The sequence below is a fragment of the Ruegeria sp. BB9 genome (assembly GCF_056539345.1).
This window is the reverse complement of record NZ_JBQFUU010000003.1, coordinates 56,374-111,809: the sequence shown is the minus strand read 5'-3', so window position 1 is coordinate 111,809 and position 55,436 is coordinate 56,374. Positions and strand designations below refer to the sequence as shown.

The following is a 55,436-nucleotide window of genomic DNA, read 5'->3' as shown; positions in this document are numbered from 1 at the left end:
CATTCTTGGCTTACGTACCGGTGCCGCTGAAATATCGGGGTGAATTCGACTGTGGCATCCTTGCACCAATTTGGGGCCAAAGAACCGAAGCTGTCCAAGGCATGCTTGCGCAACAGGGGCAAAAAGAGCGAAACGGTCTGCGTGCTGAGACATATGCAGCAGGTATGTGTCGAGTAGAAATTATTGAAACCGAGGGAAACAAGATGAAAAAAGTTCTCTTCGCATCGACCGCACTGATCGCAACCGCATCGGTTGCCGCGGCCGAAGTTAAGTTCAGCGGTTATGGCCGCTTTGGTATCGGTTACCTGGAAGACCGTACCGGCGTTGTGACCAACTTCAACACCGGCCAAGCCGCTATGACCACTACCGCAAGTGGCGGCATGACCACCGTGACCACAACCAGTGGTGCGACGGTTACCACCACCACCACCAACACCACGACCGTTTCGACCGACGAAACCATCCTGGTCTCGCGCTTCCGCCTGAACATCGACGGCATCGCGGAAACCGACGGTGGCGTCCGCTTTGAAGCACGTGTTCGTCTGCAGGCTGACGAAAACGCCGGCAACGGCGAAGCAAACGCAGCCGGCCTGAACGGCGCTCGCTTCTCGGTCATCTACGGTGGTCTGCGTGTTGACGCCGGCAACGTTGCTGGTTCGTTCGACAACTTGGCAAACTACTACGGTAACGAGCCGGGCCTGGAAAACTTCATCGGTCAGTACTCGGGCGTTGACTACAGCTTCCTGGGCTACTCGTCGACCGGTGCTGGTTCGAACGCTGTGTTCTTCCAGTACGCAGTTGGTGACTTCGCCTTCGGCGCATCGTACGACCAGGCAACCTTTGGCCTGAACGGTGTTGCAGACAGCGCAGACCGCTGGGACATCAGCTTCACCTACAGCTTCAACAACTTCACCGCAGCTGTTGCTTATGGTGAAACCAGCGCCATCGGCGACGTTGTTGAGAAGCAGAGCCTGGCAGTTCTGACCCTGGGTGCTGAATTCGGTGACTTCTCGGGCACCATCTTCGTCGCAGACGATGACGTTGCAGACGAGGACCTGAACGGTACCGCATACGGTCTGTCGGCAGCCTACAACGTTGGCGCTGCAACCACCCTGACCTTCGCTTACGGCGACGGTTCGGCTGACAACGACACCCAGCAGTACGGCATTGGCGCCATCTACGACCTGGGCGGCGGTGCATCGCTGCGCGGTGGTATCGGCCAGTCGAAAGCCGGTGACGGCGACAGCCGCCTGCGCGCTGACTTCGGTGCTCAGTTCAACTTCTAAGTTGATCTGAACCGCAAGGTTTGAGGGCGGGTCTTCGGACCCGCCCTTTTCTTTTGTACCGACATGGTGTTTTTCTGCGGACAAATGGAAACAGAGGGAATCCATGTCGCTGCAAGAAATCACCGCCCGCATCGCCAAGGCCGAAGCCGCAGCCGGCCGCCCCAAGGGCTCGGTCCGGCTGATTGCTGTATCCAAGGTGCAGCCCAACGATCGGGTCGAGGCCGTGTTGAAGCAGGGTCACCGGTGTTTTGGTGAAAACCGGGTGCAGGAGGCCGCCGGCAAGTGGCCCGCCTTCCGTGAAAGCTATCCCGATATTGATCTGCATCTGATTGGTCCGCTGCAAACCAACAAGGCGCGGCAGGCGATGGAGCTGTGCAACGCGATCCACTCGGTCGACCGTCCCAAACTGGCCAAAACCCTTGCGCGGCTGGCGCAAGAGCTGGGGCAGTGTCCTGAGCTGTTCATTCAGGTGAATACCGGCGAAGAGGCCCAGAAAGCCGGGGTTATGCCCGCCGAGGCCGATGATTTTGTCGCCGAATGCCGCTCACTTGACCTGCCGGTGCGTGGGTTGATGTGCATTCCGCCCGTCGACGAAGAGCCCGCGCTGCATTTTGCTCTGCTGGCCAAGATCGCGCGCCGAAACGGTTTGGAAGGCCTGTCCATGGGGATGAGCAGCGATTTTGAAACCGCGATCGCGCTGGGTGCAACTCATGTCCGGGTGGGGTCGGCCATTTTTGGTGACCGGGTCAAACCCGCGGAATGATGATCCGGGTTCCGGGTGCGACGCGCCGCGCGATCCAGTGCAGATCGTCGCGCTGGAACGCCACGCAGCCTTCGGTCGGATAACCCGGTCTGCGCCACTGATGCAGAAAGATCGCTGATCCGCGCCCGGGTGTGGCGACGGGCCAATTCCAATCGGTAATCAGCACCAGATCGTACAGCGGGTCAGCCCGACGCAGGCGTTCGTGACTGCATGGATAGGGCGCCCGAACGTGTTGGTTGTAGTCCTGATCCCCATCGTCATCCGACCACAGATCGCCCGGCCCGATGGGCAAAGCCCACGGGGCGGGAGGCGCAATCCGATCCGGGCGGTACAGCATTCCGACAATGTGGTGGTGCCCTGTGGGGGTGGCCCCGTCGCCCTCGCGCTTTTGGTTGCTAAGGCCACCTCTGCCGATGGTGCAGGGAAACCTGCGGCCGAAGAACCGCACTCCGGTCGGCGTCACCACCAGATCAAGAGGGCTCACAGCAAGTGGCCCGATTTCGAGGCCTTGGTTGCCAGATAGGCCCGGTTGTGGGCGGTTTCCCCGACCTTCAGCGGCACACGCTCGGTAACGGCAATCCCGGTCCGTTCCATCATTGCGATCTTGGCCGGGTTGTTGGTCAGCAACCGGACCGAACTGAACCCAAGCGATTTCAGGATGTCCGATCCAAGGCGGAAGTCGCGCTCGTCATCTTCAAACCCAAGCCGGTGGTTGGCTTCGACCGTGTCGAAGCCCTGATCCTGCAGGAAATAGGCGCGCATTTTGTTGGCCAAGCCGATCCCGCGACCCTCTTGGTTGAGATACAGCAGGACGCCATGCCCCTCGGCCCCCATCTGGGCCAGGGCGCCGCGAAGTTGCGGGCCGCAGTCGCATTTCAGGCTGCCCATCAGGTCACCGGTAAAACAGGCCGAATGCAACCGCGCCAGAACAGTTTTCGAGCGATCCGGCCGGCCGATTTCGATGGCATAGTGCTCCTCGCCACCGTCCTCTGGGCGGAAGACGTGCAGACGACCGGCCTCGGACACCTCCATCGGCAGGCGCGCGGCAACCACCTCGTGCAAGGGGCTGCGATCGGCCAGATGCGGCGCGGCGCGTGTGTGGTCGATGCAGGTCAGACCGTGTGTCGCCGCAAAGGCCCGGCCGTTTTCGACCGCAACCACCACCGCAGCGGGCAGCAGGCGGGCGGATTTTGTCAGTGCGATTGCGATGCGATGCAGGTGCGCATTGCCCTGGCGCTGAGTCATCAAGGGCCCCTTCATCGGGGCATTCAGGTCATCGGACGGGTCTGCAACCGCCTGCACCCACCCCAGATCAGCCTCGGCCGGTATCACGACCCGAGCAAGATCACCGTCATAGGCGCGGGCTTTCAGCGTTTCGGCCCGTCGTCCTGTGATGGCAACCACAGGCGTGTCGCCAAGCCCCCTCAGGTCCGCCAGACGCTGCGGGTTGAGTGTCTCTGCGGCGACGGCAACAACGCTGAAATCCCCGTCATCCGTCAGCACGACCGGAACGCCCATCCGAAGGTCGGCACGCGCCCGGGCCAGCAACTCGGTGATGTCTGGAATGAGACTCATTGATGTTATCCTGTAACGTTCGACCCTCGTCCTAGCCCGTTCGAAAGGAAATGTGAAACATTTCCGGCCCACCAGACACGAGGGCGTGAGAGCATTGCAGCAAAACTTGTTGATTGCATCTTCCAAGCTCAAGTGTTGCAAAAGGTTTAGGAGGACCGGGACATGGCGCAACTCAAGAAAATTCTGCTGGTCGATGACGATGAAGACCTGCGCGAAGCGCTCAGCGAGCAGTTGGTGATGACCGAGGACTTTGATGTATTCGAAGCCTCCGACGGCCAATCCGCGATGGAGCGGGCGCGCGAAGCCATCTATGACCTTGTGATCCTGGATGTGGGTTTGCCCGACACAGATGGGCGCGAGCTGTGCCGGCTGATGCGCAAGCAGGGGGTCAAGAGCCCGATCCTGATGCTGACCGGCCATGACAGCGACGCCGATACGATCCTGGGTTTGGACGCGGGTGCCAACGACTATGTCTCAAAGCCGTTCAAGTTCCCGGTGCTTCTGGCCCGGATCCGTGCGCAGCTGCGCCAGCATGAACAATCCGAGGATGCGGTTTTTGTCCTGGGGCCCTATACCTTCAAACCCGCGATGAAGATGTTGATCACCGAGGACGACCGCAAGATTCGGCTGACCGAGAAGGAAACCAACATTCTCAAATTCCTGTATCGCTCGACCGACGGCGTGGTGGCGCGCGATGTGCTGCTGCACGAGGTCTGGGGCTACAACGCCGGTGTAACCACACATACGCTGGAAACGCACATCTACCGCCTGCGTCAGAAAATCGAGCCCGATCCCTCCAATGCGCGCCTTTTGGTCACAGAATCTGGTGGATATCGACTGGTGTCGTAACCATAGGTGGATTGATGTGGATCAAAGTGATACTCTTGAAGCATCTTTAGGATAATCCCATCCCGTGCATGTCCGGGTCATGACATGTACCTCCCTGTTGGACTGCCGGGCCTTTGGCCCGGCTTTTTTTCGGATGGCACCCCGGCACCTGCCGCGCTAGTTTGCCCGAGTCGCGACAAGGGAACCCCGATCATGCCTTTCACTCTGGCCACCTGGAACATCAATTCCGTTCGCCTGCGCGAGCCCATCGTGCTGAAGCTGCTGCAGGAAGAAGCGCCGGACGTGCTCTGCCTGCAAGAGTGCAAATCGCCGGTCGACAAGATCCCGACCGAGGGATTCGCGGAACTGGGCTACACCCACATGATCGCCCGCGGTCAGAAGGGCTATAACGGCGTGGCCATCCTGTCGCGCCTGCCGATCACGGATCTGGGCGATCAGGACTTTGCCGGGCTGGGCCATGCCCGGCATGTGGCGGGGCGATTGGAAAACGGGGTGATCATCCACAATTTCTACGTCCCGGCAGGCGGCGACGTTCCCGATCGCGAGGTGAACGAGAAATTTGGCCAGAAGCTGGATTACCTGACCGACATGCGGGACTGGTTCCACGCTGAAAAGCCGCAGAAATCCATTCTGGTCGGTGACCTGAACATCGCCCCGCGCGAGGATGACGTGTGGTCGCACAAGCAACTGCTCAAGGTCGTGTCGCACACGCCGATCGAGGTCGCGCAACTGGCCGAGACGCAGGATGCGGGCGGCTGGGTCGATATCACCCGGCAGGACATCCCCGAGGGACAGCTCTACAGCTGGTGGTCCTATCGCGCCCGCGACTGGGATGCGGCTGACAAGGGGCGGCGCCTGGATCACGTCTGGGCGACGCCTGATATCTCGAACGCCGGCCATTCCAGCCGCGTCCTGCGTGACGCGCGCGGCTGGGAGAAGCCCAGCGACCACGCGCCCGTCTTTGCCAGTTTCGATCTTTGATCGGTGCGGGATTCCGCAACTCGGCCCTTGGTTTCCCGGTCGGCTGGTTGCATATAAGGCCCAAGACTGAATCCGGAGAGTGAATGCCATGGAACTTCTGAACGGCGCAGGCAGCCCCGCAGCCACCGATCTGATCAAAGACGGAACCGAGGCCACTTTCATGGCCGATGTCGTCGAGGCATCGCAGGAATTGCCCATTATCGTCGACTTCTGGGCGCCCTGGTGCGGTCCGTGCAAGACCTTGGGTCCGGCCTTGGAAGAGGCCGTGACCGCGGCCAAGGGCGCGGTCAAGATGGTGAAAATCAACGTGGACGAGGCGCAGATGATCGCCTCGCAATTGCGTATCCAGTCGATTCCGACCGTCTACGCCTTCTTCAAGGGGCAGCCGGTTGACGGGTTCCAAGGCGCTTTGCCAGGATCGGAGATCAAGGCCTTTATCGACCGTGTGATCGAGGCCGCCGGGGGCCAGAGCCCGGGCGGCCAGCTGGACGAGGCCGTGGAGGCCGCCGAAGAGATGCTGAATGATGGCGCGGCAGTGGATGCGGCCCAGACCTTTGCCGCCATTCTTGGCGAAGACCCCAAACATGCCGCGGCCTATGGCGGCCTGGTGCGGGCGCATATCGCGATGGGTGACCTTGATCAGGCCGAGGCGATCCTGAACGGCGCTCCGGCCGAGATTTCAACGACGGCCGAGTTGGAAGCTGCCCATGCGCAGCTGGAACTGGCCAAACAGGCCGCAAATGCCGGGCCGGTGGCCGAGTTGACGGCAGCGGTCGAAGCAGATCCCGACAACCATCAGGCCCGGTTTGACCTGGCGCAAGCGCTCTATGCCAACGGCAAGGCCGCCGAGGCGGTTGACCAGCTTCTGGAGCTGTTCCGCCGCGATCGGGAATGGAATGATGGCGCAGCCAAGGCGCAGTTGTTCACCATCTTCGATGCGCTCAAGGCCAATGACCCGATCGTTTTGAACGGTCGCCGCAAACTCAGCTCGATGATATTTGCCTAACCGCGCATCAGAGCTAGAATCGGAAACATGATGCATCCCGCCGATCTGCCGGACACGGTGTCCGTGTTTCCTCTGCCCGGGGCGCTGTTGCTGCCCCGGTCACGCCTGCCGCTGCATATTTTCGAGCCCCGCTACCTGCAAATGCTGGATGACGCCTTGAAAACCAAAGAGCGGTTGATCGGCATGGTCCAGCCGAACCCTTGTCAGAACGACGACACCAAATTGCATCGGATCGGATGCGCCGGACGTGTCACGCAGTTTTCCGAGACCGAAGACGGGCGCTATCTGATCACTCTGTCCGGTGTGTCCCGGTTTCGCATCCAATCCGAATTGGATGGTTTCACGCCGTATCGTCGCTGCGCCGTTACCTGGGACGGGTTCGACCGCGATCTGGGCAAAGGGGAAATAGACGATACGTTCGACCGGTCCGGTTTCCTGCGTCTGCTGGGGCGTTACTTTTCCGCCCGCCAACTGTCGACCGATTGGGAGTCACTGAACGAGGCGGATGACGAATTGCTGGTCAATTCCCTGTCTATGCTTCTGGATTTCGACCCTGAGGACAAGCAGGCCCTGCTTGAGGCGCCCTGTCTGCGCACCCGGCGCGAAACGCTTGTCACACTGATCGAATTCTCGCTGCGCGGGGGTTCAAACGAGGAACAATTGCAATGACAGAGACGGAACCGGGATTCGACCGCCACATGCTCGAGGCGCTGATCTGCCCACAGACTCATACCACGCTGGAATATGACGCCGAGCGGCAGGAGTTGGTCTCGAAAGCCGCTGGTCTGGCTTTTCCCATCCGCAACGGGATTCCGGTGATGCTGGTGGATGAGGCGCGCAAGCTCGACTAGATCGGGCGGCCCTGCAGCAGCTTGGGCAGGTCGCCTGTCAAACCGGCGGCCTCGCGCACGAAGCCGCGGCGCAGGCTGGGCAGGGAGCCCACGATGCCCATTCCGATGTCGCGCCCCAGCCGCAGTATCGGATTGTCGTTCGAAAACAGCTTGTTGAACACATCCGTCGCCATTGCCAGGGCGGCCGTGTCAAAGCGACGCCATTCCTGATAACGCTCCAGAACCAGCACCGAGCCGATGTCCTCGCCGCGTCGCCCGGCCAGTATCAGCACCTCGGCCAGCGCGCCGACGTCGCGCAGCCCGGCGTTCAGCCCCTGACCGGCGATCGGGTGCATGCCATGGGCGGCATCGCCCACCAGCGCCAGACGGTCTGCGATGAAGGAATTGGCGATGGTCAGGTTCAGCGGATAGGTGAATCGGTCACCCTGCAGGCGGATGTCCCCCAGAAAATCGCCGAACCGGGGCCGCAGGACCTGAAGGTACTCGGCCTCGTCCAGTGCGTTGATGCGCTGCGCGGTGTCAGAGCGTTCGCTCCAGACGATCGAGCTGCGATTGCCGGTCAGCGGCAGGATCGCCAGCGGGCCGGGGGGCATGAAGAACTGATGTGCGATGCCGTGATGCGGCAGGTCGTGTTCGATGGCGCAGACCAGCGCGGTCTGGCCGTAGTCCCATCCGGTCCGCTTGATCCCGGCGCGGGCGGCGGTGCCGCTGCGGCGGCCGTCGCACCCCACCAGAAGCCGACCGGACAGCGCCGATCCGTCATCCAGCGTCACGGTCACGCCACCAGGCCCGGTTTCCTGCGCAACCACGGTTTTGCCATCGACCCGAGTGATCGCCGGTTCTGCCTCCATCGCCGCAAGAAACGCGCGCCGCAGGTGACGGTCCTCGACCATATAGCCCATCGGGCCTTCCTCGATCTCGGCATGGTCGAAATGCATGAAAAACGGCGACGGGCCTGCGCCCGCATGGCCATCGGTGACCTTGATCTCCAACATCGGCTGGGCGTGGTCCGCGACCCGCTCCCAAATGCCGATCGCGGCCAGCAACCGTTGCGAGGCCAGCGCCAGCGCATAGGCACGCCCGTCGAACGCCGCGTTCTTGCGCACCTTCTCGGCCAGTGCGTCGATCACGGTAACGGTGTGCCCGGTCTGCGCCAGCGCCAGCGCCAGGGCGGGGCCGTTCAGCCCGCCGCCCACGATCAAGATATCGGAAACCTGTGTCATGCGGTGCAATATGCGCGCCCTTTCGGGATTGTCCATGTGCAGTCCTGTCGCTACCGTCGCCGAAACACGAATTTTTCCGACAAGGGGGCAAAGATGCAGGACTGGCTGACCATGACGGCATGTGACCTGGGCCGGGGGATCGGCATGGGTCAGATCGATCCCGAGGAGCTGACCGAGGTCTATCTGGCGGCCATCGACGCCCATCCGCACCGCGACCGCATCTATGCCCGCGTCACGCATGACCGCGCCCGCGCCGAAGCCCGCGCAGCCAAGGAACGGGCGGCCCAAGGGCTGCGCCGGTCCCTGCTGGATGGGGTGCCGATCAGCTGGAAGGATCTGTTCGACACCGCCGGGATCGGAACCGAGGCCGGATCGGCCCTGCTGCGCGGCCGGGTTCCCGACCATGACGCAACCGTTCTGCGCAACGCGACGGCCATGGGCGCGGTCTGTCTGGGCAAGACGCATATGAGCGAGCTGGCCTTCTCGGGCCTTGGCCTGAACCCCGTCACCGCGACGCCGCCCTGCGTGAATGACGAAAAGGCGGTTCCGGGCGGGTCGTCTTCGGGCGCAGCGGCTTCGGTGGCCTTTGGTCTGGCAGCCTGCGGGATCGGCTCGGATACGGGCGGATCGGTGCGCATTCCGGCCGCGTGGAACGACCTGGTGGGGCTGAAGACCACCTCGGGTCGGCTGAGTCTTGAGGGCGTGGTCCCCTTGTGCCTGCGGTTCGACACGGTCGGCCCGCTGACTCGGTCGGTCGAGGATGCGGCGCAGATGCTGGCGCTGCTGGAGGGCGGAACGCCGGCCGATCTGCGGGGCGCCGGCCTCAAGGGGCGGCGGTTTGTCGATCTGCAGACCATCGCGCAGGACGATTTGCGCGACGCACCACGCCAGGCCTATGCCGAGGCGCTGGATCGCCTGCGCGATGCCGGGGCCGAGATCGTGCCGCTGGAGGTGCCGGAGCTGGCCGAGGCGATGGGCCTGTCCGGTGTCCTTTACACCACCGAAGCCTATGGCCTGTGGCGCGACGTGATCGAGGCCAACCCCGAGGCGATGTATCCCGAAATCCTTGAACGGTTCCGCGCGGGCAAGGGGCATTCCGGCCCGGATTACGTGGCCGCATGGTCTCGGCTGAAGGCCTGCCGATCGGCCTGGGACGCGGCCACCGCCGGATTCGACGCGGTTCTGGCCCCGACCGCTCCGATCCTGCCGCCGGATCTGGATCGGCTAATGAACGACCATGACTACTACGTCACCGAGAACCTTCTGGCCCTGCGCAACACCCGGATCGGCAACCTGATGGGGCTGGCGGCGCTGTCGCTGCCCACCACGATACCGTCCTGCGGGCTGATGATGTTGGGCTATCCGGGCTCGGAAGAGGCGCTTTTGCGGTTGGGTGCGGCGGCCGAGGCGGTTCTGACCTGAATGCCACAATCCCCTGATTCGGAACCTCTTTGTCTGGACGCGCGGGGGTTCGGCCTGTAATCTGCTGGAAAACCGGGGCGCCAATGATCCCGGTATCGAGGCAGCAGTCATGAATTTCCCCGAGCGGTTTTCGAACCTACCGGCCTATGCTTTTCCGCGTCTACGCGCCCTGCTCGACCATCACGCGCCGGGCGGCGATGTCGTGCATATGACGATTGGCGAGCCCAAGCATGACTTTCCGCCCTGGGTGACCGATGTCATCGTGGAAAATGCCGCCGGATTTCAGAAATACCCGCCGAACGAGGGGTCCGACGCGCTGCGCGGGGCCATCGCCGACTGGATCGACCGTCGCTATGGCGTGCGGATGGACGCCGAGACCAACATCATGGCACTGAACGGCACGCGCGAGGGGTTGTATAACGCCGCCATGGCGCTCTGCCCCGAGCAGAAGAACGGCCAGCAGCCGATCGTTTTGTGCCCCAACCCGTTCTACCAGGTCTACATGGTGGCCTCGATCTCGGTCGGGGCGCAGCCGTATTTCGTGCCGGCCACCGCGGCCACCGGGCATCTACCGGACTATGCCGGCCTGCCAGAGGATGTGCTGAACCGCACCGCCGTCGCCTATATCTGTTCGCCCGCCAACCCGCAGGGTGCCGTCGCCTCGCGCGACTACTGGGCCGAGCTGATCCGGCTGGCCGAGCGGTACGATTTCCGCATCTTCGCCGATGAGTGCTATTCCGAGATCTACCGCGACACGCCGCCCACCGGCATCCTGACCGTCGCGCAGGAGCTGGGCGCCGACCCCGAGCGGATCACGCTGTTCAACTCGCTGTCGAAACGGTCGAACCTGGCAGGGCTGCGGTCGGGGCTGATAGCGGGCGGGCCGGAAAGCATCAAGCGGGTCAAGCAGTTGCGCGCCTATGCCGGGGCGCCTTTGCCGTCGCCGTTGCAGGCCGCCGCGGCCAAAGTCTGGGCCGACGAGGCGCATGTTCAGGAAAACCGCGCGCTGTATCAGGAAAAATACGCCATCGCCGATCAGGTGTTCGCGGGCGTTCAGGGCTATATGCCGCCCGAGGCGGGGTTCTTTCTATGGCTGCCTGTCGAAGATGGCGAGCAGGCCGCATTGAAGCTGTGGCAGGAATCCGGGGTTCGGGTCCTGCCGGGCGCATATCTTTCACAAGGGGATCCGGGGCAGAACCCGGGCAAAGGCTTTATCAGGGTCGCGATGGTGGCCCCAAAAACAGAGATGCAGCGCGGGCTGATCACGCTCCGCGACTGTATCTATTCGTGAGGTACGAGGGCACATGGCATCTTACAACGCGCGCAACCGCGACCCATTGTTGGACAGCACTACCCAGGCCGCGATCGAGCGGCGCAGCAAGGAACTGATCGGGATCGCCTTGATCTTGGCCGGCCTGGCCGCCGCGGCGATGATCTGGTCCTACACGCCGGATGATCCGAACTGGATGGTCTCGACCGACGCGCCGGTGCAGAACTGGCTGGGCCGGTTCGGCGCTTCGATCGCCGCGCCGTTGTTCATGATCGTGGGCTGGGGCAGCTTTGGCATCGCGCTGGTGCTGGTCGGCTGGGGCGTGCGGTTCGCCGGCCATTTCGGCGAGGATCGCGCCGTGGCCCGCCTGATTTTCGCGCCGATCTGGATCGCCGTCCTTTCGGTCTATGCCGCGACGCTGGTGCCCGGAGCTGAATGGCGAGCGACGCACAGCTTTGGCCTGGGCGGCCTGTTCGGCGATACGGTGATGGGGGCGCTGCTGACGCTGTTGCCCATCTCGTCGCATTTCATGGTCAAGCTGATGTCGCTGGCCATGGCGGCCGGTATGCTGGCGTTGGGCGTTTTTGTTCTGGGCTTCACCAAGTCGGATGTCCGGCGCGGGTTCCGGACTTTCCTGCTGGGTCTGGTGATGGCCTATGACATGCTGATGACCGCGCTGGGGCAGGGGGCGTCGGCCACGGCCCGTGCCGCGCAGGCGCGCCGGGAAAAGTGGCAGGAACGCAAGGCAACCCAGGCCGCCGGTGCCGAATTCGAGGATGAACTGGCCTATGCCGATCCGGTCTTTGAAGAGCCCGAGATCGCTGCACCCGAGCCCGTCAAAACGGGCCTGCTTGCGCGCATGCCCGGCCTGATCCGCCGCCCCGAGCCGATGCCCGAACCCGAACTGGTCGACCCGGAACCCGTCACCGGATATGACGAGATGCCGGGTGAGGACCGGATCCGCTCAAAGATTTCCGCGGTGATCCAGAACCGCAAGGTCGCCACCGGTGAAATCGCGCCCGAGCCTGATCCGAACCGCCCGCTGACCAAGGGGCGTGGCCGTGGCCCCGACCCGCTGATCCTGAATGCGCCGCGAGCGGGCAACCTTCCGACCGAGCCTCCACTGACTGCTGCCGGGCTTCCGCCCGAGCCGCCGTTGACCAGTCAGCCAGCGCAGCCTTATGCGGAAATTGAGACGTTCACCGAAGACCAGGTCTCAGAGTATTCGCCTTTGGACGCCGACGACGATCAGGTGTTCGAGGATGCAGAAGACCCAATCGCTGAGGCGCGTCCGGCGATGAAGATCCCGGTTGCCGAACCGCGCAAGCCAGTTGTCGCGCAGCCTGTCCGGCGCAATGTCCTGCCCTCGCGACGGGCTCAGGCCGAGGCTCAGCCCAGCCTGTCCTTCGAAGAGCGGCACACGGATTTCGAACTGCCGCCGCTCAGCCTGTTGACGAACCCGTCGGGCATCCCGCGACATCACCTGAGCGACGAGGCGCTGGAGGAAAACGCGCGGATGCTGGAAAACGTGCTGGATGACTATGGCGTCAAGGGCGAGATCGTCAGTGTCCGCCCCGGCCCCGTCGTCACGATGTACGAGTTGGAGCCCGCGCCGGGCCTGAAGGCGAGCCGCGTGATCGGGCTGGCGGATGATATCGCCCGGTCGATGTCGGCCCTGTCGGCGCGGGTCTCGACCCTGCCCGGACGCTCAGTCATCGGCATCGAACTGCCCAACGAGAACCGCGAGATGGTGGTCCTGCGCGAAATCCTGGCAAGCCGCGATTTCGGCGACGGCACCCATGCGCTTCCGCTGGCGCTGGGCAAGGATATCGGCGGCGACTCGGTCGTGGCCAACCTGGCCAAGATGCCTCACCTGCTGATCGCCGGGACGACCGGTTCAGGCAAGTCGGTGGCAATCAACACGATGATCCTGTCGCTGCTCTACAAGCTGACACCGGATGAGTGCCGCCTGATCATGATCGACCCCAAGATGCTGGAGCTTTCCGTCTATGACGGCATCCCGCACCTGCTGTCGCCGGTGGTGACCGACCCGAAAAAGGCGGTGGTCGCCCTGAAATGGGTCGTGGGCGAGATGGAGGACCGCTATCGCAAGATGTCCAAGATGGGCGTGCGCAACATCGCCGGCTACAACGGCCGGGTGAAGGACGCGCTGTCCAAGGGCGAGATGTTCAGCCGCACGGTCCAGACCGGGTTCGACGACGAAACCGGAGAGCCGATCTTCGAGACCGAAGAGTTCGAACCCAAGGCCATGCCCTATATCGTCGTCATCGTCGATGAGATGGCTGACCTGATGATGGTGGCCGGCAAGGAGATCGAAGCCTGTATCCAGCGTCTGGCGCAGATGGCACGGGCCTCGGGCATCCACCTGATCATGGCCACGCAGCGGCCCTCGGTAGACGTCATCACCGGTACGATCAAGGCTAACTTCCCGACCCGGATCTCGTTCCAGGTGACGTCGAAAGTCGACAGCCGGACCATCCTGGGGGAAATGGGGGCCGAGCAGCTGCTGGGGCAGGGCGACATGCTGTATATGGCTGGCGGAGCCAAGATCACCCGCTGCCACGGGCCGTTCGTGTCCGATGAAGAGGTCGAGGAGGTGGTGAACCACCTCAAGCAGTATGGTCCGCCGGACTATGTCGGCAGCGTGCTGGATGGACCGTCCGAGGACAAGGCCGACAATATCGACGCGGTTCTGGGCCTGAATACCGGCGGCAACACCAATGGTGAGGACGCCCTGTACGATCAGGCGGTTGCCATCGTGATCAAGGATCGCAAGTGTTCAACCTCGTACATCCAGCGAAAACTTGCCATCGGCTACAACAAGGCCGCGCGGCTGGTCGAGCAGATGGAGGACGAAGGCGTTGTTTCGGCAGCAAATCACGTGGGCAAACGCGAAATCCTCGTCCCGGAACAGTAGGATATTTAATAACAAGGGCAGAGCGCATATCTGTGTGTCATGAAACAGATTGCCTTTGCCCTTGCCCTTGCTTTGACTGCCCCGGCAGCCTGGGCCGCCGACAAGCTGCCCTTGTCGCAGATCTCGAACTATCTGAACGGATTGAAGGCCGTTCAGACGACGTTTACCCAAGTCAACGATGACGGATCGCTGAGTACCGGCAAGCTGTGGCTGCAGCGCCCCGGCAAGATGCGGTTCGAATACGATCCGCCCAACAGTGCGGTCGTGCTGGCTAATGCCGGCACCGTGATGGTGTTCGACCCCAAATCAAACCAGCCGCCCGAGCAGTACCCGTTGAAGCGCACGCCGCTGTCGCTGGTTCTGGCGCGCAACGTGAACCTGTCGCAGGCCAACATGGTGGTCGGCCACACATTTGATGGCACAGCCACGGTCGTCACCGCGCAGGACCCGAAAAACCCCGAGTCCGGACGGATCGAGCTGATGTTCACGGCAAATCCGATCGAGTTGAGGAAATGGGTCATCTACGACAACGCCGGGGGTCAAACCACGGTGCTGCTGGGACCCCTCAACGAAGATGTCAGAATCGACAGTGACCTGTTTTCGAACAAGGCGCGGCGCGGGTCAGAAAACCGCTGACCCGCGGCTCTTTCAGTAGCGGCAGCTGGACAGCTGCGCCTGGTACATCTGCGCACGTGCATCCACGTCGTTGGCTACGTTCAACAGCCATGTTTTACCGTAGTGGCTGCCGCGTGCGTAACCCGCGCGACCTTCGTGATACGCCAGATATTGGTTCCGCGTGTCGCTGGTCGAGATGCCGATCTTCTGACTGCTTTTGTTCATGTACCATCCGACGAAATCTGACGCGTCACGAATGCGGTCACGCTTGGCGCGCCGCTTCCCAGTTTCGCGCTGATATTCTTCCCAGGTTCCGTCGAGGGCCTGGCTGAAGCCATAGGCGCTGCTCTGACGGCCCATCGGAATAACCCCCAGAACATATTTGTGGGGCGTCCGCGCGTCGTGACGATAGCGGCTTTCTTGGTAGATGGTTGCCATCTGGACATGAACCGGGACACCCCATTTGCGTTCGGTGCTTTTGAACGCCTTGATCATGTCCGGCCGCTCGCGCGCGATGGCGCAAGCGTCATTGAGGTTGCTGGGCGGACGCTGTGCGCCGCCCCCACAGGATGCCAAAAACAGCACCCCGAAGAGTACGAGAAGTTTTCTGCTCATGTGCCTCGTGCCTTTTTTTCTTTATTCTAGCGCAGATTGCAGGCTGAGGAAATCACAATCGTATAAGAAACTGTGCAGCAGGCCGCCGACTGTCAGGCATAGGTTCACAGACTGTTTCCGGGAATTTCAGATCAATGATTGGCAATTGCCGGCGGAAAGGTTTAGTAAGTGCCTTGGGGGCTGAAACAATGCTGAAGACACATGCAAAGTACCGCCTGGGCCAGGTGGTTCGTCACAAGAAACATCCCTTCCGAGGGGTGATTTTTGACGTGGATCCGGAATTTGCGAACACCGAGGAATGGTACGAGGCAATTCCCGAAGACAGCCGCCCGATCAAGGATCAGCCGTTCTACCATTTGCTGGCCGAGAACGATCAATCCTTCTATGTGGCTTATGTATCAGAGCAAAATCTGATTGCCGACCAGTCAGGCGAACCTGTTGATCATCCTGACATTCCCAACATGTTCGGGCCGTTTCAGGACGGCAGCTATCCGCTGCACTTCCAACTGAACTGATGCGGTGCTGACGCCGTTGCGGCGTCAGTAACCCAAAGCGCAGCCGTCCTTTCGGGGGTCGCTAGCGCCTTCCAATACTCCGCTTTGATGGATTCGGATCGCCTGTGCACCGCCCAAAGGTGTTTCCGTATCGACGACATTGTGACCCAAGTCTGACAATTGTTGCGCGATCCTGCGATCGTAGCCGGGTTCGATCTTCAAGATTGAACCGTCGGCAAAAACGCGGGGCGCGTCGACGGCGTGCTGCAGCCCCAAGTCGAAATCCAGAAGGTTGGAAACCAGGCGCGCGTGGCCCGTCGGCTGATAGGCCCCGCCCATCACGCCGAACGGCATGGCAATCTGGCCGTTTTGCTTCAGCATCGCGGGAATGATGGTGTGCATCGGGCGCTTGCCGCCGCCTAGCTCGTTCGGATGCCCCGGTTCAAGGTTGAAACCACATCCGCGGTTCTGCAGGAGAATGCCGAACTTTTCCGAGGCGATGCCCGATCCGAAGCTGTGGAAGATCGAATAGATCAGAGAAACAGCCATACGATCCCGGTCGACGACCGTGACATAAACCGTGTCCTTGTGCACCGCTTCGGTCAGCGGGGCGGCGGCGGTCATGGCGCGCCGGGGATCAATCAGCTCGGCCAGCTTTGCCGCCGTTTCCGGCGCCAGAAAATGTTCCATGCGCGACGTATGATCCGGGTCGGCGATGAACCGGTTGCGTGCATCGTAGGCCAGCTTGGTCGCCTCGGCTTCGATATGCGCCCGTTCGGCGCCCCACGGGTCCATGCCGGCAATGTCGAAATGCTTAAGGATGTTAAGAAGCAGGATCGCAGTCGCGCCTTGTCCGTTCGGCGGATGTTCAAGCAGTTCAGCGTTGCGGTAGTCACCTCCAACCGGTGAGGCTTCGATGAACTTTGTGTCGTGAAAATCGGTGGCCGAATGAATCCCGCCTCGGGAATTCAAGGCAGCCAGCATGTCATCGGCGATTTCGCCCTCGTAAAAGGCGTCACGCCCATTTCGGGCCACGCGACGCAGGACTTCTGCCTGACCCGGAGCGCGAAACATCTGACCTGTCGTTGGGGCGCGGCCGTCGATCAGATAGTGATCCCGCGCTGCGCCCTGCAGTGTTTCGGCCCCGAGCGACCAGTCATGCGCAACGCGGGGTGCAACTGGAACGCCCGTTTCGGCATAGTGAATTGCAGGTTGAAGAAGGGCCTCGATCCCCAATCGGCCCTCGGCTTCTGACAGGTGGCAGAATGCGTCGACGGCGCCGGGGATTGTCACCGCTTCGGGGCCGTCAAGTGGCACCGTAGCCAACCCACGAGCCCGCAGATCTTCGGCCGAGGCTGCAGCGGGCGCCCGCCCAGAGCCGTTCAGCGCGCGAACCGTCGTTTCGCCCGCGCGATTGAAAAGAACGAAACAGTCGCCACCCAGACCTGTCATCTGCGGTTCGCAGATGCCCAGAAGTACGCCCGCGGCAATGGCGGCGTCCATTGCGTTTCCGCCGCGGCCCAGAATATCCAGCGCCACCTTTGCAGCCAGCGGATGCGAGGTTGCGCACATCCCTTCGGTCGATAAAACCTCGGAACGGCCGGGGGCGTGGAAATCGCGCATGGAATGGGTCTCCTCCTGAACGCGTCGACACTAGGGTGCCGTTGGCTGATGTCCAGTCATTTCAAGGAGAAGGTCCTCGGCGCCGTTCACTGGGTGGGGGCTGTGACACATGGCGCCGAGGGAAGCTATCTGAGCTACCCCTTGTTTCTGCCAGTCGTTTGCGGCGCGACAATGGTCCGATCTGGGCGTTATTGTGGCCGATCCGCTTTTTTTGTGCGCTCAAACCGCAAGAATAGCAGGTTTTGGCCGTTTCTGCGGTCATACCGCACCTCGTCGGCCAATGTGCGGATCAGGAACCAACCGAATCCACCTTCGGGCAGGTTTGAAGTATCGGTTTCCACACTGGCAGGAATGCCATCAGGCATCTTCAGGCCGGGCAAGGGGTGCCCGGTGTCAGTGATCTGGACCTCCAGGTAATCTTTGGAGTCCAGCACGGAAACCCGGACAATTCCGGGCGCGCGCTCAGCATAGGCGTGTTCGACAACATTGTTGATCGCCTCGGCCAACACGATCTTGATGTCGGCAGTCTTTTGCCCCGGCAAGCCGAAATTTGACAGCCCTGCCTGCAGCGAAGCAATGGCGCGGCTGGCCTCGGCTTCGACGGCAGGGAACGCCACTTCGAGTCGGCCGTCTTCGCAGTTGACTGTCACGCCATTTGCCCCCTGGCGCTTCACTCCAACTCGGAGGCCAGCGCGTCATCCAAGTTGGGATGCAGTTTGAAAACCGTATCCATACGCGTCAGCCGAAAAACCTTGGCCACGACAGGCTGCAATCCCGCCAGTTCCAGCCCGCGCCCATTTCCAAGTTGCTTCATGGACGCCACGATCGCGCCCAATCCACTGGAGTCTATGAACTCGACCGCAGACAGGTCCAGGATGATCCGACCGGCGCCATCTGCGGTTTGGGTCCGCATGTCTTCCTTGAACTGTATCGCCATGGCGGCGTCGATGCGGGCGGCGTCGACTGTGATGATCTGCGTTTCGCCTGTCGTTTTGCTGCTCAGTGCCACGTGACTCCCCTCGGATTCCGTCGATCGATCGTAGAAATACGCTAGACGGCATTTCTTACCATTCGGTATCCAAGCACACGACAAAAGGAGGAGTCGTCACATGAAAGAGGTTGTGATCGCTGGTGCGGCCCGGACGCCGATGGGCGGGTTTCAAGGAATGTTCGACGGCGTGCCTGCGGCAGAACTGGGTGGCGTCGCCATTCGTGCGGCGCTTGAAAACGCCAAGACGCAGACGGTCGACGAGGTTTTGATGGGCTGCGTTCTGCCCGCCGGTCAGGGGCAGGCTCCGGCGCGGCAGGCAGGGTTCGCGGCAGGTCTGGGTGAAGAGGTACCTGCGACCACACTGAACAAGATGTGCGGGTCGGGCATGAAGGCGGCAATGATGGCGTTCGATCAGATCGCGCTTGGCCATGCAGACTCGATGGTTGCGGGTGGAATGGAAAGCATGACGAATGCGCCCTACTTGCTGCCCAAGATGCGCGGCGGGGCGCGTATCGGTCACGGCCAGGTGGTGGATCACATGTTCCTGGACGGGCTGGAGGATGCCTATGACAAGGGCCGCCTGATGGGCACTTTTGCTGAAGACTGCGCCGAGGCTTATCAATTCACCCGAGAGGCGCAGGACGAATACGCGTTGAAGTCGCTGTCGAATGCGCTCGAAGCGCAGGCCAGCGGGGCCTTCTCGGACGAGATCGCAGCCGTCACGGTCCGAAGCCGCAAAGGTGAAATCATTCAGGATTCGGATGAGCAGCCCAAATCGGCGCGGCCGGAAAAGATACCGACGCTGAAGCCGGCATTCCGCAAGGATGGCACGGTGACGGCGGCCAATTCCTCGTCAATCTCGGATGGCGCGGCGGCGCTGGTTCTTGCCGCGGCTGACACGGCTGAGGCGCGCGGCCTGAATGTCCGTGCCCGCATCCTGGGCCACGCGAGCCACGCCCAGGCGCCCGGCCTTTTCACGACGGCTCCGGTCCCGGCCGCGCAGAAGCTGCTGGAACGGATCGGTTGGAGCAAGGACGACGTGGACCTGTGGGAAGTGAACGAGGCTTTTGCCGTTGTTCCGATGGCCTTCATGCATGAAATGGGCCTGCCGCGCGACAAGGTCAACGTCAACGGAGGCGCCTGCGCCCTTGGTCATCCGATCGGTGCCTCAGGTGCACGCATCATGGTGACGCTTCTAAATGCACTCGAGAAGCGTGGCCTGAAGCGCGGAGTGGCCGCGATCTGCATCGGAGGCGGTGAAGGCACTGCAATCGCGATCGAGCGGGTTTGACGCTTTGGCATTTTGCCATTAGCTGAACCGGGCCGCAGCGGTTGCGGCCCGGTTGCACTTTGGAAATGACCCCATGAAAGCTGACTACGCGCTCTTGTCCAAAACCATCGAAGCCCTGACGGAAGGTGAAACTGATCAGGTCGCTCTGATGGCCACCGTCGCCTGCGAGGTGCATCACAGCGACGACCGCTTTGACTGGACGGGGTTTTACCGTGTGACCGAGCCGGAGTTGTTGAAGATCGGACCCTATCAAGGCGGGCACGGGTGTTTGGTCATTCCATTCTCCCGCGGGGTCTGCGGGGCAGCGGCGCGCACCGGAGAGGTTCAGCTGGTCCCGGATGTGGATGCGTTTGAGGGGCACATTGCCTGCGCCTCGTCGACCCGGTCCGAACTGGTTCTGCCGGTGCGGGATTCTGCGGGGCAGGTCATCGGGGTCTTTGATATCGACAGCGATCAGCCCGATGCGTTCGAGCAGGCCGATGCCGAAGGGCTGTCGCGTATCCTCGCGCAGGTTTTCGGGCGTCTGTAGAACCTTTATTCCGGTTCGATCCCCGAGGCTTTGAGCTGAGAGTCCGGCTCCACGTGAATGATGGTCCGGGCCTCGGGCAGCTTTTCCGCGATTGCATCTTCGATCGCGTCGCAGATGTCGTGGGCGTCACCGACTGTCATGTTGCGATCGACGACTAGGTGAAATTCGATGAACACGGCTTTGCCGGCCCGACGTGTGCGCAGATCGTGGATCTGCAAGGCTCCCTGAGACGAGTTCCGAACGGCGGCTTCGATGATGTCCGTGTCCTCGGTGTGGGCCGCGGAATCCATCAGATCTCCGGCCGAATGGAAAATGACCTTCCAGCCTTCGCGCAGAATATTTGCGGCCACCAGAATGGCCAGCAGCGGGTCAAGAACGGCCCAGCCTGTCAGCAATACGAGGATCAGTCCCAACAAGACCCCGGCCGAAGTCCAGACGTCGGTCATCAGGTGGCGTCCATTGGCCGTCATGGCCGGCGAGCGCCGTTTCTGACCCGCCGAGATCAGCACGCGTGCCCAGACCAGGTTCAGGACCATGGCCGCGGCGTTCACTGCCAGTCCGATCGGCCCGAGTTGGTCCAGGTGTGGGGCGAACAAGGCACCCCAGGCTTCCTGAATGATCAGGATTGCGGCGAGAACGATCAGAGTCCCCTCGGCGATGGCCGAGAAGTTCTCGGCCTTGTGATGTCCGAAAGGGTGATTGCTGTCGGCAGGACGCTCCGCCATCCGAATGGCGAACCACGCCAGCAGCGCGCCAACTACGTTGACCAAAGATTCCATTGCGTCGGAATACAGAGCGACCGACCCGGTCAAATGCCATGCCAGGACCTTGAGCAGCAGCACCAGCAGGGACACCGCCACTGACCCGATGGCCAGCGCCTGGGACGAAGTTCTGTCAATCATGTGCAACCATTGCCCGATCGCACTGCCAATTTCCAGTTTCAAACAGAACTGTAGGTGAGGAACAGGTAGATCGCGCCCGCCTGCAGAGCCGCAATGGCATACAGCAGAGTCGTCAGCCGCTTTTTCCGAGTCTTGTGTCCGAATATCCAGCGACCCAGCAAAGCTGAGGGGCTGCCGCCCAACAGCGCCAGTCGCAAAAGCCACTTCTCCGGGACACGCCGCCTGCGTCGGATCGCCCGCAGCTTGTCCCAGCCGAACACCAGCAAAGTCAACGCGTTGATGGCCCAGAAATACAGAATGACGATCCACATTCCGCAGCCATAGCGTGGAAGGATCGGGACCGGTAGTGAAAAATATCTTGGAATTTTCACCGATTCGGGACATCGTGAAAAATGTGACGTAAATTTCATGACTCGGAGGGGAAAGCGTGAACGATCAGGCCCATATCGCTGCGACGCTGGGGGCGGACATTCGCGCGCTGCGCAAGGCGCGCGGGTTGACGCTGACCGATATCGCTTCGCGGTTGGACCGGTCGGTGGGCTGGCTTAGCCAGGTCGAGCGCGATTTGTCTGCTCCGTCGATCTCGGATCTGCGCCTGATCGCGGAATGCCTGGGCGTGCCAATGTCGATGCTGTTCGCCCACACCGGCGTTCTGGCCGAGGAACAGGGCTATGTGGTGCGCGCCGGTTCGCGCCGGCCGATGGGGTCGGGCGAGGAAGGGCTGATCGAGGAATTGCTGTCACCTGACCTGACCGATGATTTCGAGATGGTGCATTCCACCTTTGAGCCCCATTCCCGGATGCAGACCCCGGCCAACCGTCCGACGCAAGAGGTTGGATACATGATCTCGGGCCGTCTCGACCTGACGATCGGAGGCCGAAATTTCACCGTCGGCGTCGGGGACAGCTTTCGGATCAAGCACGAACCCTACCAATGGGCAAACCCTTACGACGAGCCCGCCGTGGCCGTCTGGGTGATCGCTCCGCCGGTGTACTGATGAGCTTTGAGGCCTGGACCATATTCGCGATGTTCTGGGTGGTGTTCGTGACCACGCCGGGTCCGAATGCGGTGAATTGCATCTCGAACGGGATGAGCCTGCCATTTCCCAAGGCAATGCTTGGGGTCCTGGCGATCCTGACCCAGGCCAGCGCCTTTCTGATCCTGTCGGCTCTGGGGGTGACGGCCCTGATCGCGGCCTCGCCAACCGGGTTTTTCGTGGCCAAACTGATCGGGGCGGGGTTCCTGATCTGGATGGGACTCCGGGGGTGGGTGAACGCCACGCGTCCCGCACCGGCCAGCCAGCGCCCGGCCCGCCATGTCTATCTCCATGCTTTGGCTGTCGCCACGATCAATCCAAAGAGCGTCGCAGGTTACCTAGCCGCGTTTTCCCAGTTCGTGCAGCCCGATGTGCCGATCTGGCAGCAAATGGCGATCATCATGCCGACGGCGCTGATCATCACGACGCTCAGCTACACCGGGTTCACACTGTTGGGTGCGGTGATGGGGCGGGCGGCGCTGGGCGCCGTGTTCAACGTCTGGGTGCGCCGCGTCATGGCCACCTGTTTCATCATTTATGGCGTCCTGCTGGGAACCAGCGCGGCACCTGCAGGAAAGGGATAGAGCCATGCAAAAAGGATCGTGCCTTTGCGGTTCGGTGGCCTTCACGATCAACGGAGAGCTGTCACCGCCCTCGGCCTGCCACTGCGGGCAATGCCGTCGGCAGTCAGGGCATTATTGGGCCTCGACCGCGACCCACCAGGACAACCTGACCCTGAACAGCAGCGAAACGCTGGGATGGTTCCAGGCTTCGGACACGGCCCGGCGTGGTTTCTGCAAGGCATGCGGAAGCTTTCTGTTCTGGCAACACAAGGACGAAGACACGATTTCGGTTTCGATGGGGGCTCTGGACCAGCCCACTCAGTTGAAACTGGCTCGCCACATCTTCGTGGCGGACAAGGGCGACTACTACGACATCACGGATGAACTGCCCCAAAGGGCACAATGACAGGGATCTAGAAAAATGAGCGATTTTCCGACCAAGGCCCGCGTGGTCATCATTGGTGGCGGCGTCGTAGGGGCGTCCTCGCTGTACCATTTGGCCAAAAAGGGCTGGACCGACTGCGTTCTGCTGGAAAAGAACGAGCTGACCGCAGGTTCGACCTGGCACGCGGCCGGCAACGTGCCGACCTTCTCGACCTCTTGGGCGATCATGAACATGCAGCGCTATTCGACCGAGCTGTATTCACGTCTTGGCGAAGAGGTCGACTACCCGATGAACTACCACGTGTCGGGATCAATCCGTCTGGCGCACAGCAAAGAGCGGATGCAGGAGTTCCAGCGGGCCATGTCGATGGGCCGCTACCAGGGAATCCCGATGGAAATGTGGACGCCGGAGCAGGCCAAGGAACGCTACCCGTTCCTGGAAACTCATGATCTTGAGGGCGTTCTGTATGACCCGACCGATGGGGACATCGACCCGGCGCAGCTGACCCAGGCGCTGGCCAAGGGCGCACGCGACATGGGACAGAAGATCATCCGGTTCTGCCCGGCCACCGGCGTGACCCAGCATGACGACGGCACCTGGACCGTCCACACCGAAAAGGGCGACATCGACTGTGACTATGTCGTCAACGCCGCCGGCTACTACGCGCAGCGTGTGGGCGAGTGGTTCAAGCCTTATGGCGGCCGCACCGTGCCGGCGATGGTCATGAGCCACCAGTATCTGCTGACTGACGAGATCCCCGAGGTCGAAGCCTGGTCGAAGGAAAACGGTGGCAAGCTGCCGCTGCTGCGCGACGTGGATATCTCCTACTACCTGCGACAAGAAAAGCACGGCTTCAACCTTGGCCCATACGAGCCCAACTGCAAGGGCCACTGGATGACCGAGGACGACCCGATGCCTGAGGATTTCAGCTTTCAGCTGTGGAACGACGATCTGGACCGGATCGAGGACATCGTCACTGACGCGATGGAGCGTGTGCCGCTGATGGCGACCTCGGGCGTGGGCCGCGTGATCAACGGGCCGATCCCTTATGCGCCCGACGGCCTGCCGCTGATTGGCCCGATGCCCGGCGTCAAGAACGCCTTCGAGGCGCATACCTTCACCTTCGGCATCGCCCAAGGCGGCGGTGCAGGCAAAGTGCTGGCCGAATGGATCGTGGATGGCGCCACCGAATGGGACATGTGGGCCGTCGATCCCCGCCGCTATACCGACTACACCGATCAGGATTACTGCAATCAAAAGGGCATGGAGGTCTACGGCAACGAATACGCCATGCACTTCCCGCATCATGAATGGCCCGCCGCGCGCGACAAGAAGCTGTCGCCGGTTCACGCCAAGGTCAAGGAACTGGGCGGCGTCATGGGCGTCTACAACGGCTGGGAGCGCGCCAACTGGTTCGCGCAGCCGGGGGATGACACCTCCGAGGAAAGCACCCACACCTGGGGCCGCTCGGGCCCGTGGGAGCAGCGGATCAAGGAGGAATGCGAGGCCGTGCGCGACTATTGCGGCGTGCTCGACCTGCCGGGTTTCTCGCGGTTTGTCGTCAAGGGCGAAGGCGCGGCCGAGGCGCTGCGCGGGCTGGTCACCGGCGGCCTGCCCAAGGTAGGCCGGATCAACCTGGTCTACATCGCCGACGACCGCGGCCGCATCCTGACCGAGATGTCCTGTATGCGTCTGGGTGAGGATGACTTCGTGATGATCACCGCCGCCACCGCGCAATGGCACGACCGCGACATCCTTATGAACGCGATGCCCGCGGGTGTCACGGTCGAGGACGTGACCACCACCCGAGATACGCTGATCGTGACCGGTCCGAAATCGCGTGAGATCCTGTCGGGTCTGACCGATGCCGACCTCTCTCTGGGTTGGCTGACCCATCAGGCCGCCACCGTGGCCGGACAGCCCGCCCACCTGATCCGCGTGTCCTTCGCCGGCGAACTGGGCTGGGAGGTGCATGCGCTCAACGAGCACATGCCCGCGATCTATGATGCGATCCTAGCCGCCGGGGCCAAGCCGTTTGGCATGTATGCGCTGAACAGCCTGCGCATCGAAAAGGGATACCGCGCGTGGAAGGGAGATCTCAGCACCGACTACTCGCTGCTGGAAGGCGGGTTGGAACGCTTCGTCAAGTTCGACAAGCCTCAGGATTTCCCCGGCAAGGCCGCCTTGCTGGCGGAAAAGCAGCGTGGAGTGAAGAAGTCTTTCGTCACGCTGGTCGTCGAGGCCGGTGACTGCGATGCGCCTTACATGTCCTGCATCTGGCAGGGCGATCAGATCGTGGGCGAGACCACATCGGGCGCCTGGGGCTATCGTGTCGGCAAGTCCGTCGCGCTGGGCATGATCAAGGCCGATCTGGCCAACCCGGGCACCGAGCTCGAGGTGGAAATCTACGGCGAAAAGTGTCGCGCCGTGGTACAGGAGGATCAGCCGCTGTGGGATCCCGCAAACGAGCGGCTGCGCGCCTGACACAAGGAGGCCCATATGCGCCCGCGATATTCCAAGCAGGGACCCGGTGAGGGTCCCAACTATGACTGGGAGAACGACCATACCTTCGTGAAGGTTTCCGGTCAGGACACGGGCGGGGCGTACACCCTGATGGAAGACAACTTGAAGGCCAGCTTCGCGCTTGGCCTTCATCGCCACGACAGCCACGCCGAGACTTTCTATTTCCTAGAGGGCGCCGTGGATTTCTACGTCGACGGAGATTGGCACCTGTGCACGCCGGGCACCACCATGCATGTTCCGCCGGGTGTGCCGCATGCGTGCCGCGTCGCTGACAACAAACCGGCACGGATGCTCATGATCTTTCAACCCTCCGGGTTTGACGGTTTCCTTGCGGAACTGGCAACCATGACCCAGGCAGATTTTGAGGACGAGGCCAAGATGGCTGATCTGAATGCCCGCTACGACATCGTGCCGATGGGGCCGGTTCCACCCCATCCCGACGACCAGACCTGAGAAGCCAGCGAAATGAATGCTCCAAAGACGATGTGCGGTGTCTTTCTGACGGGTCACGGTGGCCCCGAAGTTCTGGAATGGCGCGAGGATATTCCGGTTCCGGTACCCGGGCCCGGGCAGGTTTTGGTCCGCGTGGCTGCGGCGGGCGTCAACAACACCGACATCAACACGCGGATCGGATGGTATTCCTCGGACGTCACCGGCGCGACGGACGCGGTTGACCAAGAGGTCGAAGCCGGCGGGTGGGGCGGCGCGCTGTCCTTCCCCCGCATTCAAGGCGGAGATCTTTGCGGCATAGTCGAGCAGATCGGGCCGGGTGCCGGCTTCAAACCGGGGCAACGCGTGACCTGCCCGATCAACCTGCCGCGCCCGCGCCCGGGTAACCCGACAGGCTTCATCGCGCTGGGGTCCGAGATCGACGGGGCTTTTGCGCAATACTGCCTGCTCGAGGCGGATGACCTCTATGACGTGACCGCCTCACCGCTGTCGGATGTGGAAATCGCCGCCATCCCCTGTGCGTTTGGCACGGCCGAGAACCTGTTGACCCGCGCGGGCGTGACTGCCGGGCACAAGGTGCTGATCACCGGCGCCTCGGGCGGCGTCGGGCTGGCGGCCGTGCAATTGGCAGCCCTGCGGGGAGCAACCGTGTGGGGGGTGACCAGTGCGGCCAAGGCCGAAGTGGTGCGGGCGCAGGGTGCGGCTGGTACGTTCGAGCGCGACGCGCCGCTGCCGCAGGACAGCTTTGACGTGGTGATCGACGTGGTTGGCGGCCCGGCCTTTCCCGGCCTGATCCTGGCACTGAAGCCGGGCGGCCAATATGCCGTGTCCGGGGCCATCGCCGGCCCGATCGTGCAGGCTGATCTGCGCGAAATCTACCTGCGTGACATCACGATCCACGGCTGCACCCATCAGGCTTTCGAGGTCTTCGGCCGACTGGTCGAGTTGATGAACGCGGGTCGGATCAAGCCGTTGATTTCCAAGACGTACCCGCTGCGCGAGATCGTGCAGGCGCAGACGGACTTTCAATCAAAGACCCTGCCCGGAAAGCTGGTTCTCATACCGTAAGGAGGCACCGAGATGGCAGACATCACGCTGTTGGATGGTTCGATCGGTCAAGAGCTGGTCAAACGTCGTGGCGAACAGCCAACCGCCTTGTGGTCAACTCGCGTAATGATCGACGAACCTGGGTTGGTCGGAGACATCCATCGGGATTATTTTGACCGCGGGGCAACCGTTGCGACGACAAACACCTATGCCGTCCACCGCTCTCGCCTCGTACGAGCGGGGATCGAGGACCAGCTGGAGCAACTTATTGATGCGGCTCTGACACAGGCCGAACTGGCGCGCGATGGGCGGGCGGGGCGTATCGCCGGTGCGCTGGGCCCCTTGCTGGCCACCTATCGCCCCGATCTGAACCCCGATCCCGACGAGGCCGCGCAGAAATTCTCGGAACTGGTGCGATTGATGCAGAACCGGGTGGACCTGTTTCTGATCGAAACCGTCTCGTCCGTGACCGAGGCCGAAGGCGCGCTGCGTGGAACTGAAGGCTGTGGCAAGCCGGTCTGGCTGGCCCTGTCGGTCATGGACGAGGACGGTACGCGGCTGAGGTCGGGCGAACCGTTGGGCGCGATCGCGCCACTGGTCGAACGCTTCGATCCCCAGGCGGTTCTGATCAATTGCACCCGGCCCGAGGCGGTGCCCGCGGCGCTGGAGATCCTTGCGACACTTCAAAGACCTTACGGTGCCTACGCGAATGGTTTCACCCGGATTTCCGACGGCTTCCTGAAAGACGCTCCGACAGTCGACGCGCTGGAGGCGCGCCACGATCTGGGCCCGTCGGCCTATGCCGTACATGCGATGAGTTGGGTTGACCAAGGGGCCACGATCATCGGTGGATGCTGCGAAGTGGGCCCTGAGCACATCGAAGCTTTGGCCAACGCCCTGCGCTCGGCCGGGCACAGGATCGTGTGAGTGGCGGGTATGGCGGAGAAACCGGACCCTGGAAAACCCGAAGGCGTCAGGGCGCAGTGGCATTTTGACATCATCACCGCGCCGGGCTTCGTTCTGCTGGAACTGGCGTCGGTGGTGGATGTGCTGCGTCTTGCCAATCGGGTTTGCCCGCACCCGCCGTTCACTTATGCCTATCGGTCGCTCAAGGGAGGGACCATCGTCAGTAGCAGCGGCGCCAGCATTCCGACCCAGCCCGTTACGCGCCAACCGGACGCCGACTATCTGTTCGTGATCGGCAACACCGACCCTGACCAGCCCGAGCTGTCGCTGGGCCGGGTTGTGTCCGACTATACCTATCGCGGTGCCCAAGTCTTTTTGCTGGCCGAGGCCGCCAGCCGATACATCGACGAACACGGCACGCCCGATATGGCAACACATTGGGAAAACGCGTCGATCTTCCGCGAGCGGGGTGCCCGGTTCGAGGCCAAGCTTTCGATCGCGACCGAGCAGGGCCCGGTCGTGACCTGCGCGGGGATGGGGGCCACGGCCGATATTGCTTTGGCGGTGATCGGGCGTCACATCTCGGGGCCGGCCAAGATGACAGTGGCTGACATCATGCTGCACGAACACATCCGCGACTTTTCCTCGTTGCAGCCGTTTTCGGGCGCCAAGACGACAACGACCGGGGACGCCCGGCTGGATCAGTGCATCAAGTTGATGCAGGCCAATATCGAAGATCCGTTGCCCATCAATCAACTGGTCGAAGAGCTTGGAATGTCGAACCGCTCGCTGGAGCGCAAATTCAAGACATTCTTCGGCACCACGCCGAACGGGTTCTATCGGGAGATGCGGTTGGCCAAGGCCAACAACCTGCTTTTGAATACCACTATGAGCGTGCGCGAAATCGGCCTCGCCTGCGGCTTTCCCAACGGGTTCTCATCCGTTTACAAAAGTTTTTTCGGGATCACGCCATTCGCTCTGCGCCGCCAGAAACGCCAATCGGCGCTGCGGTGATTTTTGTGCCGCAGTTGACGTTTTTGCTGCATTTTTTGTCGCCTGTTCATGGCACTCTTATGCCGACTCGAGATTGGAGACTTCGGAATGGTTGATCTTCCCAGCAAGGCCCGCGTGGTGATCATCGGTGGCGGTGTGATCGGATGTTCGGTGGCCTATCACCTGACCAAGAAAGGCTGGAGCGACGTTGTTCTGCTGGAGCGCAAGCAGCTGACCAGCGGCACGACCTGGCACGCGGCTGGCCTGATCGCCCAACTGCGCGCCACCGCGAACATGACCAAACTGGCGAAATACAGCCAGGAACTCTATGGCGCGCTCGAGGAGGAAACCGGCGTCGCCACCGGCTTCAAACGCTGTGGCTCGATCACCGTGGCGCTGACGGATGAGCGCAAGGAAGAGATCTACCGCCAGGCCGCCATGGCCCGCGCCTTCGGGGTCGAGGTCGAGGAGATCTCGAACGAGCGGGTGGCCGAGCTTTATCCGCATCTGAATCTGGATGGGGTCAAGGGCGCCGTCTATCTGCCGCTGGACGGCCAGGGCGACCCGGCCAATATCGCGCTGGCGCTGGCCAAGGGTGCCCGTCAGCGCGGCGCCGTCGTCAAGGAACGGGTCAAGGTCACCGAGATCGCAAAGCAGGGCCGCAAAGTTACCGGCGTCGACTGGGTGGCGGATGATGGCAGCGCCTCGGGCCATATCGAGTGTGACATGGTGGTCAACTGCGCCGGCATGTGGGGGCATCAGGTGGGGCGCATGGCGGGCGTGAACGTTCCGCTGCATGCCTGCGAGCATTTCTACATCGTGACAGAGGGCATCGACGGCCTGACCCAGCTTCCGGTTCTGCGGGTGCCGGACGAATGCGCCTATTACAAGGAGGACGCCGGGAAAATCCTGCTGGGCGCCTTCGAGCCCAACGCCAAGCCCTGGGCGATGGACGGCATCCCCGACAGTTTCGAGTTCGACCAACTGCCCGAGGATTTCGACCATTTCGAACCGATCCTCGAGGCCGCCTGCAACCGCATGCCGATGCTGGCCGAGGCGGGCATCCATACCTTCTTCAACGGGCCGGAATCCTTCACGCCCGACGACGCCTATCACCTTGGCCTTGCGCCCGAGATGGACAATGTCTGGGTCGCCGCCGGGTTCAACTCGATCGGGATCCAGTCTGCGGGCGGCGCGGGAATGGCGCTGGCGGAATGGATGGACTCGGGTGAAAAACCCTTTGACCTGGGCGACGTGGACATCAGTCGGATGCAGCCATTCCAGGGCAACAAGCAGTATCTATTCGAGCGGTCCAAGGAAACGCTGGGCCTGCTCTATGCCGACCACTACCCCTATCGGCAAAAGGCCACGGCGCGCGGCGTGCGCCGGACGCCGTTCCACCACCACCTCAAAGAAAACGGGGCCGTCTTTGGCGAGCTGGCCGGCTGGGAGCGCGCGAACTGGTTTGCCAATGAGGGGCAGGAACGCGAATACCGCTACAGCTGGAAGCGCCAGAACTGGTTCGAGAACTCGGCCGCCGAACACCGCGCAGTGCGCGAGAACGTGGGCATGTATGACATGTCCTCGTTCGGAAAAATTCGGGTCGAAGGCCCCGATGCCCAGGCTTTCATGAACTATATCGGTGGCGGCGACTACGCGGTTCCCAACGGCAAAATCGTCTACACCCAATTCTTGAACCGGCATGGCGGGATCGAGGCAGACGTGACCGTGACCCGCCTTTCCGAGACCGCCTATCTGGTCGTGACCCCGGCGGCGACGCGACTGGCCGACCAGACGTGGATGATGCGTCATTCGGGCAATTTCAATGTGGTCATCACCGATGTCACGGCCGGCGAAGGCGTTCTGGCGGTGATGGGCCCCAACGCGCGGACCTTGCTTGAAAAAGTTTCGCCCAACGACTTCTCGAACACGGCAAACCCATTCGGCACCGCGCAGGAAATCGAGATCGGAATGGGCCTGGCACGCGTTCACCGCGTGACCTATGTGGGCGAACTTGGGTGGGAGGTCTACGTGTCGTCGGATATGGCCGGCCACGTTTTCGAAACGCTGCACGAGGCTGGGCAGGACATGGGCCTGAAGCTGTGCGGCATGCACATGATGGACAGCTGCCGGATCGAAAAGGGCTTCCGTCACTTCGGCCATGACATCACCTGCGAAGATCACGTTGTGGACGCCGGTCTCGGCTTTGCCGTCAAGGTGGACAAGGGATGTGATTTCATTGGCCGAGATGCGGTGATTGCCCGCAAGGACAGCGGCCCCCACAGCCGGCTGGTGCAATTCAAGCTGACTGACCCTGAACCGCTGCTGTTCCACAACGAACCGATTATCCGAGATGGCGAATATGTGGGTTACATCAGCTCAGGAAACTATGGCCACACTTTGGGTGGCGCGATCGGCATGGGTTATGTCCCCTGCAAGGGCGAAAGCGCGGCCGACGTGCTGTCCTCGACATACGAGATTGACGTCTGTGGAGTTAAGGTCCGCGCCGAGGCGTCGCTCAAACCCATGTACGATCCGAAATCCGAACGTGTGAAGGTCTGATGGCGGGTTGGGGGCGTTGCTCCTATGCAATTGCACAGCGCCGGATGGAGGTTCTTGACGAGGCCTCCATCTGGCCAAGACTTTACCGGAAAACCAAGCATAGCCGAACATGGTTCTGCCGGTCGCACACCGGACGATAGGGCCGCCGACCCATCACAATTCGTTATGAGCGTCTTCAAGCTTTTCTGAGTTTCAATGGCAAGGGACTTTGCCTAAAGACGGGGGGTATCAGCTGGAGACCATTCATGGCCGAGCGCCCGACCCAAGCCCAGAACACGGATTCGCCAAAAGGCCTTGCGCTGGCTGTTACGGCGTATGTCCTTTGGGGTTTTCTGCCGCTCTACATGAAGGCAATGGCGCATATCGGTCCCGTCGAAATCGTGGCGCATCGCATCATCTGGTCGGTGCCGGTGGCCGGGCTGTTGCTGGTCGCGCTGGGGCGAACCGGTGATCTGAAGGCGGCGCTGCGCGATCCGCGCATGTTGGGAATGGCATGCCTGACGGCGGCCCTGATTTCGGTGAACTGGGCTATCTATGTCTGGGCGATCGCCAGTGGCAACGCTCTGGACGCGGCGCTGGGGTATTATATCAACCCGCTGTTCAGCATAGCGCTGGGAGCGATCCTGCTACGCGAGTCCCTGACCCGAACACAGTTAATTGCCGTGGGGCTTGCCGCCTTGGGCGTTCTGGTTCTGGTGGTCGAGGCCGGCCGTCTGCCATGGGCGGCGCTGGGGTTGATGGTCAGCTGGGGATTTTATGCGTTCTTCAAGCGCTCGTTGCCCATCGGACCAAACCAGGGTTTCCTGCTTGAGGTTTTGATTTTGCTGGTTCCCGCGCTGGCTTATGTGACCTGGTTGGGCGTGCAGGGCACCGGGCATTTTGGAGGCGCCGCAACAGATACCATACTGTTGGCCGGGGCGGGTATCGTGACCGCCGTTCCGCTGCTGGTCTATGCCAACGGGGCCAAGCTGGTGCGACTTTCGACCATGGGCATCCTGCAGTACATCGCGCCGACCATGATATTCATCACGGCGATCACGCTGTTTGGTGAGCAGATCGACCGCGGGCGCATGATTGCCTTTCCGCTGATTTGGGCCGCACTGGTTGTCTATTCAGTGCCCATGATCCGTCAGGTGCGCGGTCAGACCTGATCGAGGATCATTCGCGCGGCCTGCTCGGCCCAAAGGCGATAGGCTTTGGGGCTTGGGTGATAGCCGTCCACAGCGGCCAGGGCCGGATCGTCGGGCAGGTGCAGCGCCAGATGCCGGGCCTTGGGGAAGCTCGCGATCACCTCTCTCAACCCCTCGTCAAGGCGCGCGGATTGCCGGCCCAGAACCCATGCCAAGGGCTGTGGCAAGGCCGGGAACCGATCCATCTGCGGGACGCCCGTCACGATCACAGTCCGCACGCCCAGATCAACGGTGAGCAAGCGCATCAACTCGGCCTGTTGCCGTTTGAACCGGCTGCAGGACACGGCTCGAGTGACGTCGTTGACGCCCAAGGCCGTAACAGCCGCGTCAAACTGGCCTTCGATCCCGCGCAGGTCTTCGATCGTGTCACCGGTCGTGTGGCCGGTCGTTGCAACAAGGCGCCACTCAACGCTGAACTGGCGGCTGAGCAGTTTCACCAACTGGCCCGACAGCGCCTGTTCCTGAGTTCCAGCCCCAACGCCCGCGGCAGAGCTGTCACCGGCGATCAGCAAGCGCAGCCTCGGCCCGCGGCCTTGCCGGCCCTCACGCGCACCGGAAGGTTCGGGCAGCCGCACGGCCCTCTGCCGAACCAGCAGAGCCTGTGCCGCCAACACCGGCAGCAGCGGAACTCTCAGAAGCTGATCGGCGGCAATGGACACGGGTGGCTCAGCTCAAAGCGTTCCGAAATTCCAGGAACCGGTGGTCTTTCATGACGCGCGCCATCATGGCCTCGCGCAGGGCGCCAACGGTCTTGTAGGGACGCATGGCGACTTCGAATGTCTGAATCAGCCCGTCATCGTTGAGCGTGATCAGGTCAACGCCAACAGCGTCCAGTTCACCCACCTTGCATTGAAACTCCAATGCCCAGTCTTTGCCATCGCCCATGATCCGGCGATAGCGAAACTCGGAAAAAACCTGTCCAACATGACCCAATACCGCCGCCACCGGGGCGCGGCCTGTCCAGGTGCTGTAGTAGGTCGGCGGAAGGAACTGCACGTCTTCGGCCAGTAATTCATGGATCAGGCTCTCGTCGCCCTTGGCGACCACTTCCTGCATTCGTTCGATCGTCGGGTGCATGTCATCTCCTCTGCCTGGCGCGAGAGTTGCCGAGAAGCCTTCTCATCGCAAGGACGACGTTGCGAGAGGCGGCACCCTGCGATAGGCAGCCCGCATGAGCGATACCTATGATCCCCCCAAAACGCCGCTGGACGTGCTGCACGAGGATGCGCAGGTGATCGTGGTGAACAAGCCGGCGGGCCTGCTGTCGGTGCCTGGCCGGGGAGAGCACCTGGCCGATTGTCTGCTGGCCCGTGTGCAGGCCGCATTCCCGCAGGCCTTGCTGGTCCACCGGTTGGACCGCGATACCTCAGGCGTCATGATCTTTGCCCAGACCCCGCACGCCCAACGATATCTGGGACAGCAATTCGAAAACCGGCAGACACGAAAAACCTACGTCGCCCGTGTGTGGGGCCGGGTGGAACCAAAGACCGGCACGGTAGACTTGCCGTTGATCGTGGATTGGCCCAACAGGCCGCGCCAGATGGTGTGCCACGAAACCGGAAAGCCGGCAGTCACGGATTGGCGGGTCGTCCGGTACGACGGGGACACCACCCGCGTTCGCCTATTTCCAAAAACCGGTCGCTCGCACCAGTTGCGGGTCCATATGCAAGCACTGGGCCATCCGATCCTGGGCGACCCGTTCTATGCCGAAGGACCGGCGCGCGATTTCCCCAGGCTGATGCTTCATTCCGAGGAATTGCGCGTCAAACATCCCGAGGATGGCATATCGATGAAATTTCGCGCTCTGCCGGATTTCTGAGCGCCTTGGGGGCGGCGGGTATTCGCCGATCTCACGTTTTTGTCGCTTGAGCCTGTTTGTGTCAGGCGTGCTATAATCACGTCAAACACGTAACCCGGAAAAACGGGTGCAGGAGCAGAAGGTGAACCCATGAAAATTTCCAGATTCTTGCTGCCGGTCGGGCTGAGCGCCGCATTTGTGCTGGGGGCCTGTACCGACCCCGGTACGTTGCGGGTTCAGGACGACCCGAACCAGAACGCCAAGCAGGGAGCGTTGCTGGGCGGTCTGATTGGCGCCGGTGTTGGCGCCATCGCCAATGACTCGAACCCTGGGCTGGGTGCCGTTGCCGGTGCGGCCATCGGTGCTGCCGGCGGCGGGTTGATCGGCAACCAGTTGGACCGGCAGGCAGCCGAACTGCGTCAGCAACTGGCCAATGACGGTATCACGATCGTCAACGCCGGAGACCGGCTGATCGTCACGGTTCCGAATGACATCACCTTTGATACCGACAGCGCCACGGTCCGGCCTGCGCTGAGAGCGGATCTGGTCCGCGTGGGGCAAAACCTGGTGAACTATCCCAACTCGAACGTACAGATCATCGGGCACACCGACAGCGATGGTGAAGCCGGCTACAATCAGATCCTGTCCGAACGCCGCGCCAACGCGGTGGCGGATGTTCTGCAGGCCAATGGCGTCAGCTATGCGCGTATCGCCACGATCGGCCGTGGTGAAAACCAACCGATCGCCTCGAACCTGACGCCCGAGGGCAAGGCGCAGAACCGCCGGGTCGAGATCGTGATCGTGCCAAGCGGCAACGCCTGAGCCGATCAACAGCCAACCGCCGGGGGCCGCGGCGAGCGGCCCCTTTCTTTTTGCACATTGACTGCGCGTCAGGCGGGCTATGGTTTGCGGTCGGGATGACTAAACTGCAGCCGAAACACATGACGGAGATATCCTGATGTCCGAACCGATCCTTCTGGGCCTGTCCGGCTCGTTGCGGCAGAACGCCACCAATCGACGCCTGATCCGCGAAGCGGCGCGCCTGTTCGGCGCGGGTACGTTTATCGAAGCTGATCTGAATCTGCCTCTCTATGATGGAGATGCTGAGGAGGCCGAGGGGGTTCCGGCCGAAGTTAAGATCCTGGCGGATCAGATCGCTGGTGCCCATGCGGTGGTCATTTCCACTCCGGAATACAACAAGGGGCCGTCAGGCGTTCTGAAGAACGCGCTGGACTGGGTCAGCCGGACCAAGGGCAATCCCTGGGCCGACAAACCGGTTGCGGTGATGTCAGCAGCGGCGGGCCGGGCCGGAGGCGAACGGGCGCAGATGATCCTGCGGTCTTTCATGGTGCCGTTTCAGCCGCGCATCCTGCAGGGCCCCGAAATTCATCTGGCCGACAGCTCGAACGAGTTCGACGATTCAGGTCGGTTGCGCAGCGACCGGTACGAACGGACGCTGGGCCAGTTGATGGAGAAGCTGCGGGCCGAAGCAGGGTTCTGAGCCTTGTCGGGCTGACCGAGCCTGCTTAGGGTGCGGCCATGACGGATCAAGTTTCCTCGGAAATTCAACATGACGTGATGGACCCTGCCCGGGCGGCGGCGTTTCAGGTGGCGTTGGGGCAGGCACCTTCGATCGGCATGGGCACGTCGCTGCCGCCGTTTTTTCACCAGCTGTATTTCTGGTCACCGCGCCCGCCCGAGGGCTTGGGGCGCGACGGCCACCCCGCGGTGGGCGGAGGGCTGGTCCCCGATCTCGGTCTTCCGCGTCGGATGTGGGCCGGTGGGCGACTGCGGTTCGCCGCTCCGCTGATCGCTGGCACACCAGCCGAACGCCGCTCAACCTTGAGCAATGTGAGCGCCAAGACCGGACGGACAGGACCTTTGGGGTTTGTGACCCTCAAGCACGAAATCTGGCAGGACGACACGCTGTGCCTGACCGAATGGCAGGACCTTGTCTATCGCGAGGATCCGTCGGCCGATGCACCAAAACCAGCGGCCCCGGTTGCCCGGACGGACGAAACAGACCTGCGCCAGGTCGCGTTCGACACCACGCTGCTGTTTCGGTACTCGGCGCTGACTTTCAATGGCCACCGCATCCACTATGACCTTGACTATGCCCGCGATGTCGAAGGCTATGCCGGACTGGTGGTCCATGGACCGCTTCTGGCGCAGCATCTGATGCTGCTCGCCACCGATCTCATGGGGTCGCTGGCCGAGTTTTCCTTTCGCGCGTCCTCTCCGCTGATGCATTTCGAGCCTGCCACGCTGTGCCGAAACGGGAACGATTTATGGGTCCGCGGTCCGGACGGGCGGCAGTGCATGCAGGCCGTGGCCCTTCCACGGTCACAGTGACGCCTCGGGGCGGAAGCCTTCGGGTATCGAATCCTTTCCGTCCAGCACCAGGTCTGCCATGACCGCGGCCACCTTGGGGGCCATGCCGAACCCGATTTTGAAGCCGCCATTGGCAATGAACTGACCCTTGTGCAGCGGGTGTGCGCCCAGCATCGGCGCTCGGCTCTTGCTGCGGGGGCGGACTCCGGCCCAACGCTCGATCACTTCTGCGCCGTGTAGAACAGGAACCGCCTGTAACGCGCGCTGGATCACATCATCGAGGGCAGCATCGGTGCCGGTCGGGTCGTCATAGTCCCGCTCGGATGTCGAGCCGATGGCCAGTGTCCCGTCGGCGTGGGGCACGAAATGGATCGAATCCGCGAACAGTTGCGGCACCTGGCCCGCGTCGAACCGCAGCAGTGCCGCCTGTCCCTTGACCCCGTTTCCGACCGCCTTGCCGAAAGCATCGGACAGCTCCAACAGGCCGGACACCCCGGTCGCATGAATGACTGCCCCGGTGTCCGGGGCGTCGGGCACGACCTCAACCCCCATCACGGCCAGCGCGGCGACCAGCGCAGCGCAGGCCCGGCATGGATGCATGCGTGCACTCAACGTATCGTGGATGACGAAACCCGTTGCGCTGGGCGGGCACCATGATCCGACCGAGCGCGCCTCGACCACGGTCCATTCAGCCCGGCCCTGCCACAGGTCGCGGGCCGAGGTCGCACGCTGATGTGCAAGGTCGAGGCTCTTTTGGTCGTTGATGGGCTGGATCCTCCCCAGACGCGCATAGCCGGGCGAAACGCCGCCGGTGGCTTCAACCTGCCGCCAGAACGGTTGGGCCATCAGCAGGCTTTCGAATTGGAATGCTTTCTTGTCGTTCCAGTTTTCCGGAACGTGCGGGGCAAGGGCACCCACCAGCCCGCCGCTGGACCCTGAACCAGCGCCGTAGGGATCGACGACCCGAACCTTGGCGCCACGTCGCGCACAGGTCCATGCGATGGACAGGCCAAATATACCAGCCCCGCAGATCGTCACATCGACCATTGCCAATCCCCTTTTCCTTGTTCAGTGTCGCGCCGCTTAGCTACAGGAATTCCCGATGGCAGACCAGCGCGCCAAATTGTCGTGGAGGGATGAGACAGTCCCTGTTTCTGATCGTTTCGACGACCCCTATTTCAGCCTTCAGAACGGACTGGAGGAGACCCGTCATGTCTTTTTGCAGGGCAACGATCTGCCCGCGCGCTTTGCCCCCGGCTTTCACATCGCCGAGCTGGGATTCGGAACCGGACTGAACATGCTGACCGCTTGGTCGGAATGGGAGAAGTCCGGACAATCGGGTCCGCTGACGTTCACCAGTTTCGAAGCCTTTCCAATGGCCCCTGCCGACATGAAACGCGCGCTTGCGGCCTTTCCCGAGCTGGCGCCTTGGGCCGACCGGTTCCTTGACCGATGGCAGGGTGGCGGCTGTGATTTGGACACGCTGCGTCTGACCGTGATCGAAGGTGATGCCCGCCAGACCCTGCCCCTTTGGGACGGGCTCGCCGATGCCTGGTTCCTGGATGGGTTCTCGCCCGCCAAGAACCCTGAGCTGTGGCAGCCGGAAATGATGCGGCAAGTGGCGGCCCATACCGCGCCCGAAGGGACGGCTGCCACCTATACTGCAGCCGGGTTCGTGCGGCGTGGGTTGCAGGATGCCGGGTTTTCGGTATCCCGCGCGCCGGGATACGGCCGCAAACGGCACATGACGCGGGCGACCAAGGCATGACCCAGACAAACAACGTGCGGGCGGGTATTGCGCTGATGATCGCGGCCACGATCGTGTTTGCGCTGCAGGACGGCATCTCGCGTCATCTGGCTGGCACGTACAACACCTACATGGTGGTCATGCTGCGATACTGGTTCTTTGCGGCCTTCGTGATTGCCTTGGCGGCACGTGCACCCGGCGGTCTGGCGGCCGCGGCCCGGACCAGGCAACCGGGCCTGCAGATCCTGCGCGGCCTGCTGCTTGCCGGCGAGATCTGCGTCGCCGTCTACGGCTTTACCATTCTCGGACTGATCGAGAGCCAGGCGGTGTTCATCTGTTATCCTCTTCTGGTCGCCGCGCTCAGCGGGCCGGTGCTGGGCGAGAAGGTCGGCTGGCGGCGCTGGTCGGCCATCGGGGTCGGATGCGTTGGCGTGCTGATCATTCTGCAGCCCGGCATGGGCGTCTTCAATCCGTGGGCAGTGATCCCCCTGATCTCGGCGCTGATGTTTGCGTTCTACGGTCTGCTGACCCGCTATGCCGCGCGTCAGGACAGCACCGCAACCAGCTTCTTCTGGACCGGGATCGTGGGAGCATTGGTCATGACCTGCATCGGCCTGTGGTTCTGGGAGCCGATGGTACCGCGGGATTGGTTCTGGATGGGGCTGCTGTGCATCACCGGTGTTCTGGGGCATTGGCTGCTGATCAAGTGCTACGAGATGGCCGAGGCCAGCGCCGTACAGCCCTTTGCCTATTTCCACCTGATGTGGAGCGCAATCCTGGGCATCACGATCTTTGACGAGACCCTGCGCCCCGCGGTGGTCGCGGGGGCGGGGCTGGTGGTGGCGGCGGGTCTGTTCACCCTATGGCGCGAACGCAGACAGGGTTGATCCGACCAACTCCTGCGAGAAGGGGATCGGCAGCGCGGGTTTGCCCAGCCTTGCGCGGTAGACGGGCAGGCTTTCGGTCACCCGCATCACATAGTTGCGGGTCTCGTTGAATGGGATCGTCTCGATCCAGTCGACGATATCCACTGCGCCCGTTCGCGGGTCGCCGTAGCGGTCCATCCATGATTTCGGGCGATTGGGGCCGGCATTGTAACCTGCGGCCATCATCACGACGTTGCCGTTGAATTCGTCAGCCAGCCCGGCCAGATAATTTGCCCCCAGTTTGGCGTTGTATCGCCAATCCGAGGTCAAACGTCCCGTCTGATGGCCGCTGAGAATGCCCAGTTCCTGCGCGACCAGCTTGGCGGTCGCAGGCATCACCTGCATCAGGCCGCGCGCGCCGGCACCGCTGATTACAACCGGGTCGAATTCGCTTTCCCGACGGGCGATGGCCAGGGTCATTTCCTTGGCCATGGGCAATCCGATATCCGCAACGGGATGGACCGGGTAATACGCCGCAGGCAATACCACGCCATTCGTCGCGGCCCGTTTGGCGATCATCACCGCCAAGTGCGGCTCCTTCAACTCGACCGCCAGATCACCCAGCTGGCCGGCCTGCACCGGATCCAGGCTTTCGACCAGGTGCGTCAGGAACCGTTCGCCCAATTCCGGCTCACCAGCTCGTATCAGCAGCAGCCCCGCCTCAAGCACACTGGACTTGGCGAACTCGGCCTGTTTCCAATGGGGCGCCCGGCGCGGGTTGGCCAAGTCGCTGTCAAATGGCCGTCCGATCTGTTCTGCAGCTAACAGGCCATAGAACGAGGTCTGGTAGTCGGCGCCGATTGCATAAGCCTCATAGGCTTTCTCGGCGTTTCCGGTGGCAGCGTAGGCCCGGCCCAGCCAATACCCGCCCCGACCCATCGAGATCGGAGACTTCACGGCCCCCAGGAAGTTCTGGAAATGCCGAACCGCTGTGGCCGGGTCGTTCAGCTTGCGCAACGCCAGGAAACCCGACAGCCACTCAAGGTCGGCATAACCATACCCCATCTCGGGTGTCATGTGGTGATTGGCGGCGATGGCATAGGCCCGGTTCGCATCACCCTGACGCATTTCCAGCCGAGCCAGCCTGCGCCGCCCTTCGGCCCACTTGTCGGGTTCGCCCAGCGCCTGTGGGCTGGTCGAGCGCGCCAGCATCAGGTCAATGGCGCTGTCGTCCAGCTCTTTGCGGTCCCGCCATACGAACCGGTCAAAGGCCAGCCCCGGATCATCGGCAAGCGCCTTCGGAACGGCGGCAACCTTGCCATCCACGCCGGGTTGGCGCTTTTGCAGGGCGATCCGCGCTTCGGCCAGTTTGCGGTAGTCTTCGCTGACCAGTGGCAGCATCTGGGTCGAGCTGATCAGATGGCCATCCCACAGCATCCGGTCCAGACGAGCCTCGTGATGCGGTTTCAGCAATGACCCGAAGTTCTGAACGTAGTCCTGCTGCAGGCCCGAACCCATCGGCATCGTCCGCCAGGCAGTGACGATATCCGCCTCGGCCTCACCGGTCCGGCCTTTGGCCTTCAGTGCCACGGCATAGTTCAGAGCTCCTTCGGCGGTCTGTGGCGGGTTGTCCTTGTAGAACTTCAGCACCCGGTCCGGGTCCGCGCCGGTAAAGGACGGCTCGCTTTTGCGGCGCAGCCAGGCAAGGCCCGGCCAATCGGGCCGCCGGTCCAGAAAGACCAGAACATCGCCCGAACTGCCAAACCCTTGGCGCAGCCAGTGCCACACGATGATGTCGCGCGCGACCGAGCCGCGGGTGCCGGCCACGCGCAAGGCGGCGTTCCAGTCGCCTTTGCGCATTTCGGACATTGCGGCCCGAAGATCGGATACCGCATCGGCCCGCACGCCCTGAGTTTGAAGCGTCAAAGCTAGAATCATCGTCGCGATCAGCGACAGAATCCGTGTCATCCCTTGCATTTCCCGACCAACCGAGGATACAGCCATTCAGGATAAACCTTGCGCCGCCGGGATCAACTCAAGAAACCTAAATTCGTGTCGGCCCGCGGCGCGCATCACACGATTGAACCTCAAGGAGCGTTCCATGTTCAAAGGCTCGATGCCAGCTCTCGTCACCCCGTTCCGCAACGGCGAGTTGGACTTGGATACGCTCAAACAATTGGTGGAATGGCAAATTGCCGAAGGGTCGACCGGTCTGGTGCCCGTCGGCACGACCGGCGAGAGCCCGACGCTGAGCCACGAGGAACACGAAACCGTAGTGGCCGAGGTGGTCAAGGCCGCCGCGGGGCGCGTGCCGGTCATCGCCGGGGCCGGGTCAAACAACACGGTCGAAGCCATCCGGTTCGTGCGATTCGCACAGAAAGTGGGTGCGGATGCGGCCCTGGTCGTCACGCCCTACTACAACAAGCCGACTCAGAAAGGTCTGTTGTCGCATTTTCGGGCGCTGCATGACTGTGCGGATATTCCGATCATCATCTACAACATCCCGGGCCGCTCGGTCATCGACATGAACCCGGACACCATGGGTGCGCTGGCGCAACTGCCTCGAATCATCGGTGTCAAGGACGCCACGGGCGATCTTGCCCGCGTCAGCCAGCAGCGCGCTTCCTGCGGCAAAGACTTCTGCCAGCTTTCGGGTGAGGACGCGACAGCCCTGGGTTTCAACGCCCATGGTGGCGTCGGCTGTATCTCGGTCACCGCAAACGTGGCCCCGAAGCTGTGTGCCGAGTTCCAGCAGGCGACCCTGTCCGGCGACTATGCGACGGCGCTGGAGTATCAGGATCGGTTGATGCCGCTGCACGAAGCCATATTCATCGAACCGGGCCTGGTGGGTGCGAAATACGCGCTCAGCAAACTGGGACGCTGCACCGAAGAAGTGCGGTCGCCGCTGACGACGCTGGAAAACAGCACAAAGGCCGCGATTGATGCCGCGATGGAGCATGCAGGCCTGATCTGATCAGGCGCGTTCCGAAAGAAAAAGGGCGGTGTCCGGGAGAACCGGCACCGCCCTTTTCTTGTTTGCAGGGTGACTTAGCGCTTGCCGTAGTACAGCCCGACCACATGTTCAGCCTGGGCAAAGAACAGCCAGCGCGAAGTTGCGATACCCGCCATATGAGACAGCACCGCCAGCGCTCCGACCAGGTGGTTGAACGGTAGGATCAACAGACCGACGGGAACCACGAAGGCCAAGGCAAAGGAAATGGCCCGCAGCTTGTCTGCGTGTTTGCGTCCGACAAGGTGAACAAATTCGCGCAGCAGATAGTTGGTTCCTGTATGCGGCGGTTCAAACGCGCGGACAGAACCCCGGTCGCCAAGGCCAGTTGCCGTACCAAGGTTGGTTCCCGAGTTGGCCAAGGCCTGATCGCCCGAACGCCAGTACAGGATCTGAACCAGCGCGGCGATCAACAGCAGCGGGATCGCAAACGCGGTCTGCCCCGCCAAAAGCGCGCCGCCAGCCACGCTGAAGCTCAGAAACATCACGGGCGTCAGTGTCAGATTCCACCGCGGGATCGTCTTGAGTTGCGTGTAGATCATCGAGGTGGTGAAAACGGTCGCCAATGAGAGCAGCGAACCGATCAGACCCAGACCGGACCAGCGTTGGTTCAGAAAGATCACACCGATCGCGTAGAGCCCCATGACCAACAGGGCCAGAACTGCGCACCAGCCCTCGCGGCTGAGCCAGCTTGTCTTCCATTGGGTGAACGCCTTGAGGGCGCGCTCGGGGTGGCCGAGGTGAAAGGTCGAGGCCATGAGCCCACCCACGGACAGCGCATAGGCGATGGCGAAGAACACGAAGGCCACCCAGCCCGAGACATTCGGAAAGCCGAGGCCCAGGAAAAACAGCAGGCCGAAGCCCAGCCCCGACAGGGTGGTGAACAGGATGACGGAAGGTGCGGGATGCATGTCAGAGCTTCTCCAATGCCTTGTCCAGCCAGCCAAGGAAGCCCTTCGGCTCGTCGGCGACCGGCGCCAGCAGGGGCGCCAGGATGTCGATCTGCTCTTCGACCGTATCCTTGGGGCGGGGTGGCAGGTATTTGTTGACCGGTTTGGTGCCCATTTCGGGCATCAGATCCATTCCGCCGCGCTCGGCCACCAGTTGGCTGACCTCGCTGTCGGGGTCGCCCAGGTCACCGAAATGGCGGGCACCCGCGGGGCAGGTCCGCACGCAAGTGGGAACGCGATCTTCCTCGGGCAGGTTGTCGTTGTAGATGCGATCGACGCACAGGGTGCATTTCTTCATGACGCCCTCTGCGGCGTCCAGTTCGCGCGCGCCATAGGGGCAGGCCCAGGCGCACAGGCCGCAGCCGATGCAGTCGCTTTCGTTGACCAGCACGATCCCGTCCTCGACCCGCTTGTAACTGGCGCCGGTGGGGCAGACGGTGACGCAGGGGGCATCCTCGCAATGCAGGCAGGATTTGGGGAAATGGATCAGCTGGGCGGCACCTTCGGCCGGCTGCACCTCGTAGGAGTGCACCCGGTTCAGGAATGTGCCCGAGGGGTCGGCGCCATAGGCGTCCTGATCGGACAGGGGCGCGCCGTAGTTCTCGGTGTTCCAGCCCTTGCAGGAGATCACGCAGGCGTGGCAGCCGACGCAGGTATCCAGGTCAATGACCAGGCCCATTTTTCGCTCGGTGGATTGGGGAAGTTGGGTCATGGCGTCTGCTCTTTGTCGAGGGCCGGGGCCGACAGGGGGCCAGCCCCCTCCTGAGCCGCTCGGCTCAATTCATCCCCGGAGTATTGCGGGCCAAATGGAGTGTGGCGCTGGGTCATTTGCCGATCTTCCATGCAAGATCCTTGGGGCCGGTGCCGACCGGAGACTTGATTGGCGGGAATTCCGGTTGGCTTTGGGCGTCTGCCGGTGCTTCGGCTTTTTCGATCTTGACCTTGAGGTCAAACCACGCGGCCTGTCCCGTGATCGGGTCGGAATTGGCCCAGCGCAGACCGTCGCCCTTGGGCGGCAGCAATTCGTGGATCAGGTGGTTGAGCAGGAATCCTTTAGTTGCCTCGGGCGCGTCGGGCTGCAACGCCCATGCCCCTTTGCGTTTGCCGATGGCGTTCCATGTCCAGACGGTGTTGTCGTTCAACGCCGCCATTTCCATCACCGGCACAGTGATTTCTCCGTGCGGAGAACTGACTTTGGCCCAATCCCCGTCCTTCAGTCCGTGTTCGCGCATCAGCTTGGTGGGAACATAAAGCGGGTTGCGCCCGTGCAGTTGCCGCAACCAGGCATTCTGGGTGCCCCAGCTGTGATACATCGCCATGGGGCGCTGGGTCAGGGCGTTGACGGTAAAGCCCTCGTTTCCGGTCTGGTCGGTTTCGTACCAGATCGGAAGCGGGTCCATGGTTTCCCTGATACGGCCGCGCAGGTGTTCGGGTGGCTGGCGGTCACCATAGCCTTCGGCGGCCAGCTGGAACTTGCGCATCGGCTCGGAATAGAGCTGGAACAGGTAGGGTTGCGGGCTGTCATACAGGCCCATTCCCACTGCCCAGTCCTGATAGGCGGCGTTCCAGGGTTTGTAGAACAGGGCCTCGTCCGGGATGTGTTCCAGGTAGAAGCCGCCATTCTCGATGTAGCGCTCCAGTTGGTTCGGGTTCACGTCGCCCCGACCCACCTGCGAGCCATCTGCGCCGCGGAACCCAGCCAGCGGGCCGATCCCGGGCTTACGCTGGTGGTTGACCATGTAGTCGGCGTAGTCCGTATACTTGGCCGAGCCGTCCTCATCCGTGAAACCCGGCAGACCCAGCTTGTTGGCCAGTTGGATCAGCACCGTCTGAAATCCGCGCACGTCGCGATCGGGTTCGATCACCGGCCAGCGGATCGCATCTGCGGCTCCGTCGGCCTCGCAGATCGGGCGGTCGAGGAGCGAGATGCAGTCATGGCGCTCCAGATAGGTCGTGTCGGGCAGGATCAGGTCGGCATAGGCCACCATTTCCGAGGAATAGGCGTCGGAATAGATGATCCGCGGGATCACGTAGTCGCCGTTGTCATCCTTATCCGTCAGCATCTCGATCACGCCCTTGGTGTTCATGGTCGAGTTCCAGGACATGTTGGCCATGTACATGAACAGCGTGTCGATCTTGTAGGGATCGCCCGCGTGAGCGTTCGAGATCACCATGTGCATCAGCCCGTGGCTGGACATCGGGTTTTCCCAGGTAAAGGCCTTGTCGATGCGCGCCGGGCTGCCATCGGCCTTCAGGGCCAGATCTTCGGGGCCGCGCACGAAACCCAGATGCGGGCCGTCCAGGGGAGAGTTTGGCGTGACCTTGCAATGGGGGGTCGGGTGTGCTTCGACCGGCTTCGGATAGGGCGGCTTGAAGCGGAACCCACCCGGGACTTCGACCGTGCCAAGCAGGATCTGCAGCACGTGCAGCGCACGGCAGGTCTGAAACCCGTTGGCATGGGCCGAAACGCCGCGCATGGCATGCATGGCCACCGGCCGGCCGATCATCTTGCTATGCTTTTCGCCCCGGAAGTCAGTCCATTCCTGGTCCAGCTCGAAGGCCTCGTCAAAAGCGACGCGCGCCAGCTCACCGGCGATGGCGCGGATCCGGCTGGCGGGTACGCCGCATTCCTCGGCCACCGCTTCGGGGGCGTATTCGTCGCTGAGGTATTTTTCCGCCATCAGGTGGAAGACCGGCCTGTGGGTGATGCCGTCCATTTCATAGGTGGCGGTCAGGTCGGGCCGGACGCCCGGTTTGTCAAAGGCCGTCGGTTGCCCGGTGACCCGGTCAATCACCAGCGGCTTGCCATCCGCGTCCCGCAGAAACAGGCCGTTCTCGGGGCCTTCGGCGGCGTTGATGAGCACCGGCGCATTCGTGTAGCGGCTCAGGTAATCCAGGTCGATCTTGCCGGCCTTCATCAACACATGGATCAGCGACAGGATGAACAGACCGTCGGTGCCGGGCGTGATGCCGACCCAGTCATCGGCCACTGCGTTGTAGCCGGTGCGGATCGGGTTCACCCCGATCACGCGGGCACCGCGCGCCTTGATCTTACCAATGCCCATCTTGATCGGGTTGCTGTCATGGTCCTCGGCCACGCCGAACAGCATGAACAGCTTGGTGCGGTCCCAATCGGGCTGGCCGAATTCCCAGAACGCGCCGCCCATCGTGTAGATGCCGCCGGCCGCCATGTTGACCGAGCAGAAACCGCCATGGGCCGCATAGTTGCAGGTGCCGAAATTCTGGGCCCAGAAGCTGGTGAAGGACTGCGACTGGTCGCGGCCGGTGAAAAAGGCCAGTTTCTCGGGGTTGTCCTCGCGCAGCGGCTTGAGCCAGCCGACCGCGATGTCCAACGCTTCGTCCCAGCTGATTTCCTCGAACTCACCCGACCCGCGCGGACCCACCCGCTTGAGCGGAGCGCGCAGGCGTGACGGGGCGTTGACCTGCATGATGCCCGCGCTGCCTTTGGCGCACAGAACCCCCTTGTTCACCGGGTGGTCACGGTTGCCCTCGATATATGCGACCTTGCCATCTTTCATGTGGACGTTGATCCCGCACCGGCAGGCACACATGTAGCAGGTTGTCTTGCGAACCTCGTCCGAGACCTTGGGGGACGTGTCGAGGATTGGCTGCTGATGGGTCATTTGCGGATCCAGTCGTTTGCGTCGGGACGAACTTGTCACTTTCAGCTCGGATTTAGAATACTGTTCTGACGATGGCGTCAGATTTGATGGTCATGTTCCCAATGCCTGCAGCACGGTCACGGCGATCATCTGGTCGACATCCTCTGCGCTGCAGCCCCGGGACAGATCATTCGCCGGTCGGGCCAGACCCTGCAGCACCGGACCGATCGCCATGTATCCACCGATCCTCTGGGTGATTTTGTAGCTGATGTTTCCCGCGTCCAGATTGGGAAAGATCATGACGTTGGCCTTGCCGGCCACAGTCGATCCCGGAGCCTTTTTCTGGCCGACGGGGGGGTGGAAAGCCGCGTCGAATTGCAGCTCGCCGTCGACATGCAGCTCGGGATGCTGTTCGCGCAAAAGGCGCGTTGCCTCGGTAACCTTGTCGACACCGGGATGTCTTGCGCTGCCTTTGGTTGAAAAGCTCAGCATCGCCAGCGACGGCTGTTCCCGCAGGATGGCCCGGGCCGACTGGGCCGAGGCCGCCGCGATATGGGCCAGTTCCGATGCGGTCGGATCAATCACGAGCCCGCAATCGGAAAACAGCATCGCGCGCGCATCAGGTCCGCCCGGATCCGGCGGGTACATCAGGAAAAACGAGGACACCAATCCGGCATCCGGGGCCAGGCCGATCACCTGAATCGCCGTGCGAACCACCTCACCGGTCGTGTGGACAGCGCCACCGACCGTTCCCGTGGCACGGCCCGTCCGGACCAGCATGGCCGCGTAGACCAAGGGCGTTTCGGCGGCGGACCGGGCCGACACCGCATCCACGCCCTTGTGCCGGCGCAGATCGTGGTAGATGGCCGCGAACTCCTCGGTCAGCGGCGACTCGGTCGGGTCATGGATGGAAAGGTCATCGCCCGATGCGGCGCCCTGCGCCAGCAACTCGGTTTCGATCTCTGCCCGCGGACCGACAAGGATGATGTCGGACAGCCCTGCGGACCGGGCGGCAAGCGCCCCCGCAACGATGCGGGGATCACTGCCTTCGCTCAGTGCAACGACTGGCCGGATTGCCGGAGCTTGCTGACGCAACAACTCAATGGGTGTCAGGGTCATCCGCTCCAGCTCCGTTCCCGCTCAGACCTGCTGCGGCAACATGTCGTCGGCCGAAATACCGGCCACCGCCACAGGCTTTTTCATAGCGTCGCGGCGGAACGGCTCACCCAGTTCCTGGTTGATCAGGGCTTCGATCAGGGTGGTGATGCCGTTTTTCTGGTCTTCGATGGCCTGGTTCAGGGCGGCGGTCAGCTCGTCCATTGTGCGGGCGACGACACCCTTAAGGCCGCAGGCTTGGGCTATGCCGGCATAGGACACTTTGGTGTCCAGTTCGGTGCCCACGAAGTTGTCGTCGAACCACAGGGTCGAGTTGCGTTTTTCCGCGCCCCACTGGTAGTTGCGGAACACGATCTGCGTCACGGCAGGCCATTCCTCGCGGCCGATGGCGGTCAGTTCGTTCACCGCGATGCCGAAGGCGCCGTCACCGGCAAAACCCACTACGGGCACGTCCGGGCAGCCGATCTTGGCGCCGACGATGGCGGGCAGTCCATATCCGCATGGTCCGAACAGGCCGGGGGCCAGATACTTGCGACCTTCCTCAAAGGACGGGTAGGCGTTGCCGATGGCGCAGTTGTTGCCGATGTCCGAGCTGATGATGGCTTCTTTCGGCAGTGCGGCCTGAATGGCGCGCCAGGCCATGCGAGGGCTCATCCAATCGGGCTTGGCCGCGCGTGCGCGCTCGTTCCAGCTGGTGCCCGGATCGTCGTCCTCGTGGTCCATGCTGCTGAGCTGCTGGGCCCAACGCGATTTCTTTTCGGCAATCTTGGCCTTGCGTTCGGCGCGGCCCTCGTCTCCGGCCGTGTCGCTCAGCTGCGCCAGGATGCCATTCGCCACCTTGGCCGCGTCGCCGACGATACCGACCGAGACCTTCTTGGTCAGGCCGATCCGGTCGGGGTTGATGTCGACCTGGATGATCTTGGCGTCAGCCGGCCAGTATTCCATGCCATAGCCCGGCAGGGTCGAGAACGGGTTCAGGCGCGTGCCGAGGCACAGGACCACGTCGGCTTCCTTGATCAGCTCCATCGCTGCCTTGGACCCGTTGTAGCCCAGCGGGCCGGCAAACAGCGGATGGCTGCCGGGGAAGGCGTCGTTGTGCTGGTAGCCGACGCAAACCGGCGCATCCAGACGCTCGGCCAGAGCCTTGGAGGCCTCGATGCCGCCTTTGGCCAGCACCACGCCCGCTCCGTTCAGGATCACGGGGTTTTTGGCATTCGACAGCAGTTCGGCGGCCTTTGCGACAGCGGTTTCACCGCCTGCGGGACGCTCGAAATCGACAACCGCGGGCAGTTCGACGTCAATGACCTGAGTCCACATGTCACGCGGGATGTTGATCTGGGCCGGGGCGCTGGCGCGCTTGGCCTTCATGATCACGCGGTTCAGAACCTCGGTGACGCGGGATGGATCGCGGACCTCTTCCTGATACGCGACCATGTCCTCGAACAGTTTCATCTGCTCGACTTCCTGGAACCCACCCTGTCCGATGGTCTTGTTCGCGGCCTGCGGGGTGACCAGCAGCAGCGGCGTATGGTTCCAATAGGCGGTTTTGACGGCAGTGACGAAGTTGGTGATGCCGGGGCCGTTCTGCGCGATCATCATCGACATCTTGCCGGTGGCGCGGGTGTAGCCGTCGGCCATCATGCCGGCGCTGCCTTCATGAGCGCAGTCCCAGAACATGATTCCGGCCTTGGGGAACAGGTCCGAGATCGGCATCATGGCCGAGCCGATGATCCCGAACGCGTGTTCGATGCCGTGCATCTGCAGAACCTTAACAAAGGCCTCTTCTGTCGTCATTTTCATTTGGACGCTCTCCAAGCAATGGTGGAAACGGTCAGGCGATACGCCTTGGCTTGCCATTGGTTTTGGCGCAACGGGGGCATCTGGGTTAGGGCCAGACACGGCGCCGGAGTAGGTCCAGTGTGGCCTCAGCAGGCCCGGATCACGGCCGCAACCCGTTCGATTCCCGCGGGTATCCGGTCAGCCGAAATCGAGGAATACCCGAGGCGGTAATAGTTCCTGGGCCGATCCGGCCCCGAGAAGAACGCAGAGCCGGGCTCGATATGAACACTCTGATTTTGAAGCGTTTTCGCCAATTCCGCGGTGTCGACGTGGTCCGGTGCCTTCATCCACATCGACGATCCACCGAAGACCCCGCGCCCTGCCACGGTCAACCCGTTCGCCTCGATCGCGTCCTCGATCGTCTTGCGCCGCTGCATCAGAGCCTTGGACATACGCCGTATCTGGGCGTCATAGTGCCCGAGCGACAGGAAATAGGCCGCCGTTCGCTGGATATGGCCGGGTGGGTGTCGGAAAACGAGCGACCGCAGCGCGCGGGCCTCGCGTATGAACGGTTCGGATCCGACCATGTACCCCAGCCGCAGTCCCGGGAACAAAGACTTGGAAAAGCTGCCCACGTAGACCACACGCCCATCCTTGTCCAACGACTTGAGCGCCGGGGACGGGGCACCCAGGAAGGCCATCTCGAACTCATAGTCATCTTCGACGATCATCGCGTCCAGTTCGCGGGCACGTTTCAACAGGTCGTGACGCCGGGCGACGGGCATTGTCGCGGTTGTCGGGCATTGGTGGCTGGGCGTGGTGTAGATCACGTCGGTGCCGTCCGGGATGGACTCGGGCGGTAACCCATCCTTGTCCACCCGCAATGGTGTCATCGAGGCATCCGAGCAGCGCATAAGCTCGTGCAGAGCGTAGTAGCTGGGATCCTCGATCGCAGCCTTGCGCCCATGGCCCAGAAGAATGCGCGAGGTCAGCCAAAGGGCGTTCTGAGCGCCCAACGTGATCAGGATTTCCTCGGGCCGAGCGGCGATACCGCGGCGGGGCAAGGTGTGGCGGGCAATGAACTCGATCAGCAACGGATCGTCCTGATCCACGTAGTCGCCGGTCAGCGAGTCGAAATCCTTGTGGCCAAGGGCTCGAACGGCGCAGAGGCGCCAGTTCGCATGATCAAACAGGGTGCGGTCGGCCTGGCCGTAGATGAACGGATAGCTGTATTCCCGCCAATCCGGTGGCTTGGCCAGAAAATCACCCTCGGAAAAGCGGCGGGCCAGTGCGGCGTCCCAGTTGACGGTTTCTTCGCTGCGCTGAACCGGTGTGTATTTCGGTGGCACCGGCGCGTTCTGTGACACGTAGTACCCGGACCGGCCTTTGGCCGTCAGATAGTCATTTGCCAGCAACTCGGTATAGGCCAGCGTCACCGTGATGCGGCTGACACCCAGATGCCCGGCCAGTTTGCGCGACGACGGCAGTTTCTCACCGACATGAAAGCGGCCTGACAGGATGCCCTCGGCAATCATCTGCTGGATCTGCGCCTGCAGAGTGCCCTGACCGCCCGGTTTCAGAAAGAAGGTATCGACCGAAATTCCCATGCCTCGTTATATGTTGGACTTAAATACAGGGCAATCTGGACTTATTCGGGATCAACGGAAATTTATCCATACGGTTGACTCGGGCTTTGCTCATCACTAAAAAACTATAAATCTAGTTTAATGGAGATAACCAAATGTGGGAAAAAGCTGCTGCAGGGTTTTCGGCGATGGGGTCCGAGGCGCGATTGCAGGTGCTCAAGACCCTTGTGCGGGCCGGACAGGCTGGTCTGACGGTCGGAGAGATCCAAAGTCGGACTGGGATGGCACCGTCCACCCTGGCTCATCACCTGCGATTCCTGGCGGCAGGCGGCGTGGTCGAGCAGGAGAAATCCGGGCGGACCACAATCAACCGAGCATGTTTCGATGAATTGAGATCACTGGCGCAGTTCATACTCAGCGAATGCTGCGCGGATGAATCCAGAAAGGTTGCCAACGATGGCTGAATTGACCCAATCCCCGAAGGCCGTTGGTCAAACCCTGTCCGGTCTGCTGAAGACACCCTGGGCCCTGATCGCGGCGATCCTTGTGCTTGTGGCCATTCTGGACCCGGGCAATTGGGTGAACGTCACGACTTTTGCAGCCAAGGCTCTGGTGCACACCGGTCAGTACATACTGTTTGCAGTGCTGTTGCTGTCCTACCTCAAGGCCAGCGGGGCCGAGACTATGGTTGCCCGAGCCTTCGAGGGCCGTGAAACCCGGATGATCCTGCTGGCCGCATTGTTTGGCGGGTTGGCTCCGTTCTGCTCTTGCGAGGTGATCCCGTTCATCGCAGGCCTGCTTGCATTGGGTGCGCCCTTGTCGGCGGTCATGGCCTTCTGGCTGAGCTCGCCGTTGATTGACCCGCCCACGCTGTTGATCACGGCGGGCGCTTTGGGCTGGCCGTTTGCGATCGGCAAAGCGGTTGCCGCCGTGGCACTGGGATTGTTCGGCGGGTTCGCGGTGCGTTTTCTTATGCGTCAGGGTGCCTTTGCCCAACCTCTGCGCCACTATGAACCGGCCGGATGCTGTGGCTGCGGCCCGAAGAAAGACACGCTGCTTTGGCGCTTTTGGCAAGAGCCCGAACGCCGCGTCCGGTTCCGTCGGGAATTCGTGCAGAACGGCCTGTTCCTGCTGAAGTGGCTCGCCCTGGCCTATGTGCTCGAGGCGCTGCTGGTCAGCTATGTTCCGGCTGATCTGATCGCGCGGCTGGTTGGTGGCGACGGTGCCTTGCCGATCGTGATCGCCGCCTTTGTCGGGATGCCGGCCTACCTGAACTCGTATGTCGCGCCGCCGCTTCTGGCCGGCCTGATGGAGCAGGGGATGAGCGCGGGCGCGGCGATGTCCTTCATGATCGCCGGGGCCGTCAGTTCCATTCCGGCCATGGCGGCTGTCTGGTCTCTGGTCAAACCCCGTGTGTTCGCAGCCTATATCGGGCTTGGGATCAGCGGAGCTATTGCAGCCGGGATCCTGTTCCAGCTTTTGTAAGAAGAAAACCGCCCGGAGTATTCTCCGGGCGGTTTTGCAAATCAGCTTGCGCCGCAGTTGCTTGGCAATTTGAACCGATAGCGCGGTTCGCCGCTGTCCACGAAAACCCGTTTTTCCACACAGGCCGTGGTTCCGACACTGCGCGCGATCGGCGCCTCGGTCGCGGTGATTGAAGTTGCCGATCCGTCCGGCAATCGAACCGACGCGATGACCCCGTTCTTGAGATCACCATTGATTGGCGTAGCCGACAGTACAGGAACGGTCATATACGCTTCGTGTTCGTGTTTCCCATCGCCGCTGAACAGCAGCAGACCGGCAGCTACGGCGATAACGGCCACGCCGCCCAGAATGGCCAGTCCCTTGGTTTTTGCGAAAGCGTAAATCGAAACCGCCCGGTGCGGCCCGAAGATAGACGATAGAATGTTCAGCATGGTCCAGTTCCAAAAAGGCCCCGGTCCATCGGACCGGGGCCAGCACAGTGTCAGTTGCGCAGATCGTCCTCGTCGTCTTCTTCGGCGCCGCCCTTGGGCAGGTTGAAGAAGCTGTCGGCATCCACCACTGCTTCGTCTTCTTTTTCCTCGTCGCCGTCATCGGACAGCGAGAAGGTTTCCAGCCCCTCGATCGCCGTGGGGATCTTGGGAGCGGCATCCATTTCCAGCGACTGTTCGGTAGAGACCAACTTGCGGCGCTCGTCATCGCTCATGACGCCACCTTCGGCGGCCTTCTTGGCGGCGGCTTTCTGGACGGCGGCATCTAGTTCGGATTGTTTGCACAGGCCCAGCGCGACCGGGTCGATCGGCTGCATATTGGCGATGTTCCAGTGGGTGCGCTCGCGGATCGACTGGATCGTGGGCTTGGTGGTTCCAACCAGTTTGGCGATCTGGCCATCGGTCAGCTCCGGGTGGAACTTGACCAGCCACAGGATCGAGTTCGGTCGGTCCTGACGCTTGGACAGCGGCGTGTAGCGCGGACCGCGGCGCTTTTCCTCGCCGGCGGCGGCCGGGTTGAACTTGAGCTTCAGCTTGTGCAGCGGATCGTTCTCGGCCTTGTCGATCTCTTCCTGAGTCAGTTGGTTGTTGGCGATCGGGTCGAACCCCTTGACGCCTGCCGCCACATCGCCATCAGCGATGCCTTGCACTTCCAACTCGTGCATGCCCACGAAATCCGCGATCTGCTTGAAGCTGATCGTGGTATTGTCCACCAGCCAAACGGCGGTTGCCTTGGCCATCAGGGGTTTTGCCATCAGCCCGTCTCCTTTGAATACATCTGTCCCGTCGCCGGAATTCGGCGGCCCCGTGGTCTTGGGGCAGGTTTCCGTTGTCGGGGAACTTGGCCCGTATATAGTCGTGCAGATGCAAGAAGGGAAGAGGCGAATGCGCTGGGCGTTATTGGGGCTGCTGGTGTGGACTTTGGGCGCGACGGCCGCGCTGGCCGATGGCGAGAAGTCGGGCGTGTTCGACTATTACGTCCTGTCGCTGAGCTGGTCGCCCAACTGGTGCGCCCGCGAAGGCGACGCGCGCGGATCCGACCAATGCGATGCGCGCCACGATCACGGCTGGATCCTGCACGGGTTGTGGCCGCAATATCACCAAGGCTGGCCCTCCTATTGCCCGACAGCCAAGGCGCCGCCGTCCCGTGCGATGACCCGACAGATGGAAGATATTCAAGGCAGTTCGGGTCTGGCCTGGCACCAGTGGAAGAAACACGGCACCTGTTCGGGCCTGTCCGCAGCGGACTACTACGCGTTGTCCCGGCAAGCCTATGACCGCATCACCCGACCGCCGGTGTTTCGCAAGTTGGACAAAGCCGTGAAACTGCCGGCGCGCGTGGTCGAGGATGCCTTCCTCGACGCCAATCCGGGGCTCGAGCCAGACATGATCACCGTCACTTGCAAGCAGGGTTACATCGAAGAAGTGCGCGTCTGTCTGTCACGTGATCTGGACCCGGTGCCCTGTGGGCGGGACGTGATCCGGGACTGCACCGCTTCGGATGCGTTGTTCGATCCGATTCGCTAGAGCTTCTTGTTCTGGCAGTCCCGCGCATAGTCCAATGCCTTGGCGGTGCCCTTCAGATCGATCGCCAAAACCCGCTCGCCTGCGGGGTTGTAGATCGTCATCGTCTTGTTCTGGGCGATGGCCGCAACAAAGTTCCGGTCGGTGAAGAAAACGGTCGCACCGGGCACCCGATCCTGCTTGAACCCGATGGCTGTGGCGTCAAAGCTCTTGCCGTCCAGCTCGAACCGGATCGGATAGGATTTGCCGGGCTC

General features: G+C 62.2%; 56 protein-coding genes (1 of these 56 running past the window's edge). 34 read left to right on the top strand and 22 right to left on the bottom strand.

The features are described 5' to 3' along the window. Positions 1-203 precede the first annotated feature (203 nt). Together ACR0FC_RS11385 and ACR0FC_RS11380 are read left to right on the top strand one after the other, a co-directional pair. Entirely contained in the window at positions 204-1,286 is a 1,083-nt protein-coding gene (locus ACR0FC_RS11385) for a porin (RefSeq protein ID WP_170341461.1), read from the top strand. A 103-nt stretch (positions 1,287-1,389) separates the two neighbouring features. Beyond that, a complete protein-coding gene (locus tag ACR0FC_RS11380) occupies positions 1,390-2,049 on the top strand; it encodes a YggS family pyridoxal phosphate-dependent enzyme (RefSeq protein WP_170341304.1) in 660 nt (219 codons plus the stop codon). Here the strand turns inward: ACR0FC_RS11380 and ACR0FC_RS11375 are convergent. Both ACR0FC_RS11375 and ribA read right to left on the bottom strand, forming a co-directional pair. Then, positions 2,033-2,533 carry a L,D-transpeptidase family protein gene (locus ACR0FC_RS11375; RefSeq protein ID WP_170341306.1) on the bottom strand — a complete coding sequence of 167 codons (501 nt, stop codon included), beginning with the start codon at positions 2,531-2,533 and terminating at the stop codon, positions 2,033-2,035. The genes ACR0FC_RS11380 and ACR0FC_RS11375 overlap by 17 nt on opposite strands. Continuing rightward, positions 2,530-3,624: a GTP cyclohydrolase II gene (ribA, locus tag ACR0FC_RS11370; protein WP_170341308.1), complete on the bottom strand. Its 1,095-nt coding sequence runs from the start codon at positions 3,622-3,624 to the stop codon at positions 2,530-2,532. Before ribA ends, ACR0FC_RS11375 begins: the two co-directional genes overlap by 4 nt. A gap of 162 nt (positions 3,625-3,786) precedes the next feature. Between ribA and ACR0FC_RS11365 the strand changes: the two genes are divergently transcribed. From ACR0FC_RS11365 to ACR0FC_RS11345, 5 genes are all read left to right on the top strand, one after another. Beyond that, the gene (locus tag ACR0FC_RS11365; RefSeq protein WP_093964262.1) at positions 3,787-4,473 is read left to right on the top strand and encodes a response regulator transcription factor; all 687 of its coding nucleotides are present in this window, start codon (positions 3,787-3,789) and stop codon (positions 4,471-4,473) included. 192 nt (positions 4,474-4,665) lie between these two features. After that, positions 4,666-5,454, top strand: coding sequence for an exodeoxyribonuclease III (locus ACR0FC_RS11360; RefSeq protein ID WP_170341309.1), 789 nt, complete (start codon positions 4,666-4,668; stop codon positions 5,452-5,454). A gap of 88 nt (positions 5,455-5,542) precedes the next feature. Next, a complete protein-coding gene (locus ACR0FC_RS11355; protein WP_170341311.1) occupies positions 5,543-6,460 on the top strand; it encodes a thioredoxin family protein in 918 nt (305 codons plus the stop codon). Positions 6,461-6,487: 27 nt separating this feature from the next. Beyond that, positions 6,488-7,129 carry an LON peptidase substrate-binding domain-containing protein gene (locus ACR0FC_RS11350; protein ID WP_093964265.1) on the top strand — a complete coding sequence of 214 codons (642 nt, stop codon included), beginning with the start codon at positions 6,488-6,490 and terminating at the stop codon, positions 7,127-7,129. After that, positions 7,126-7,311: a Trm112 family protein gene (locus ACR0FC_RS11345; RefSeq protein ID WP_093964266.1), complete on the top strand. Its 186-nt coding sequence runs from the start codon at positions 7,126-7,128 to the stop codon at positions 7,309-7,311. The genes ACR0FC_RS11350 and ACR0FC_RS11345 overlap by 4 nt, the downstream gene beginning before the upstream one ends. On the opposite strand, the gene ACR0FC_RS11340 is transcribed toward ACR0FC_RS11345, so the two are convergent. Continuing rightward, positions 7,308-8,570, bottom strand: coding sequence for an FAD-dependent monooxygenase (locus tag ACR0FC_RS11340; protein WP_480656807.1), 1,263 nt, complete (start codon positions 8,568-8,570; stop codon positions 7,308-7,310). The genes ACR0FC_RS11345 and ACR0FC_RS11340 overlap by 4 nt on opposite strands. Before the next feature lie 57 nt (positions 8,571-8,627). Between ACR0FC_RS11340 and ACR0FC_RS11335 the strand changes: the two genes are divergently transcribed. From ACR0FC_RS11335 to ACR0FC_RS11320, 4 genes are all read left to right on the top strand, one after another. Continuing rightward, entirely contained in the window at positions 8,628-9,956 is a 1,329-nt protein-coding gene (locus ACR0FC_RS11335) for an amidase (protein WP_170341313.1), read from the top strand. Positions 9,957-10,065: 109 nt separating this feature from the next. Then, positions 10,066-11,247 carry an aminotransferase class I/II-fold pyridoxal phosphate-dependent enzyme gene (locus ACR0FC_RS11330; RefSeq protein WP_170341314.1) on the top strand — a complete coding sequence of 394 codons (1,182 nt, stop codon included), beginning with the start codon at positions 10,066-10,068 and terminating at the stop codon, positions 11,245-11,247. A 13-nt stretch (positions 11,248-11,260) separates the two neighbouring features. Continuing rightward, positions 11,261-14,164: a DNA translocase FtsK gene (locus ACR0FC_RS11325; protein WP_170341316.1), complete on the top strand. Its 2,904-nt coding sequence runs from the start codon at positions 11,261-11,263 to the stop codon at positions 14,162-14,164. 39 nt (positions 14,165-14,203) lie between these two features. Continuing rightward, the gene (locus ACR0FC_RS11320; protein ID WP_170341318.1) at positions 14,204-14,800 is read left to right on the top strand and encodes a LolA family protein; all 597 of its coding nucleotides are present in this window, start codon (positions 14,204-14,206) and stop codon (positions 14,798-14,800) included. Between the two features lie 12 nt (positions 14,801-14,812). Here ACR0FC_RS11320 and ACR0FC_RS11315 read toward each other — a convergent pair whose 3' ends face one another. Beyond that, entirely contained in the window at positions 14,813-15,394 is a 582-nt protein-coding gene (locus ACR0FC_RS11315) for a transglycosylase SLT domain-containing protein (RefSeq protein ID WP_093964271.1), read from the bottom strand. Positions 15,395-15,582: 188 nt separating this feature from the next. On the opposite strand from ACR0FC_RS11315, the gene hspQ reads away from it, so the two are divergent. Next, positions 15,583-15,909 (top strand): heat shock protein HspQ, encoded by a 327-nt coding sequence (gene hspQ / locus ACR0FC_RS11310; RefSeq protein ID WP_170341320.1) that lies wholly within the window; start codon positions 15,583-15,585, stop codon positions 15,907-15,909. Positions 15,910-15,933: 24 nt separating this feature from the next. Here hspQ and ACR0FC_RS11305 read toward each other — a convergent pair whose 3' ends face one another. The 3 genes from ACR0FC_RS11305 to ACR0FC_RS11295 all read right to left on the bottom strand — a co-directional run bounded on the left by ACR0FC_RS11305 (position 15,934) and on the right by ACR0FC_RS11295 (position 18,520). Beyond that, positions 15,934-17,511, bottom strand: a complete 1,578-nt coding sequence (locus tag ACR0FC_RS11305; protein WP_170341322.1) for a gamma-glutamyltransferase family protein — start codon at positions 17,509-17,511, stop codon at positions 15,934-15,936. A gap of 188 nt (positions 17,512-17,699) precedes the next feature. Beyond that, a complete protein-coding gene (locus ACR0FC_RS11300) occupies positions 17,700-18,161 on the bottom strand; it encodes an ATP-binding protein (RefSeq protein WP_170341324.1) in 462 nt (153 codons plus the stop codon). Between the two features lie 20 nt (positions 18,162-18,181). Further along, entirely contained in the window at positions 18,182-18,520 is a 339-nt protein-coding gene (locus tag ACR0FC_RS11295) for an STAS domain-containing protein (RefSeq protein ID WP_170341326.1), read from the bottom strand. Positions 18,521-18,620: 100 nt separating this feature from the next. On the opposite strand from ACR0FC_RS11295, the gene ACR0FC_RS11290 reads away from it, so the two are divergent. Continuing rightward, on the top strand, positions 18,621-19,793 hold the full coding sequence (locus ACR0FC_RS11290; RefSeq protein WP_170341327.1) for an acetyl-CoA C-acyltransferase: 1,173 nt from the start codon (positions 18,621-18,623) through the stop codon (positions 19,791-19,793). A gap of 73 nt (positions 19,794-19,866) precedes the next feature. After that, entirely contained in the window at positions 19,867-20,322 is a 456-nt protein-coding gene (locus tag ACR0FC_RS11285) for a GAF domain-containing protein (RefSeq protein WP_093964276.1), read from the top strand. A gap of 5 nt (positions 20,323-20,327) precedes the next feature. On the opposite strand, the gene ACR0FC_RS11280 is transcribed toward ACR0FC_RS11285, so the two are convergent. Together ACR0FC_RS11280 and ACR0FC_RS11275 are read right to left on the bottom strand one after the other, a co-directional pair. After that, on the bottom strand, positions 20,328-21,224 hold the full coding sequence (locus ACR0FC_RS11280; protein ID WP_170341329.1) for a cation diffusion facilitator family transporter: 897 nt from the start codon (positions 21,222-21,224) through the stop codon (positions 20,328-20,330). A gap of 38 nt (positions 21,225-21,262) precedes the next feature. Next, a complete protein-coding gene (locus ACR0FC_RS11275) occupies positions 21,263-21,535 on the bottom strand; it encodes a DUF1294 domain-containing protein (protein ID WP_170341332.1) in 273 nt (90 codons plus the stop codon). Positions 21,536-21,651: 116 nt separating this feature from the next. On the opposite strand from ACR0FC_RS11275, the gene ACR0FC_RS11270 reads away from it, so the two are divergent. The 10 genes from ACR0FC_RS11270 to rarD all read left to right on the top strand — a co-directional run bounded on the left by ACR0FC_RS11270 (position 21,652) and on the right by rarD (position 32,840). Next, positions 21,652-22,221 (top strand): helix-turn-helix domain-containing protein, encoded by a 570-nt coding sequence (locus tag ACR0FC_RS11270; RefSeq protein WP_093964278.1) that lies wholly within the window; start codon positions 21,652-21,654, stop codon positions 22,219-22,221. Beyond that, positions 22,221-22,844, top strand: a complete 624-nt coding sequence (locus tag ACR0FC_RS11265) for a LysE family translocator (RefSeq protein WP_170341334.1) — start codon at positions 22,221-22,223, stop codon at positions 22,842-22,844. The genes ACR0FC_RS11270 and ACR0FC_RS11265 overlap by 1 nt, the downstream gene beginning before the upstream one ends. Positions 22,845-22,848: 4 nt before the next feature. Beyond that, positions 22,849-23,229 (top strand): GFA family protein, encoded by a 381-nt coding sequence (locus tag ACR0FC_RS11260; RefSeq protein ID WP_170341336.1) that lies wholly within the window; start codon positions 22,849-22,851, stop codon positions 23,227-23,229. A gap of 15 nt (positions 23,230-23,244) precedes the next feature. Beyond that, positions 23,245-25,692 (top strand): GcvT family protein, encoded by a 2,448-nt coding sequence (locus tag ACR0FC_RS11255; protein ID WP_170341337.1) that lies wholly within the window; start codon positions 23,245-23,247, stop codon positions 25,690-25,692. 15 nt (positions 25,693-25,707) lie between these two features. Continuing rightward, the gene (locus tag ACR0FC_RS11250) at positions 25,708-26,184 is read left to right on the top strand and encodes a cupin domain-containing protein (RefSeq protein ID WP_093964282.1); all 477 of its coding nucleotides are present in this window, start codon (positions 25,708-25,710) and stop codon (positions 26,182-26,184) included. Between the two features lie 12 nt (positions 26,185-26,196). After that, entirely contained in the window at positions 26,197-27,249 is a 1,053-nt protein-coding gene (locus ACR0FC_RS11245) for an alcohol dehydrogenase family protein (protein ID WP_170341339.1), read from the top strand. 12 nt (positions 27,250-27,261) lie between these two features. Next, positions 27,262-28,155 (top strand): homocysteine S-methyltransferase family protein, encoded by an 894-nt coding sequence (locus tag ACR0FC_RS11240; RefSeq protein WP_170341341.1) that lies wholly within the window; start codon positions 27,262-27,264, stop codon positions 28,153-28,155. A 9-nt stretch (positions 28,156-28,164) separates the two neighbouring features. Continuing rightward, entirely contained in the window at positions 28,165-29,148 is a 984-nt protein-coding gene (locus ACR0FC_RS11235; RefSeq protein WP_170341343.1) for a GlxA family transcriptional regulator, read from the top strand. Between the two features lie 87 nt (positions 29,149-29,235). After that, positions 29,236-31,689 (top strand): GcvT family protein, encoded by a 2,454-nt coding sequence (locus ACR0FC_RS11230; RefSeq protein ID WP_170341345.1) that lies wholly within the window; start codon positions 29,236-29,238, stop codon positions 31,687-31,689. A gap of 245 nt (positions 31,690-31,934) precedes the next feature. Further along, positions 31,935-32,840 carry an EamA family transporter RarD gene (rarD, locus tag ACR0FC_RS11225; RefSeq protein ID WP_170341347.1) on the top strand — a complete coding sequence of 302 codons (906 nt, stop codon included), beginning with the start codon at positions 31,935-31,937 and terminating at the stop codon, positions 32,838-32,840. On the opposite strand, the gene ACR0FC_RS11220 is transcribed toward rarD, so the two are convergent. Beyond that, the gene (locus ACR0FC_RS11220) at positions 32,831-33,538 is read right to left on the bottom strand and encodes an SGNH/GDSL hydrolase family protein (protein WP_367646356.1); all 708 of its coding nucleotides are present in this window, start codon (positions 33,536-33,538) and stop codon (positions 32,831-32,833) included. The two genes, rarD and ACR0FC_RS11220, sit on opposite strands and share 10 nt — an antisense overlap. A 7-nt stretch (positions 33,539-33,545) precedes the next feature. Then, positions 33,546-33,956: a nuclear transport factor 2 family protein gene (locus ACR0FC_RS11215; protein WP_170341350.1), complete on the bottom strand. Its 411-nt coding sequence runs from the start codon at positions 33,954-33,956 to the stop codon at positions 33,546-33,548. A gap of 94 nt (positions 33,957-34,050) precedes the next feature. Between ACR0FC_RS11215 and ACR0FC_RS11210 the strand changes: the two genes are divergently transcribed. From ACR0FC_RS11210 to ACR0FC_RS11195, 4 genes are all read left to right on the top strand, one after another. Continuing rightward, the gene (locus ACR0FC_RS11210; RefSeq protein ID WP_170341351.1) at positions 34,051-34,698 is read left to right on the top strand and encodes an RluA family pseudouridine synthase; all 648 of its coding nucleotides are present in this window, start codon (positions 34,051-34,053) and stop codon (positions 34,696-34,698) included. Positions 34,699-34,827: 129 nt separating this feature from the next. After that, complete coding sequence (locus tag ACR0FC_RS11205) at positions 34,828-35,499, top strand: YiaD family glycine zipper/OmpA-like lipoprotein (protein ID WP_170341353.1); 672 nt, start codon at positions 34,828-34,830, stop codon at positions 35,497-35,499. A 136-nt stretch (positions 35,500-35,635) separates the two neighbouring features. After that, positions 35,636-36,178, top strand: a complete 543-nt coding sequence (locus ACR0FC_RS11200) for an NADPH-dependent FMN reductase (RefSeq protein ID WP_170341355.1) — start codon at positions 35,636-35,638, stop codon at positions 36,176-36,178. A gap of 38 nt (positions 36,179-36,216) precedes the next feature. Beyond that, complete coding sequence (locus ACR0FC_RS11195) at positions 36,217-37,029, top strand: HTD2 family dehydratase (RefSeq protein ID WP_170341357.1); 813 nt, start codon at positions 36,217-36,219, stop codon at positions 37,027-37,029. Here ACR0FC_RS11195 and ACR0FC_RS11190 read toward each other — a convergent pair. Then, entirely contained in the window at positions 37,021-38,055 is a 1,035-nt protein-coding gene (locus ACR0FC_RS11190; protein ID WP_170341359.1) for an NAD(P)/FAD-dependent oxidoreductase, read from the bottom strand. The two genes, ACR0FC_RS11195 and ACR0FC_RS11190, sit on opposite strands and share 9 nt — an antisense overlap. Before the next feature lie 55 nt (positions 38,056-38,110). Between ACR0FC_RS11190 and mnmC2 the strand changes: the two genes are divergently transcribed. After that, on the top strand, positions 38,111-38,776 hold the full coding sequence (gene mnmC2, locus ACR0FC_RS11185; RefSeq protein WP_170341361.1) for a tRNA (5-methylaminomethyl-2-thiouridine)(34)-methyltransferase MnmC2: 666 nt from the start codon (positions 38,111-38,113) through the stop codon (positions 38,774-38,776). Continuing rightward, a complete protein-coding gene (locus tag ACR0FC_RS11180) occupies positions 38,773-39,642 on the top strand; it encodes a DMT family transporter (RefSeq protein ID WP_093964295.1) in 870 nt (289 codons plus the stop codon). Before mnmC2 ends, ACR0FC_RS11180 begins: the two co-directional genes overlap by 4 nt. Here the strand turns inward: ACR0FC_RS11180 and ACR0FC_RS11175 are convergent. Beyond that, positions 39,616-41,589 carry a lytic transglycosylase domain-containing protein gene (locus ACR0FC_RS11175; protein WP_170341362.1) on the bottom strand — a complete coding sequence of 658 codons (1,974 nt, stop codon included), beginning with the start codon at positions 41,587-41,589 and terminating at the stop codon, positions 39,616-39,618. The two genes, ACR0FC_RS11180 and ACR0FC_RS11175, sit on opposite strands and share 27 nt — an antisense overlap. Before the next feature lie 133 nt (positions 41,590-41,722). Between ACR0FC_RS11175 and dapA the strand changes: the two genes are divergently transcribed. Beyond that, positions 41,723-42,595, top strand: a complete 873-nt coding sequence (dapA, locus tag ACR0FC_RS11170; RefSeq protein WP_093964297.1) for a 4-hydroxy-tetrahydrodipicolinate synthase — start codon at positions 41,723-41,725, stop codon at positions 42,593-42,595. Between the two features lie 74 nt (positions 42,596-42,669). On the opposite strand, the gene ACR0FC_RS11165 is transcribed toward dapA, so the two are convergent. The 6 genes from ACR0FC_RS11165 to pdxR all read right to left on the bottom strand — a co-directional run bounded on the left by ACR0FC_RS11165 (position 42,670) and on the right by pdxR (position 51,706). Next, positions 42,670-43,542 carry a dimethyl sulfoxide reductase anchor subunit family protein gene (locus ACR0FC_RS11165; RefSeq protein WP_170341364.1) on the bottom strand — a complete coding sequence of 291 codons (873 nt, stop codon included), beginning with the start codon at positions 43,540-43,542 and terminating at the stop codon, positions 42,670-42,672. A gap of 1 nt (position 43,543) precedes the next feature. After that, entirely contained in the window at positions 43,544-44,293 is a 750-nt protein-coding gene (locus ACR0FC_RS11160; protein ID WP_170341366.1) for a 4Fe-4S dicluster domain-containing protein, read from the bottom strand. Positions 44,294-44,405: 112 nt separating this feature from the next. After that, positions 44,406-47,225 (bottom strand): molybdopterin oxidoreductase family protein, encoded by a 2,820-nt coding sequence (locus tag ACR0FC_RS11155; protein ID WP_170341367.1) that lies wholly within the window; start codon positions 47,223-47,225, stop codon positions 44,406-44,408. 90 nt (positions 47,226-47,315) lie between these two features. Beyond that, positions 47,316-48,323 carry a phosphate acetyltransferase gene (gene pta, locus ACR0FC_RS11150; protein WP_170341369.1) on the bottom strand — a complete coding sequence of 336 codons (1,008 nt, stop codon included), beginning with the start codon at positions 48,321-48,323 and terminating at the stop codon, positions 47,316-47,318. A gap of 21 nt (positions 48,324-48,344) precedes the next feature. Next, complete coding sequence (gene xsc / locus ACR0FC_RS11145) at positions 48,345-50,120, bottom strand: sulfoacetaldehyde acetyltransferase (RefSeq protein WP_170341371.1); 1,776 nt, start codon at positions 50,118-50,120, stop codon at positions 48,345-48,347. A 125-nt stretch (positions 50,121-50,245) separates the two neighbouring features. Next, complete coding sequence (pdxR, locus tag ACR0FC_RS11140) at positions 50,246-51,706, bottom strand: MocR-like pyridoxine biosynthesis transcription factor PdxR (RefSeq protein ID WP_170341373.1); 1,461 nt, start codon at positions 51,704-51,706, stop codon at positions 50,246-50,248. A gap of 134 nt (positions 51,707-51,840) precedes the next feature. On the opposite strand from pdxR, the gene ACR0FC_RS11135 reads away from it, so the two are divergent. Together ACR0FC_RS11135 and ACR0FC_RS11130 are read left to right on the top strand one after the other, a co-directional pair. Then, the gene (locus ACR0FC_RS11135; protein ID WP_093964304.1) at positions 51,841-52,149 is read left to right on the top strand and encodes an ArsR/SmtB family transcription factor; all 309 of its coding nucleotides are present in this window, start codon (positions 51,841-51,843) and stop codon (positions 52,147-52,149) included. Then, on the top strand, positions 52,142-53,170 hold the full coding sequence (locus ACR0FC_RS11130) for a permease (RefSeq protein ID WP_170341375.1): 1,029 nt from the start codon (positions 52,142-52,144) through the stop codon (positions 53,168-53,170). Before ACR0FC_RS11135 ends, ACR0FC_RS11130 begins: the two co-directional genes overlap by 8 nt. A 41-nt stretch (positions 53,171-53,211) precedes the next feature. Here the strand turns inward: ACR0FC_RS11130 and ACR0FC_RS11125 are convergent, their stop codons facing one another. Together ACR0FC_RS11125 and ACR0FC_RS11120 are read right to left on the bottom strand one after the other, a co-directional pair. Continuing rightward, positions 53,212-53,601: a hypothetical protein gene (locus tag ACR0FC_RS11125; RefSeq protein WP_170341377.1), complete on the bottom strand. Its 390-nt coding sequence runs from the start codon at positions 53,599-53,601 to the stop codon at positions 53,212-53,214. Positions 53,602-53,651: 50 nt separating this feature from the next. Then, positions 53,652-54,413, bottom strand: coding sequence for a DUF1013 domain-containing protein (locus ACR0FC_RS11120; protein ID WP_170341379.1), 762 nt, complete (start codon positions 54,411-54,413; stop codon positions 53,652-53,654). Positions 54,414-54,543: 130 nt separating this feature from the next. Here ACR0FC_RS11120 and ACR0FC_RS11115 point away from each other — a divergent pair, with 130 nt between their 5' ends. After that, a complete protein-coding gene (locus ACR0FC_RS11115) occupies positions 54,544-55,185 on the top strand; it encodes a ribonuclease T2 family protein (RefSeq protein ID WP_170341381.1) in 642 nt (213 codons plus the stop codon). On the opposite strand, the gene ACR0FC_RS11110 is transcribed toward ACR0FC_RS11115, so the two are convergent. Further along, on the bottom strand, positions 55,182-55,436 hold the 3' portion of the coding sequence (locus ACR0FC_RS11110) for a hypothetical protein (protein WP_170341383.1). Its footprint extends 234 nt past the window's final position; the window shows 255 of its 489 coding nt (coding positions 235-489); its start codon lies off the right edge, out of view; it ends in the stop codon at positions 55,182-55,184. The two genes, ACR0FC_RS11115 and ACR0FC_RS11110, sit on opposite strands and share 4 nt — an antisense overlap.

Excerpts from the sequence above, each read along its gene's own strand:
- ACR0FC_RS11385 (WP_170341461.1), top strand. The coding sequence starts at position 204 with ATGAAAAAAGTTCTCTTCGCATCGACCGCACTGATCGCAACCGCATCG.
- ACR0FC_RS11380 (WP_170341304.1), top strand. The coding sequence starts at position 1,390 with ATGTCGCTGCAAGAAATCACCGCCCGCATCGCCAAGGCCGAAGCCGCA.
- ribA (WP_170341308.1), bottom strand. The coding sequence starts at position 3,624 with ATGAGTCTCATTCCAGACATCACCGAGTTGCTGGCCCGGGCGCGTGCC.
- ACR0FC_RS11365 (WP_093964262.1), top strand. The coding sequence starts at position 3,787 with ATGGCGCAACTCAAGAAAATTCTGCTGGTCGATGACGATGAAGACCTG.
- ACR0FC_RS11360 (WP_170341309.1), top strand. The coding sequence starts at position 4,666 with ATGCCTTTCACTCTGGCCACCTGGAACATCAATTCCGTTCGCCTGCGC.
- ACR0FC_RS11355 (WP_170341311.1), top strand. The coding sequence starts at position 5,543 with ATGGAACTTCTGAACGGCGCAGGCAGCCCCGCAGCCACCGATCTGATC.
- ACR0FC_RS11350 (WP_093964265.1), top strand. The coding sequence starts at position 6,488 with ATGATGCATCCCGCCGATCTGCCGGACACGGTGTCCGTGTTTCCTCTG.
- ACR0FC_RS11345 (WP_093964266.1), top strand. The coding sequence starts at position 7,126 with ATGACAGAGACGGAACCGGGATTCGACCGCCACATGCTCGAGGCGCTG.
- ACR0FC_RS11340 (WP_480656807.1), bottom strand. The coding sequence starts at position 8,570 with ATGGACAATCCCGAAAGGGCGCGCATATTGCACCGCATGACACAGGTT.
- ACR0FC_RS11335 (WP_170341313.1), top strand. The coding sequence starts at position 8,628 with ATGCAGGACTGGCTGACCATGACGGCATGTGACCTGGGCCGGGGGATC.
- ACR0FC_RS11330 (WP_170341314.1), top strand. The coding sequence starts at position 10,066 with ATGAATTTCCCCGAGCGGTTTTCGAACCTACCGGCCTATGCTTTTCCG.
- ACR0FC_RS11325 (WP_170341316.1), top strand. The coding sequence starts at position 11,261 with ATGGCATCTTACAACGCGCGCAACCGCGACCCATTGTTGGACAGCACT.
- ACR0FC_RS11320 (WP_170341318.1), top strand. The coding sequence starts at position 14,204 with ATGAAACAGATTGCCTTTGCCCTTGCCCTTGCTTTGACTGCCCCGGCA.
- ACR0FC_RS11315 (WP_093964271.1), bottom strand. The coding sequence starts at position 15,394 with ATGAGCAGAAAACTTCTCGTACTCTTCGGGGTGCTGTTTTTGGCATCC.
- hspQ (WP_170341320.1), top strand. The coding sequence starts at position 15,583 with ATGCTGAAGACACATGCAAAGTACCGCCTGGGCCAGGTGGTTCGTCAC.
- ACR0FC_RS11305 (WP_170341322.1), bottom strand. The coding sequence starts at position 17,511 with ATGCGCGATTTCCACGCCCCCGGCCGTTCCGAGGTTTTATCGACCGAA.
- ACR0FC_RS11290 (WP_170341327.1), top strand. The coding sequence starts at position 18,621 with ATGAAAGAGGTTGTGATCGCTGGTGCGGCCCGGACGCCGATGGGCGGG.
- ACR0FC_RS11285 (WP_093964276.1), top strand. The coding sequence starts at position 19,867 with ATGAAAGCTGACTACGCGCTCTTGTCCAAAACCATCGAAGCCCTGACG.
- ACR0FC_RS11280 (WP_170341329.1), bottom strand. The coding sequence starts at position 21,224 with ATGATTGACAGAACTTCGTCCCAGGCGCTGGCCATCGGGTCAGTGGCG.
- ACR0FC_RS11275 (WP_170341332.1), bottom strand. The coding sequence starts at position 21,535 with ATGTGGATCGTCATTCTGTATTTCTGGGCCATCAACGCGTTGACTTTG.
- ACR0FC_RS11265 (WP_170341334.1), top strand. The coding sequence starts at position 22,221 with ATGAGCTTTGAGGCCTGGACCATATTCGCGATGTTCTGGGTGGTGTTC.
- ACR0FC_RS11260 (WP_170341336.1), top strand. The coding sequence starts at position 22,849 with ATGCAAAAAGGATCGTGCCTTTGCGGTTCGGTGGCCTTCACGATCAAC.
- ACR0FC_RS11255 (WP_170341337.1), top strand. The coding sequence starts at position 23,245 with ATGAGCGATTTTCCGACCAAGGCCCGCGTGGTCATCATTGGTGGCGGC.
- ACR0FC_RS11250 (WP_093964282.1), top strand. The coding sequence starts at position 25,708 with ATGCGCCCGCGATATTCCAAGCAGGGACCCGGTGAGGGTCCCAACTAT.
- ACR0FC_RS11245 (WP_170341339.1), top strand. The coding sequence starts at position 26,197 with ATGAATGCTCCAAAGACGATGTGCGGTGTCTTTCTGACGGGTCACGGT.
- ACR0FC_RS11240 (WP_170341341.1), top strand. The coding sequence starts at position 27,262 with ATGGCAGACATCACGCTGTTGGATGGTTCGATCGGTCAAGAGCTGGTC.
- ACR0FC_RS11235 (WP_170341343.1), top strand. The coding sequence starts at position 28,165 with ATGGCGGAGAAACCGGACCCTGGAAAACCCGAAGGCGTCAGGGCGCAG.
- ACR0FC_RS11230 (WP_170341345.1), top strand. The coding sequence starts at position 29,236 with ATGGTTGATCTTCCCAGCAAGGCCCGCGTGGTGATCATCGGTGGCGGT.
- rarD (WP_170341347.1), top strand. The coding sequence starts at position 31,935 with ATGGCCGAGCGCCCGACCCAAGCCCAGAACACGGATTCGCCAAAAGGC.
- ACR0FC_RS11215 (WP_170341350.1), bottom strand. The coding sequence starts at position 33,956 with ATGCACCCGACGATCGAACGAATGCAGGAAGTGGTCGCCAAGGGCGAC.
- ACR0FC_RS11210 (WP_170341351.1), top strand. The coding sequence starts at position 34,051 with ATGAGCGATACCTATGATCCCCCCAAAACGCCGCTGGACGTGCTGCAC.
- ACR0FC_RS11205 (WP_170341353.1), top strand. The coding sequence starts at position 34,828 with ATGAAAATTTCCAGATTCTTGCTGCCGGTCGGGCTGAGCGCCGCATTT.
- ACR0FC_RS11200 (WP_170341355.1), top strand. The coding sequence starts at position 35,636 with ATGTCCGAACCGATCCTTCTGGGCCTGTCCGGCTCGTTGCGGCAGAAC.
- ACR0FC_RS11195 (WP_170341357.1), top strand. The coding sequence starts at position 36,217 with ATGACGGATCAAGTTTCCTCGGAAATTCAACATGACGTGATGGACCCT.
- ACR0FC_RS11190 (WP_170341359.1), bottom strand. The coding sequence starts at position 38,055 with ATGGTCGATGTGACGATCTGCGGGGCTGGTATATTTGGCCTGTCCATC.
- mnmC2 (WP_170341361.1), top strand. The coding sequence starts at position 38,111 with ATGGCAGACCAGCGCGCCAAATTGTCGTGGAGGGATGAGACAGTCCCT.
- ACR0FC_RS11180 (WP_093964295.1), top strand. The coding sequence starts at position 38,773 with ATGACCCAGACAAACAACGTGCGGGCGGGTATTGCGCTGATGATCGCG.
- ACR0FC_RS11175 (WP_170341362.1), bottom strand. The coding sequence starts at position 41,589 with ATGACACGGATTCTGTCGCTGATCGCGACGATGATTCTAGCTTTGACG.
- dapA (WP_093964297.1), top strand. The coding sequence starts at position 41,723 with ATGTTCAAAGGCTCGATGCCAGCTCTCGTCACCCCGTTCCGCAACGGC.
- ACR0FC_RS11165 (WP_170341364.1), bottom strand. The coding sequence starts at position 43,542 with ATGCATCCCGCACCTTCCGTCATCCTGTTCACCACCCTGTCGGGGCTG.
- ACR0FC_RS11160 (WP_170341366.1), bottom strand. The coding sequence starts at position 44,293 with ATGACCCAACTTCCCCAATCCACCGAGCGAAAAATGGGCCTGGTCATT.
- ACR0FC_RS11155 (WP_170341367.1), bottom strand. The coding sequence starts at position 47,225 with ATGACCCATCAGCAGCCAATCCTCGACACGTCCCCCAAGGTCTCGGAC.
- pta (WP_170341369.1), bottom strand. The coding sequence starts at position 48,323 with ATGACCCTGACACCCATTGAGTTGTTGCGTCAGCAAGCTCCGGCAATC.
- xsc (WP_170341371.1), bottom strand. The coding sequence starts at position 50,120 with ATGAAAATGACGACAGAAGAGGCCTTTGTTAAGGTTCTGCAGATGCAC.
- pdxR (WP_170341373.1), bottom strand. The coding sequence starts at position 51,706 with ATGGGAATTTCGGTCGATACCTTCTTTCTGAAACCGGGCGGTCAGGGC.
- ACR0FC_RS11135 (WP_093964304.1), top strand. The coding sequence starts at position 51,841 with ATGTGGGAAAAAGCTGCTGCAGGGTTTTCGGCGATGGGGTCCGAGGCG.
- ACR0FC_RS11130 (WP_170341375.1), top strand. The coding sequence starts at position 52,142 with ATGGCTGAATTGACCCAATCCCCGAAGGCCGTTGGTCAAACCCTGTCC.
- ACR0FC_RS11125 (WP_170341377.1), bottom strand. The coding sequence starts at position 53,601 with ATGCTGAACATTCTATCGTCTATCTTCGGGCCGCACCGGGCGGTTTCG.
- ACR0FC_RS11120 (WP_170341379.1), bottom strand. The coding sequence starts at position 54,413 with ATGGCAAAACCCCTGATGGCCAAGGCAACCGCCGTTTGGCTGGTGGAC.
- ACR0FC_RS11115 (WP_170341381.1), top strand. The coding sequence starts at position 54,544 with ATGCGCTGGGCGTTATTGGGGCTGCTGGTGTGGACTTTGGGCGCGACG.